Origin of the sequence: Spongiibacter sp. (genome assembly GCF_041602295.1) — a bacterium.
Lineage (GTDB): Bacteria > Pseudomonadota > Gammaproteobacteria > Pseudomonadales > Spongiibacteraceae > Spongiibacter.
In genome coordinates, this window is the sequence record NZ_JBFIGO010000017.1 from 1 (window position 1) to 42,148 (window position 42,148).

Annotated in this window: 42 protein-coding genes and 1 tRNA gene; 29 read left to right on the plus strand and 14 right to left on the minus strand. The window is 59.0% G+C overall.

The features are described from left to right. The 11 genes from aroQ to coq7 form a co-directional block, all read left to right on the plus strand. A partial coding sequence (aroQ, locus tag ABYM29_RS05010; protein ID WP_372862899.1) for a type II 3-dehydroquinate dehydratase occupies positions 1-415 on the plus strand: 415 nt, incomplete at its 5' end. Positions 416-448: 33 nt separating this feature from the next. Then, on the plus strand, positions 449-910 hold the full coding sequence (gene accB / locus ABYM29_RS05015) for an acetyl-CoA carboxylase biotin carboxyl carrier protein (RefSeq protein ID WP_372862902.1): 462 nt from the start codon (positions 449-451) through the stop codon (positions 908-910). Positions 911-962: 52 nt separating this feature from the next. Further along, positions 963-2,303, plus strand: coding sequence for an acetyl-CoA carboxylase biotin carboxylase subunit (gene accC / locus ABYM29_RS05020; protein ID WP_372862904.1), 1,341 nt, complete (start codon positions 963-965; stop codon positions 2,301-2,303). A gap of 82 nt (positions 2,304-2,385) precedes the next feature. Beyond that, a complete protein-coding gene (gene prmA, locus ABYM29_RS05025) occupies positions 2,386-3,279 on the plus strand; it encodes a 50S ribosomal protein L11 methyltransferase (RefSeq protein ID WP_372862906.1) in 894 nt (297 codons plus the stop codon). A gap of 78 nt (positions 3,280-3,357) precedes the next feature. Beyond that, entirely contained in the window at positions 3,358-4,182 is an 825-nt protein-coding gene (locus ABYM29_RS05030) for a zinc-ribbon and DUF3426 domain-containing protein (RefSeq protein ID WP_372862909.1), read from the plus strand. 106 nt (positions 4,183-4,288) lie between these two features. After that, on the plus strand, positions 4,289-5,278 hold the full coding sequence (dusB, locus tag ABYM29_RS05035) for a tRNA dihydrouridine synthase DusB (RefSeq protein WP_372862912.1): 990 nt from the start codon (positions 4,289-4,291) through the stop codon (positions 5,276-5,278). After that, positions 5,275-5,574 (plus strand): DNA-binding transcriptional regulator Fis, encoded by a 300-nt coding sequence (gene fis / locus ABYM29_RS05040; RefSeq protein WP_372862915.1) that lies wholly within the window; start codon positions 5,275-5,277, stop codon positions 5,572-5,574. Before dusB ends, fis begins: the two co-directional genes overlap by 4 nt. 34 nt (positions 5,575-5,608) lie before the next feature. Continuing rightward, on the plus strand, positions 5,609-7,189 hold the full coding sequence (purH, locus tag ABYM29_RS05045; protein ID WP_372862917.1) for a bifunctional phosphoribosylaminoimidazolecarboxamide formyltransferase/IMP cyclohydrolase: 1,581 nt from the start codon (positions 5,609-5,611) through the stop codon (positions 7,187-7,189). Positions 7,190-7,288: 99 nt separating this feature from the next. Continuing rightward, complete coding sequence (gene purD, locus ABYM29_RS05050) at positions 7,289-8,566, plus strand: phosphoribosylamine--glycine ligase (RefSeq protein ID WP_372862919.1); 1,278 nt, start codon at positions 7,289-7,291, stop codon at positions 8,564-8,566. A gap of 10 nt (positions 8,567-8,576) precedes the next feature. Continuing rightward, the gene (locus ABYM29_RS05055) at positions 8,577-11,372 is read left to right on the plus strand and encodes a response regulator (protein ID WP_372862921.1); all 2,796 of its coding nucleotides are present in this window, start codon (positions 8,577-8,579) and stop codon (positions 11,370-11,372) included. Between the two features lie 34 nt (positions 11,373-11,406). Next, on the plus strand, positions 11,407-12,048 hold the full coding sequence (gene coq7, locus ABYM29_RS05060) for a 2-polyprenyl-3-methyl-6-methoxy-1,4-benzoquinone monooxygenase (RefSeq protein ID WP_372862925.1): 642 nt from the start codon (positions 11,407-11,409) through the stop codon (positions 12,046-12,048). Between the two features lie 4 nt (positions 12,049-12,052). Here coq7 and ABYM29_RS05065 read toward each other — a convergent pair whose 3' ends face one another. Continuing rightward, positions 12,053-12,454 carry a VOC family protein gene (locus ABYM29_RS05065; protein ID WP_372862927.1) on the minus strand — a complete coding sequence of 134 codons (402 nt, stop codon included), beginning with the start codon at positions 12,452-12,454 and terminating at the stop codon, positions 12,053-12,055. Positions 12,455-12,457: 3 nt separating this feature from the next. Then, on the minus strand, positions 12,458-12,880 hold the full coding sequence (locus tag ABYM29_RS05070; protein WP_372862995.1) for an OsmC family protein: 423 nt from the start codon (positions 12,878-12,880) through the stop codon (positions 12,458-12,460). A gap of 145 nt (positions 12,881-13,025) precedes the next feature. On the opposite strand from ABYM29_RS05070, the gene crp reads away from it, so the two are divergent. Further along, positions 13,026-13,664, plus strand: coding sequence for a cAMP-activated global transcriptional regulator CRP (crp, locus tag ABYM29_RS05075; protein WP_372862930.1), 639 nt, complete (start codon positions 13,026-13,028; stop codon positions 13,662-13,664). Positions 13,665-13,720: 56 nt separating this feature from the next. On the opposite strand, the gene trpC is transcribed toward crp, so the two are convergent. Genes trpC through ABYM29_RS05090 form a run of 3 tightly spaced genes read right to left on the minus strand, consistent with a single transcriptional unit; the run spans position 13,721 to position 16,145 of the window. Continuing rightward, positions 13,721-14,518, minus strand: coding sequence for an indole-3-glycerol phosphate synthase TrpC (gene trpC / locus ABYM29_RS05080; protein WP_372862933.1), 798 nt, complete (start codon positions 14,516-14,518; stop codon positions 13,721-13,723). Continuing rightward, complete coding sequence (trpD, locus tag ABYM29_RS05085; RefSeq protein WP_372862998.1) at positions 14,515-15,552, minus strand: anthranilate phosphoribosyltransferase; 1,038 nt, start codon at positions 15,550-15,552, stop codon at positions 14,515-14,517. Before trpD ends, trpC begins: the two co-directional genes overlap by 4 nt. 8 nt (positions 15,553-15,560) lie before the next feature. Further along, the gene (locus ABYM29_RS05090; RefSeq protein WP_372862936.1) at positions 15,561-16,145 is read right to left on the minus strand and encodes an aminodeoxychorismate/anthranilate synthase component II; all 585 of its coding nucleotides are present in this window, start codon (positions 16,143-16,145) and stop codon (positions 15,561-15,563) included. 169 nt (positions 16,146-16,314) lie between these two features. Here ABYM29_RS05090 and ABYM29_RS05095 point away from each other — a divergent pair, with 169 nt between their 5' ends. The 4 genes from ABYM29_RS05095 to ABYM29_RS05110 all read left to right on the plus strand — a co-directional run bounded on the left by ABYM29_RS05095 (position 16,315) and on the right by ABYM29_RS05110 (position 19,332). After that, entirely contained in the window at positions 16,315-16,581 is a 267-nt protein-coding gene (locus ABYM29_RS05095) for a Trp family transcriptional regulator (RefSeq protein ID WP_372862939.1), read from the plus strand. A gap of 12 nt (positions 16,582-16,593) precedes the next feature. Next, positions 16,594-18,000, plus strand: coding sequence for an anthranilate synthase component I family protein (locus tag ABYM29_RS05100; protein ID WP_372862942.1), 1,407 nt, complete (start codon positions 16,594-16,596; stop codon positions 17,998-18,000). Beyond that, complete coding sequence (locus tag ABYM29_RS05105) at positions 17,997-18,659, plus strand: aminodeoxychorismate/anthranilate synthase component II (RefSeq protein WP_372862944.1); 663 nt, start codon at positions 17,997-17,999, stop codon at positions 18,657-18,659. Before ABYM29_RS05100 ends, ABYM29_RS05105 begins: the two co-directional genes overlap by 4 nt. Positions 18,660-18,741: 82 nt before the next feature. Next, positions 18,742-19,332, plus strand: coding sequence for a DUF488 family protein (locus ABYM29_RS05110; protein ID WP_372862947.1), 591 nt, complete (start codon positions 18,742-18,744; stop codon positions 19,330-19,332). On the opposite strand, the gene ABYM29_RS05115 is transcribed toward ABYM29_RS05110, so the two are convergent. From ABYM29_RS05115 to ABYM29_RS05130, 4 genes are read right to left on the minus strand one after another with little or no spacing between them, the layout of a single operon-like run. Then, positions 19,329-20,015 carry a phosphoglycolate phosphatase gene (locus ABYM29_RS05115; RefSeq protein ID WP_372862950.1) on the minus strand — a complete coding sequence of 229 codons (687 nt, stop codon included), beginning with the start codon at positions 20,013-20,015 and terminating at the stop codon, positions 19,329-19,331. The two genes, ABYM29_RS05110 and ABYM29_RS05115, sit on opposite strands and share 4 nt — an antisense overlap. After that, entirely contained in the window at positions 20,012-20,680 is a 669-nt protein-coding gene (rpe, locus tag ABYM29_RS05120) for a ribulose-phosphate 3-epimerase (protein ID WP_372862953.1), read from the minus strand. Before rpe ends, ABYM29_RS05115 begins: the two co-directional genes overlap by 4 nt. Positions 20,681-20,728: 48 nt before the next feature. After that, a complete protein-coding gene (gene murU / locus ABYM29_RS05125) occupies positions 20,729-21,388 on the minus strand; it encodes an N-acetylmuramate alpha-1-phosphate uridylyltransferase MurU (RefSeq protein ID WP_372863001.1) in 660 nt (219 codons plus the stop codon). Positions 21,389-21,393: 5 nt separating this feature from the next. Then, positions 21,394-22,434 carry an aminoglycoside phosphotransferase family protein gene (locus tag ABYM29_RS05130; RefSeq protein ID WP_372862955.1) on the minus strand — a complete coding sequence of 347 codons (1,041 nt, stop codon included), beginning with the start codon at positions 22,432-22,434 and terminating at the stop codon, positions 21,394-21,396. Positions 22,435-22,550: 116 nt separating this feature from the next. Between ABYM29_RS05130 and ABYM29_RS05135 the strand changes: the two genes are divergently transcribed. From ABYM29_RS05135 to ABYM29_RS05165, 7 genes are read left to right on the plus strand one after another with little or no spacing between them, the layout of a single operon-like run. Beyond that, complete coding sequence (locus ABYM29_RS05135; protein ID WP_372862958.1) at positions 22,551-24,941, plus strand: LPS-assembly protein LptD; 2,391 nt, start codon at positions 22,551-22,553, stop codon at positions 24,939-24,941. After that, positions 24,934-26,199 carry a peptidylprolyl isomerase gene (locus ABYM29_RS05140; RefSeq protein ID WP_372862961.1) on the plus strand — a complete coding sequence of 422 codons (1,266 nt, stop codon included), beginning with the start codon at positions 24,934-24,936 and terminating at the stop codon, positions 26,197-26,199. The genes ABYM29_RS05135 and ABYM29_RS05140 overlap by 8 nt, the downstream gene beginning before the upstream one ends. After that, positions 26,199-27,194 carry a 4-hydroxythreonine-4-phosphate dehydrogenase PdxA gene (gene pdxA / locus ABYM29_RS05145; RefSeq protein WP_372862963.1) on the plus strand — a complete coding sequence of 332 codons (996 nt, stop codon included), beginning with the start codon at positions 26,199-26,201 and terminating at the stop codon, positions 27,192-27,194. The genes ABYM29_RS05140 and pdxA overlap by 1 nt, the downstream gene beginning before the upstream one ends. Further along, on the plus strand, positions 27,191-27,979 hold the full coding sequence (gene rsmA, locus ABYM29_RS05150; RefSeq protein WP_372862966.1) for a 16S rRNA (adenine(1518)-N(6)/adenine(1519)-N(6))-dimethyltransferase RsmA: 789 nt from the start codon (positions 27,191-27,193) through the stop codon (positions 27,977-27,979). Before pdxA ends, rsmA begins: the two co-directional genes overlap by 4 nt. Positions 27,980-27,990: 11 nt before the next feature. Further along, positions 27,991-28,368, plus strand: coding sequence for a Co2+/Mg2+ efflux protein ApaG (gene apaG, locus ABYM29_RS05155; RefSeq protein WP_372862968.1), 378 nt, complete (start codon positions 27,991-27,993; stop codon positions 28,366-28,368). Positions 28,369-28,375: 7 nt separating this feature from the next. Next, positions 28,376-29,194: a symmetrical bis(5'-nucleosyl)-tetraphosphatase gene (locus ABYM29_RS05160; protein ID WP_372862971.1), complete on the plus strand. Its 819-nt coding sequence runs from the start codon at positions 28,376-28,378 to the stop codon at positions 29,192-29,194. Positions 29,195-29,230: 36 nt separating this feature from the next. Beyond that, positions 29,231-30,337: a multifunctional CCA tRNA nucleotidyl transferase/2'3'-cyclic phosphodiesterase/2'nucleotidase/phosphatase gene (locus ABYM29_RS05165; RefSeq protein WP_372862974.1), complete on the plus strand. Its 1,107-nt coding sequence runs from the start codon at positions 29,231-29,233 to the stop codon at positions 30,335-30,337. On the opposite strand, the gene folB is transcribed toward ABYM29_RS05165, so the two are convergent. Together folB and tsaD are read right to left on the minus strand one after the other, a co-directional pair. Further along, on the minus strand, positions 30,334-30,690 hold the full coding sequence (folB, locus tag ABYM29_RS05170; RefSeq protein ID WP_372862976.1) for a dihydroneopterin aldolase: 357 nt from the start codon (positions 30,688-30,690) through the stop codon (positions 30,334-30,336). The two genes, ABYM29_RS05165 and folB, sit on opposite strands and share 4 nt — an antisense overlap. 8 nt (positions 30,691-30,698) lie before the next feature. After that, positions 30,699-31,727 (minus strand): tRNA (adenosine(37)-N6)-threonylcarbamoyltransferase complex transferase subunit TsaD, encoded by a 1,029-nt coding sequence (gene tsaD / locus ABYM29_RS05175; protein ID WP_372863004.1) that lies wholly within the window; start codon positions 31,725-31,727, stop codon positions 30,699-30,701. 192 nt (positions 31,728-31,919) lie between these two features. Here tsaD and rpsU point away from each other — a divergent pair, with 192 nt between their 5' ends. The 5 genes from rpsU to ABYM29_RS05200 all read left to right on the plus strand — a co-directional run bounded on the left by rpsU (position 31,920) and on the right by ABYM29_RS05200 (position 37,159). Then, positions 31,920-32,135 carry a 30S ribosomal protein S21 gene (gene rpsU / locus ABYM29_RS05180; RefSeq protein WP_022959447.1) on the plus strand — a complete coding sequence of 72 codons (216 nt, stop codon included), beginning with the start codon at positions 31,920-31,922 and terminating at the stop codon, positions 32,133-32,135. Positions 32,136-32,268: 133 nt separating this feature from the next. Next, positions 32,269-32,724 carry a GatB/YqeY domain-containing protein gene (locus tag ABYM29_RS05185; protein WP_372862979.1) on the plus strand — a complete coding sequence of 152 codons (456 nt, stop codon included), beginning with the start codon at positions 32,269-32,271 and terminating at the stop codon, positions 32,722-32,724. Between the two features lie 70 nt (positions 32,725-32,794). Continuing rightward, on the plus strand, positions 32,795-34,669 hold the full coding sequence (dnaG, locus tag ABYM29_RS05190) for a DNA primase (protein ID WP_372862982.1): 1,875 nt from the start codon (positions 32,795-32,797) through the stop codon (positions 34,667-34,669). 108 nt (positions 34,670-34,777) lie between these two features. After that, a complete protein-coding gene (gene rpoD, locus ABYM29_RS05195; protein ID WP_372862983.1) occupies positions 34,778-36,565 on the plus strand; it encodes an RNA polymerase sigma factor RpoD in 1,788 nt (595 codons plus the stop codon). Between the two features lie 60 nt (positions 36,566-36,625). After that, positions 36,626-37,159 carry a hypothetical protein gene (locus tag ABYM29_RS05200; RefSeq protein ID WP_372862985.1) on the plus strand — a complete coding sequence of 178 codons (534 nt, stop codon included), beginning with the start codon at positions 36,626-36,628 and terminating at the stop codon, positions 37,157-37,159. A gap of 5 nt (positions 37,160-37,164) precedes the next feature. Here ABYM29_RS05200 and ABYM29_RS05205 read toward each other — a convergent pair whose 3' ends face one another. The 3 genes from ABYM29_RS05205 to ABYM29_RS05215 are packed head-to-tail and all read right to left on the minus strand — an operon-like array spanning position 37,165 to position 41,670. Continuing rightward, entirely contained in the window at positions 37,165-39,408 is a 2,244-nt protein-coding gene (locus tag ABYM29_RS05205) for an ATP-binding protein (RefSeq protein WP_372862988.1), read from the minus strand. Next, on the minus strand, positions 39,405-39,776 hold the full coding sequence (locus ABYM29_RS05210) for a response regulator (RefSeq protein ID WP_372862990.1): 372 nt from the start codon (positions 39,774-39,776) through the stop codon (positions 39,405-39,407). Before ABYM29_RS05210 ends, ABYM29_RS05205 begins: the two co-directional genes overlap by 4 nt. 28 nt (positions 39,777-39,804) lie before the next feature. Next, positions 39,805-41,670, minus strand: a complete 1,866-nt coding sequence (locus tag ABYM29_RS05215; protein WP_372862993.1) for a response regulator — start codon at positions 41,668-41,670, stop codon at positions 39,805-39,807. Between the two features lie 143 nt (positions 41,671-41,813). Between ABYM29_RS05215 and ABYM29_RS05220 the strand changes: the two genes are divergently transcribed. Next, positions 41,814-41,890: transfer RNA gene (locus tag ABYM29_RS05220), tRNA-Ile, on the plus strand. The last annotated feature ends 258 nt before the right edge of the window (positions 41,891-42,148 follow it).

Consider the following 42,148-nt stretch of genomic DNA (forward strand, 5'->3'; position numbering starts at 1 on the left):
CCCCAACCTCAATCTCCTCGGCACCCGAGAGCCGGAGGTTTATGGCCATCAAGGCCTCGCCGATATCGACCAGCAGCTGCAGCAAGCGGCACTGGAAGCCGGCCACCACCTGCAGAGCCTGCAGAGCAACTCTGAAGTCGAGCTCATCGAACGCATCCACCTGGCGCGCCCCGAGGGTATCAATTTCATTATTTTTAACCCCGCTGCCTTCACCCACAGCAGCGTGGCGCTGCGCGACGCCCTACTCGGTGTCGACATCCCTTTTATAGAAGTACATCTGTCGAATGTTCACGCCCGTGAAGCCTTCCGTCAGCACTCCTACTTCTCCGATATAGCCCGCGGCGTGATCTGCGGTCTCGGCGCCCAGGGCTACCTGCTGGCGTTGCAGGCCGCAATGGCGCAGCTCAAGGACTGACCATCTCACTGCAATCCAATAAAGAGAATGACTATGGACATCAGAAAAGTAAAAAAACTGATCGAACTACTCGAAGAATCCAACATCGACGAGCTGGAGATCAAAGAAGGCGAAGAATCCGTGCGCATCAGCCGCAATAGCGGCGCGGTGCAAATGGCTGCGCCCCAGTATATTAACCAACCGGTTCCCGCTGCCGCGCCAGCGCCGGCCGCCGCACCCAGCGCGGCACCCAGCGCCGCTGACAGCGAACCCCAAATCAACGGCCACGTGGTCAAGTCCCCCATGGTCGGCACCTTCTACCGCTCGCCGTCACCGGGCTCGCCGTCTTTTGTGGAAGTTGGCCAACATGTTAAAGCCGGCGACGTCGTCTGCATTGTCGAAGCGATGAAGATGATGAACCAAATTGAAGCGGATAAATCCGGCGTGGTCGAAGCCATTTTGATAGACGATGCCCAGCCCGTGGAATTCGACCAACCTCTGATCACCATCGTGTAAGCCGGCATTCCCTGCTAACGCAATCACACGATCACTGAACAGAGGACAGCACATGCTTAAGAAAGTCGTTATCGCCAACCGCGGCGAAATCGCGCTGCGCATTTTGCGCGCCTGTAAAGAGCTGGGCATTAAAACCGTAGCCGTGCACTCTGTCGCCGACCGCGACCTGATGCACGTGAGGCTGGCCGACGAGTCGGTATGCATTGGCCCCGCAGCGTCGCCACAGAGCTACTTGAATATCCCCGCCATCATCAGCGCAGCCGAAGTGACCGACGCCGTCGCCATCCACCCAGGCTATGGCTTTTTGGCAGAAAATGCCGATTTTGCCGAGCAAGTCGAGAAAAGCGGCTTCACCTTCATCGGCCCTCAGGCCGACACCATCCGCATGATGGGAGACAAGGTCTCAGCCATTCAAGCGATGAAAAAGGCCGGCGTACCCACCGTACCGGGCTCCGACGGCCCTATTGGCCAAGACAATGACCGCACGCTGGCCGTGGCCCGCAAAATCGGCTACCCGGTGATCATCAAGGCCGCCGCTGGTGGTGGCGGTCGCGGTATGCGCGTGGTGCACAGCGAAGCCGCCCTGCTCAATGCCGTTTACGTCACACAATCCGAGGCCAAAGCGGCCTTTGGCGACGACACCGTCTATATCGAAAAATTCTTGGAAAATCCCCGCCATGTGGAAATCCAGGTATTGGCCGACGGCCAGGGCAACGCCATTCACCTCGGCGACCGCGACTGCTCCCTGCAGCGCCGCCACCAAAAGGTACTGGAAGAAGCCCCGGCACCCGGCATTCCCGACGACGTGCGCAACCAAGTCGCCATGTCTTGCGTTGAGGCCTGCAAAACCATTAACTACCGCGGCGCAGGCACCTTTGAGTTTCTTTATGAAAACGGTCAATTCTTCTTTATCGAGATGAACACCCGCATTCAGGTCGAGCACCCGGTCAGCGAAATGGTCACCGGCATTGACCTGATCAAGGACCAGCTGAAAATTGCCGGCGGCGAGCCGCTGAGCCTGCGCCAAGAAGACATCAAGGTAAAAGGCCACGCCTTCGAGTGCCGTATCAATGCCGAAGACCCCAAAACCTTCATGCCCTGCCCCGGTAAGATCAAGCACTTCCACGCCCCCGGCGGTTTGGGTGTGCGCGTCGATTCGCACCTGTACAGCGGCTACACCGTGCCGCCGCACTACGATTCAATGATCGCCAAGATCATCACCTGGGGTGACGACCGCAAGTCAGCGTTGAACCGCATGCGCACCGCACTGGACGAACTGGTCGTCGACGGCATCCGTACCAACACCGAGCTGCACCGCGACTTGGTTCGCGACAGCGCTTTTAAAGAGGGTGGCGTAAGCATCCACTACCTCGAAAAGAAACTGAAAATCTGATTTACTTTCAGACTAGCCGTTTCGCAAAGGGGCCAACAGGCCCCTTTTTTAATTCAATCCGCCCAATCTCTAGCAGGCCCTCATGAGCTGGTTACAAATTCGCCTCGACGCCAACCCCGAATCCGCCACAACCCTAGAAGACGCTCTGCTCGACTGCGGCGCCGCCTCGGTAACCATGGAAGACAATGCCGACCAGCCTCTCTTTGAGCCGCCGATTGGCGAAACACCGGTATGGCAGCACACCCGCGTCACCGGCATGTTCCCAGCCGACAGCGACATGGTTGCAGTGCTCGCCCAACTCCACGCCATCGCTGGCGAACTCCCCCCCCACCGCATAGAGATCCTGGAAGACCGCGACTGGATTCGCGAATGGATGGACAGCTACCAGCCTCTGCAGTGCGGTGAACGACTGTGGATTTGCCCGAGCTGGCGCGAACCCGTTGACCCGCAGGCGGTCAACCTGCTGCTCGACCCGGGCCTGGCCTTTGGCACCGGCACCCACCCCACCACCTGGCTGTGCCTAAATTGGCTGGACAGTCAGCCACTGGCAGACAAAACCGTCATCGACTACGGCTGCGGCTCGGGCATTCTCGGCATCGCCGCACTGCTACTGGGCGCTAAAAACATGATCGCTGTCGACACCGACCCACAAGCCTTACAGGCAACCCGCGAAAATGCCGAACGCAATCATATCGCCCCAGAGCGACTGCGCTGCTATTTGCCAGACGAACTACCCGACACCTTGCACGGCGACCTACTGCTTGCCAACATTCTCGCCGGCCCCCTGATGACCCTGGCCCCGAAACTGGCGGCATGCCTGCCTCCAGGAGCACCGATCTGCCTCTCGGGCATCCTCGACAGCCAGGGCCAACAGCTCTGCGAACACTACGGTCAGTGGTTTAGCGCACTGCAAGCGGTGCAGCGCGAGGAGTGGCTGCGCATCAGCGGCCAGCGCAACAAGCAAGCCGCCGAGTAGCGCGCGGCCGCAACTTGACTCTATACTCTTGCCCGGAAACCTCCAGGCCCGGTCCACTGCTCAGGCGTTTGTATAGCTATGCCCAACGATAAACCTACCGCCGCCCAGCAAACGATAGACAGCGTCATCTGCCCCGCCTGTGAAACGCACTTTCGCTGCCAACTCCCACAACTGGCGCAGGCCGAGGGCCTGCTGCGCTGTGGCGTCTGCCAGCAAGTCTTCAACGCCCTGCCACAACTTAGCAGCGAGCAGCGACTGCAGCTTAACGAGCGCCAATCGGCCATCGGCGACTCGCCCGCAACAGCCGAGGAGCCCGACACCGAGCCGCACCACAGTCAGACACTGCTAGCTGGCCTGAGCACCGCCGATCACGGCTTTGACTACCACCAACCACAACCGCGGAGTCGCTGGCCCTGGGTGCTGCTCAACATCCTGGCGGCGCTCCTACTGCTTGGCCAACTGGCCCACTGGCAACGCGACTGGCTCCTCAACGAGGCACCGCTGAATAGCTCCTTGCGCGACGCCCTGCACAGACTCTGCGCCACCGTCACCGCCTGCGCCACCCACGACGCCCCCGAAGCCGTCGTCAACAGCGGCGACATCGTCAGTCAGAAGCTGATCGTTCGCCGCCACCCCGAGGTTAGTGACGCCCTGATCGTCGACGCAATTTTGCTCAATCGCAGCCCCAACAGCCAAGGCTTTCCCCAATTGCGACTGCGCTTTAGCGACATTTACGGCACAGAGATCGCCAGCCGCCTGTTCCAGCCCAGTGAGTACCTCGCCGGCGAGCTCAACGCCCTGTCACAGCTGCACAGCCAACAGCCCGTGCATATTGCCCTGGAAATCGTCGACCCGGGCGCCCAGGCGGTCAACTATCAACTCGAGCTGTTCAGCCATCCTTAAACCGCCCCGATACACTGGTTATTTTCTGAGCGCAAGACTACCGAAAGCAAATTCTAACAAGTAGAATAGCTGCCCTGTTTTCCCACGGTCACTCCTTTAACGGGGCATGGCGATGATCCGGATTGGTCCTCACAAGCTCCCCGCTCGCGCTGTATTAGCGCCGATGGCGGGTATTACCGATCTGCCATTCCGCCAGCTGTGCCTGCAATTTGGTGCCGGCTTGACCGTCTCGGAAATGCTGATCAGCAACAGCGAACTGTGGCACACGCGCAAGAGCCATCTGCGCCTTGCCAAGGACGAAGGCGCACTGCGCTCGGTGCAGATCGCCGGTGCGGACCCGTCAATGATGGCCGATGCCGCCAGTCGCTGCGCCGACATGGGCGCCGACATCATCGACATCAACATGGGCTGCCCCGCCAAGAAAGTGTGTAAACGGGCCGCCGGCTCGGCGCTGTTGCGCGACCCCGCCCTGGTAGAAGCCATTCTGCAGGCGGTGACCGCTGCGGTGTCGGTGCCAGTAACCCTAAAGATCCGCACCGGTTGGTCACCGGAGCAGCGCAATGGTGTTGCCATTGCGCGCCTTGCCGAAGATTGCGGCATCGCGGCACTGGCCGTCCACGGCCGCACCCGCGCCTGTCGTTTTAACGGCGAGGCTGAGTACGACAGCATAGCGGCGATCAAGCACGCCGTTGCCATACCGGTGCTGGCCAATGGCGATATTGATAGCGCCAGTAAGGCCGCAGCCGTATTGGCAAAAACCGGTGCAGACGGCGTAATGATCGGCCGCGCAGCCCAGGGACGCCCCTGGCTGTTTAGGGAAATCAATGCCGGACTGGAGGGGCGCCACTGCGCCCCGATCAGCGCCGGTGAAATGCGCGACGTGATGATCGCGCACCTCAAGGCATTACACCGTTTCTACGGTGAACAACAGGGCCTGCGTATCGCGCGCAAACATTGCGCATGGTATTTGCAGAACTTCGATAACGCGGACTTTCGTCGACAGTTCAATCGACTGGAAGACGCCAATGCACAACTAGATGCTGTACAAGTTTTCTTTGAACAGCACAGCGACAAATTACAGGATGCAGCAGCATGAACCTTAGCCCCCTTAGCGCTGCCGAGAGCAGCCCAGTCAGCAGCGCTCCCGCCGACGACATCTCTCAGGCCAAAACCCTGCGCGACAGCGTGGCCATTGCCCTGAATAACTACTTTTCCAACCTCGACGGCCAGGACGTCAGCGACGTCTATAATATGGTGCTGTCAGAAGTAGAAGCGCCGCTGCTCGAGGAAGTCATGAAATACACCCGTAACAATCAGACCCGCGCATCACAGATGCTGGGACTGAACCGCGGCACGCTGCGCAAAAAACTCAAGCAATACGATCTGCTTTAAATCTGCCCTTTGCACCGAGAGGAACACCGCCCGGATGACTACCGAGACGCCATCACGCCCCGTTAAACGCGCGCTTATCAGCGTATCCGACAAATCAGGCATCGTCGACTTTGGCCGCCAGCTCACCGACATGGGTGTCGAGCTACTGTCTACCGGCGGCACCTATCGCCTGCTGCAGGATAATGGCATCAGCGTCACCGAGGTTGCCGATTACACCGGCTTCCCGGAAATGATGGACGGCCGCGTCAAGACGCTGCACCCCAAAGTCCACGGTGGCATCCTCGGTCGCCGCGGCACCGATGACCAAGTGATGGCCGAACACGGCATCGATGCCATCGACATGGTGGTCGTCAACCTCTACCCCTTCGAAGCGACCGTTGCCAAGCCTGACTGCAGCCTGGAAGACGCCATCGAAAACATCGATATCGGTGGCCCAACCATGGTTCGCGCAGCAGCCAAAAACCACCGCGATGTCGCCATAGTGGTCAACGCCTCTGACTACGATACCGTGCTCGAGGAAATGCGTGCCAACAACGGCGCCACCTTGCACAGCACACGTTTTGACTTGGCAATCAAAGCCTATGAGCACACCGCCGCCTACGATGGCGCCATCGCCAACTATTTTGGCCGCCTGGTTCCCGGTGGCAGTGACAAATTCCCGCGCACCTTCAACAGCCAGTTCCACAAGGCCCAGGAAATGCGCTACGGCGAAAACCCGCATCAGGATTCTGCATTCTATGTCGAACGCCACCCCAGCGAAGCCTGTATTGCCACCGCCACCCAGCTGCAGGGCAAGGAATTATCCTACAACAACATCGCCGACACCGACGCGGCACTGGAGTGCGTAAAAAGCTTCACCAAGCCAGCCTGTGTCATCGTTAAACACGCCAACCCCTGCGGCGTAGCGGTGTCACTGAACGGCATTGGCGAGGCCTACGACCTGGCTTTCGCCACCGACCCCGAATCGGCCTTTGGCGGCATCATCGCCTTTAACCGCGAGCTGGATGCCACCACTGCCAAGGCGATTTGCGACCGTCAATTTGTCGAAGTTATCATCGCCCCCAGTGTCAGCGATGAGGCGCGCGCGATTGTCGCCGCCAAAAAGAATGTCCGCCTGCTGACCTGTGGCGCATGGGACCAGTCGCAAGCGGCCTTTGACTACAAACGCGTCAACGGCGGCCTGCTGGTTCAAGACCGAGACCTCGGCATGATTACCGCCGCAGACCTGAAGGTCGTCAGCAAACGCCAACCTACCGAAGATGAAATCAACGACCTCATCTTTGCCTGGAAAGTCGCCAAGTTCGTCAAATCCAATGCCATTGTCTACGCGAAAGGTCGCCAGACTATCGGCGTCGGCGCAGGACAGATGAGTCGCATCAACTCCGCGCGTATCGCCGCCATCAAGGCCGAACACGCCGGTTTGCAAGTCGCCGGCGCGGTGATGGCCTCCGACGCCTTCTTCCCCTTCCGCGATGGCATCGACAACGCGGCATCCGTCGGTATCAGCTGTATTATCCAGCCCGGCGGTTCAATCCGCGACGATGAAGTCATCGCCGCCGCCGACGAGCACGACATGGCAATGGTGTTTACCGGCATGCGCCATTTCCGCCACTAGGCGCCTTGACGCACTGGCCTGTGCTGTACAGGCTAGTGCGCGCACCGATCTAACAAGCCTTCGCGGCCACAGACCCTAGCAAGAACAAAGGACAGAGTAATGAACGTACTGATTATTGGTAATGGCGGTCGCGAACACGCCCTGGCCTGGAAAGCCGCGCAATCCCCCCAGGTGGACACGGTGTTTGTCGCCCCCGGCAACGCCGGCACCGCACTGGACGACAAACTGCAAAACGTCGACATCGCGGTAGGCGATTTTGCCGCGCTGGCTGACTTTGCCGAAAACAACGATGTCGGCTTAACCATTGTCGGCCCCGAGGCGCCACTGGTAGATGGCGTCGTCGATTTTTTCCAGCAGCGCAAGCTGCCCTGCTTCGGCCCCAGTAAAGGCGCCGCCCAGCTGGAGGGCTCCAAGGCCTTCACCAAGGATTTCCTCGCGCGCCACAACATCCCCACCGCCGCCTACGGCAACTTTACCGAACTGGAGCCGGCACTGGCTTATCTTCGCGAACAGGGTGCGCCTATCGTTGTTAAAGCCGACGGTCTGGCCGCCGGCAAGGGTGTGATTGTCGCGGAAACCCTCCAGCAAGCCGAGGACGCCGTGCGCGACATGCTGTCGGGCAACGCCTTTGGCGACGCCGGCTGCCGCGTCGTCATCGAGGAGTTTCTGCAGGGCGAAGAGGCCAGCTTCATCGTGATGGTCGACGGCGACAACGTGCTGCCCATGGCCACTAGCCAAGATCACAAACGCGTGGGCGACGGCGACACCGGCCCCAACACCGGCGGCATGGGCGCCTACTCCCCGGCACCGGTGGTTACCAGCGAAGTGCACCAGCGCATCATGGATGAAGTCATTTGGCCCACCGTGCGCGGCATGGCCGAGGAAGGCAACCGCTACACCGGCTTTCTCTATGCGGGACTGATGATTAGCCCCGAGGGCGAGCCCAAGGTGATCGAGTACAACTGCCGCTTTGGCGATCCCGAAACACAGCCAATCATGCTGCGCCTGCAGTCAGACCTGGTTGCGCTGTGTCAGGCGGCGCTGAACGGCGAGCTGGCCAAGACCACCGCCAATTGGGACCCGCGCCCAGCGGTAGGTGTTGTTCTCGCCGCAGGCGGCTATCCGAACAGCTATAATAAGGGCGACGAAATCAGTGGTATTCCCGCTGAAACCAGTAGCAGCAAAGTGTTCCACGCCGGCACCAAGTTACAAGACGACAAACTGCTCACCAATGGCGGCCGCGTACTCTGCGCAACGGCCATGGGCGACAAAGTCAGTGACGCTCAAGCACTTGCCTACCAGCTAGCGGGGCAAATACAGTGGCAGGGCGCCTTTTACCGCCGCGATATCGCCTACCGGGCTATCGCACGCGAATAAGCGGAGACCTATGTGCAGGATGCCCGGCGCGACCAGCGCTGATCTACGGCTGCTGTTTTACAGCCTAATCGTCATATTCAGCGGCGTCTTCAGCGGCCAAGCCGCCGCGGCGCCACTGTTTCTCGACGCCCAGCAGGCACGCATAGACTTGAGCCAACACGGGGAAATCCTAGAGGATTTGCCCGGCCAATGGCACATTGAAGACGTACTGAGCAATCAGCTGCAGCGTAACTTCCGGCCACTAGAAAACGGCGACCTGCTATTAAACCGCGATGTAAAACGCTACTGGCTGCGCTTTCACCTCAACAACCCCAGCGACCAGACTATCCGCAGAGTACTGGAGATACGCCCAGCCCACCTGGGAGATATCGCCGTATTTAGACAGCCGGAAGGTAAGGCAACCGCCGCCCTTCTAACGCCGATGCTGCCGCCAGAAAAACTGTTGCGCCCCCAGCAAATGTTCCGCGTAACCGTCCCCCCGGGCAGTCAGCTTAACCTCTTCCTGCAAATTAACACGCCCCGCGAACACCGGGTGTCAGTGCAGTTGTTTAGCGACATCGCAATACTGCAAGAAAACAGCCGTCACAACGTCAGCAATTTTTTCATGCTGGGCGTACTCAGCGTAATGACCGCCTATTGTATTATCGCCTGCTGGGTATACCGCGAGCTGCTGTTCGCCAACCAAGCCATTTTTTGCTCATTGATTATGCTGTCCCTGCTAATGGGATGGGGCTATCTGGGCAAGGCTCACGGTATGCTGCCCCCCTGGGATGGGGCCACTATGCTAGTCTGCGCCATTGGTATTTTAGCCAGCGAAGTCATCTTCGCGCTGGGCTTCCCCATCTATGCCACCCAGCGTCCCAACTATTGGCCCGCGGTATTGCGCGGCTTGCTTGGACTACTGTTTATCATTCTGCTGATCGGCCTGGCTAGCGCAGGCCGCTTCAGCAGCCCCTTGTTCGGGGTTGCCGCCGCGCTGACGATAGCCGCCACCCTCTGTGCCGGTCTCAACGGCTACTTCGTCAGCTACAGTCGCCTACTATGTTATTACCTGCTGGCCAAGAGCTTGACCTTGGCAATGTGCCTGCTCGGCCAACTGAGCTACGCACTCGGCGGCATCGATATCTACGACATGAACTTGCTGTTGACGCTCGTCGCCGCTATCACCGCCATTACCAACGGTACACTGCTAGTCGTGCGCAGCCGCAAACGCTGGACCCGCCAGCACGAGGACGCGCAACGCATTGCTGTTGTCGGCGAGGTCAACCGCGCCAAAGGCGACGTACTCGCGCGCGTAACCCACGATATACGCACGCCGATTAGCGCCATCCTCGGCGTCACTGAGTTATTGCAGGAAACCCGACTGACCGCCAGCCAGGAAGACTATTTGCGCAGCTTGCAGCGCTCCAGTCACGAATTGCTGCAACTGCTGGAGGAAGCCGGCCAAGCCGTGCGCTTCAGTGAAAACGACATCGAACTAAGCAGTCAGTTAATTTCCTTACCCGAACTGGTCAGCGATGCACTATCAGGCTTTCGCAATATGGCGGCCGAGCACGACCTTGAACTCATTAGCGACATCGCCAACGAACTACCCAGCCAACTTCTCGGCGACCCATCGCGTGTTCGCCAGCTGTTGATACACAGTATGAATAGCGCCTTTGAACACAGCGACGGCGGCTACATCCTGCTCAAAATTTCTTCGGCCTCACCGCGACCCGGCCACCTTCAGCTAGACGTCTCCCATCACGGCAGCGCCTTTAGCAGTGACGAGCGGCAAGCGCTACAACTACAAAAACATGAGTTGAGCGATACCACCATGAACACGCGCTTCGCCATTATCGCCCGGCTGGTGGCGCTGATGCAGGGCCAGGTCAGCGTGCGCAACAGCAGCAGCCGAAATATCCACAATTTGTCGATGACCATACAACTGGGCGCGATAAACGCCCCCCGTGAACAGGAAAGCGACAGCGAACTGCTCAACAACAAACGCCTGCTGATCGTCGACAGCAATACCACCTTCTGCACCGTAGTGAGCAAACAGTGCGCGCCCTGGGGAGTGAATGCCTTTACCGCGAATAACGAGCACTCCGCACTAGCCATATTACGCAACCAAAGGCTAATCCACGCGAATATCGACTATGTGCTCATCGACCACCGCCAAAGTGAAAATGGCCTGCTACTCGCCCAGCGCATCTGCGACGAATTCGGCAACAGCGCCGACCGGCCCTGTATATTCATATTGGCCCACGCCAACATTTCCTATAGCCGCGAAGCCTTGCAGAAAGCGTGCATACAGCGGGTACTCAGTAAGCCACTGGGCAATATTGCCCTGCGCAGCGCGCTACTGGGCGAGTCCCACTATGCCGCCCGCGGCCACCAGATAGACCAATACAGCAGCGACTCACTCGGTTATTCGTCGCTGTTTTGCCTCATCGCCGAAGACAACGCCAGCAATGCCCTGGTACTTGAAAGGATGCTGAAAAGTCTCGGCATCACTGTCCAGCACGCGGAAAACGGCCAACAAGCGCTCAATTACTTTATCCGCGGCCACTACGACCTGGTCATTTTGGACATTGAGATGCCCATTATGGACGGCATTGAAGCGGCGCGACGGATACGCCAATTTGAGCAGGAAGAGGACCGCGAGCGCACGCCCATTTTCGGGCTAACCGCCAATGCTCTCGACGAACAGCGCAACAGTTATCTGCAGGCCGGCATGGATCTTCACCTGGTAAAACCGATCCGCCTATGGGAACTGGCCGAGTCCATTCAACGCTGGACGGGCTACCATCACCAAAAGCGCTAACTTTGGCGTACAATAGCGGAACCCGGAGGACATTATGAGCCGAACTTTTTCCGCCCTGGATCAGCTGCTAGTCGGCGCCGACCGCAGCTTAAAAACGCTAATCCGCGGCAGTGCCACAGCACAGCGCAGCAACCCCGCAACCGACTGCAAGGAGCGTCTCGATAGCGACGAGCAACGCCGCCACACCGCCGGCTTAATGCGCATCAATCACACCGGCGAAGTCTGTGCCCAGGCGCTCTACCAAGGACAGGCGCTGACCGCACGCCGCGCCGAGATCAAGCAGGCGATGAGTCACGCCGCCGACGAGGAAATTGATCACCTGGCATGGTGTGAGCAGCGCCTACGGGAACTGGGCAGCCACACCAGCTTATTAAACCCACTTTTTTACGCAGGGTCCTTTGCCATCGGCGCCGCTGCCGGGGCCATTAGTGACAAAATCAGTCTTGGCTTTGTCGCCGCCACCGAAGATCAAGTCTGTGAACACCTGCGCAGCCACCTACAATCACTGCCCGCCGGCGATGACAAGTCTCGCGCCATTCTGCAACAAATGCTGGAAGATGAGGCCGCCCACGCAACAGCCGCGATCGACGCCGGCGGCAAGGTATTTCCCAAACCGGTGAAAACAGCCATGACCCTACTATCGACGGTCATGACCCGCAGCACCTATTATCTTTAACTCACTAATAGGCGCCAGCAATCGGCGGGTGGTAGATCATCTGCAGCAGATTGCCGTCGGGGTCTAAACAGTAAAAGCTGCGCGCTCCATCGCGGTGAGTTTTCGGCGCCGCCTTGATGGCCACACCATTGGCCGCCAAAAAAGCATGCCACTCATCCACTTCTTCGGGGCTGCGCAGTATAAAACCGAGGTGATCGAGACGCTGAGCCGCCGGCTGACGAGGCTGGCCGCGATAGCGGTGCAAGGCCAGATTGTCGCAGCCCGAACACAAATAGTAATTGTCCTCGTCCGGCTGCCACTCCACCGACATACCCAGCAATTCGATGTAAAAACGCAGTGTTTCGTCAAAGTTCTCGACAAATAACGCCAGATGACGCAGGCCGGCATGGGGTTTCGGTCTCTGCATGATTTACTCCACTTCTAGCATCTCGTAGCTGTGACTAATCTCAACACCGGCTTTCTCCATCATGATTGACGCCGAGCAATACTTCTCCGCCGACAACTCCACCGCGCGCTTCACATGACTTTCCTTCAATTTTCGCCCGCTGACAACAAAATGCAGTCGAATCTTCTCAAACACGGCGGGTACCGCATCAGCCCGCTCGGCTTCCAGCTCACATCGGCAATCAACGACATCTTGGCGGGATTTTTTCAGCATGCTCATCACGTCAAAGGACGCACAGCCCCCCATGCCGAGCAGCAACATTTCCATTGGCCGCACCCCCATATTGCGGCCGCCGTGGTCTTCAGGACCATCCATTACCACACTGTGGCCACTACCGGACTCCCCGAGAAACATGGCGCCGTCAACCCATTTCACCGTCGCTTTCATCATTACCCCAATACGATTCACAGAAATTCGCCAAGCTTATCATAGGCCTCTTATACAGGCTCGCCATTGTCAGCAAAGCGCGGCATACTAATACTGATAAAATAAATCTATACATTAACTGCTATCCAACCAAGAGAGTCGCCACGTGTTCCAGGCACCGAAACCCGAAATCCCCAAGCTCGACGACTTCCTCGCGCACTGTCATCGGCGGCGTCACCCCAGTAAAAGCACGCTGATTTACGCCGGCGACAACAGCGACGCGCTGTACTACATCATCGATGGCTCAGTCACCGTGATTATTGAGGACGACGACGGCCGCGAAATGATTGTCGCCTATCTCAACAAGGGCGACTTTTTCGGTGAAATGGGGGTTTTCGACGAAGACATTCCGCCCACCCGCAGCGCCTGGGTAAAAAGCCGCACCGATTGTGAAATCGCCGAAATCAGCTACAGCAAGTTTCGCGAACTGCGGGATCAATACCCCGACATTCTGCTGGCGCTGGGCAAGCAAATGGCCAAACGCCTGCGCCTGACAACGCGCAAAGTCGGCGACCTGGCCTTTCTGGATGTTACCGGCCGCGTGGCGCGCACCCTGCTGGATCTGTGCAAACAACCCGATGCGATGACCCACCCCGACGGTATGCAGATCAAAATTACCCGCCAGGAAATCGGCCGCATCGTCGGCTGTTCACGGGAGATGGTTGGCCGCGTACTCAAGACCTTGGAAGAACAGGGCCTGGTACACGTCAAAGGCAAAACCATGGTGGTCTACGGCACCCGCTGAAAACCACGGCCTGCAGCGGCCGCAATAGCGCGGCCGCAGACCCCACCAAAGCGAAATTACTTCGTAAACAATTCCGCCAAACGCTGGCCCGGCTGCTCGGCGCGCATAAACGCCTCGCCTACCAAAAAGGCATCCACGCCATGGTCGCGCATCGCGGCAACGTCTGCGGCGCTGTGTATGCCGCTCTCGGTTACCACAATCTGCTCGCTGCCAATCTGCTCGAGTAGCGAGAAGGTGTTATCTAGGCTGGTTTCGAAATTGTGCAGATTGCGGTTATTAATGCCAATCAGGCGATTACCCAGTGGCAGCGCGCGCTGCAGCTCGGCGGCATTGTGCACTTCAATCAATACATCCATACCCAGCTCAATGGCCAGAGTATTCAACTGCGCCATGCGCTCATCGTCCAGCGCCGCCACAATCAGCAAGATACAGTCGGCGCCAATAGCCCGCGCCTCATAGACCTGATAGGGGTCGACAATAAAATCCTTGCGGATGACCGGCAGGCCGCAAGCCGCCCGCGCTTCCTGTAAATACGCCTCGCTGCCCTGAAAAAAATCTGCATCGGTCAGTACCGACAGGCAGGCGGCACCACCCTCCTCGTAGCTGCGCGCAATGTCGGCGGGGTGGAAGTCCTCGCGAATGACCCCCTTTGACGGCGACGCCTTTTTAATTTCCGCAATAACCGCCGATTGACCGGCGGCCAGCTTGGCCGCCATGGCATCGACAAAGCCGCGCGGCGCCGAGGCCTGCGCTATTTCTTCGCGCAACACCGCCAGCGGCCGCTGCGCTGAGCGCTCGGCGACCTCCTGGTGCTTGCGGTCGATAATACGGGTGAGAACCGTGGGCGTGCTCATTGTGATAAACCCTGTGTAAAGGCAGCCAGTTCCTGCATTTTCTCTAATGCCCGGCCACCGTGGATCACGTCTTCGGCGAGTGCGACGCCGGCCTGCAAGTCCTTGGTAATCCCGGCGACATAGAGCGCGGCACCGGCGTTCAAGGCAATCATATCGGCCGCCTTTTGCCCGGCCTCACTGTCGCGCCTACCCAGGGCATTGCGAATCAATGCCAGCGAGGCCTCGCTGCCCGCCACATCCAATCCGATCAGGCTCTGACTGCTAATACCGACATCTTCAGGTCGCAGCTGATACTCGCGGATCTCGCCATCTTTCAGCTCGGCCACCTGGGTCGCTGCCGCCAAACTGATTTCGTCCAGACCGTCGCCAGAGTGCACCACCATCACATGCTCGGCGCCAAGGCGCTTTAGCACCTCGGCCAGCGGCCGACAGAGTTCAGCTGCGAAGACCCCTAGCAGCAAGCGCTTGACGCCGGCCGGGTTGGTAAGCGGGCCGAGAATATTGAAAATCGTTCGCTGAGCGAGATCGCGGCGCGGCCCAATGGCGTGGCGCATGGCGCTGTGGTGGTTGACGGCGAACATAAAGCCGACACCCACCTCGCGAATACAGCGGGCAATTTGCTCGGGGCTCAAATCCAGCTCAATACCGGCGCGCTCCAGCAAGTCGGCACTGCCGCTATTGGAAGACACCGAGCGATTACCGTGCTTGGCCACATAGCCCCCCGCCGCCGCCACCACAAAGCTGCTGGCTGAGGACACATTGAACAGGTTGGCACCGTCGCCACCGGTGCCGACAATGTCTACCGCATTGTCCACACCACTGATATCCACCGGCGTAGCCAATTCGCGCATAACGCTGGCTGCGCCCTCGATTTCATCCAGGCTTTCGCTCTTCATCCGCAGGCCGATCAAAAAGCCGCCGATCTGCGCGTCGCTGCACTGACCAGTCATAATGTCGCGCATCACTGCCGCCATTTCCTCGGTCGTCAGGTCCAGCCGCTTGACCACCCGCGCCAGCGCGCCCTTGATGTCCACGATGTCACTCATGCCTTACGCTCCAAAAAATTCTTCAACAATTCATGGCCCTGCTCGCTGAGAATCGACTCGGGGTGAAACTGCACTCCCTCCACATCCAGCTCGCGATGACGCACGCCCATAATTTCATCGATCTCGCCGCGCTCATCGACCGTCCACGCCGTCACTTCCAAACAGTCAGGCAAACTATCCCGGTCAATCACCAGTGAGTGATAACGGGTCGCCGTAAAAGGTTTGCGCAAACCGGCAAATACACCGCCATCGCGGTGGTAAATCAGCGAGGTCTTACCGTGCATCACCCGGCGGGCACGCACAATATTGCCGCCATACACCTGGCCGATACTCTGGTGGCCCAGACACACCCCCAATATTGGCAATTCGCCGGCAAAGGCCGCAATCGCCGCCATTGAGACGCCCGCCTCATTCGGCGTACAGGGGCCCGGCGACACCACTAAATGACTGGGCGCCATGGCGCCGATGTCGTCGACGCTAATCTCATCGCTGTGGCGCACCACCACCTCGGCACCCAGTTCAGCAAAATAGCGCACGACGTTATAGGTGAAGGAGTCGTAATTATCGATCATCAACAACATTGCGCACTCCCACTCTCAGCACCGCCACACGACCTCGCGCACCCATTGCCCAACCGACTTATCCGCCCGGCATTGTACGCAAGGCCGAGAGTGAAAACATCCCGGGTAAAATACCTCGACAAGCACTTTACTGTTGACCCCAGCAGTATTTGTGATAGTGTACTAGTACATGAGTACAGAGCACAAGAATCAAGAGCAGCAATACCAGCAGGAACTGCTGGAGCATTTGCTCGCCGCAACGACCACCGATGAGCTGGCCCAAAAAATGGGGGATTTACTAACGCCCTCTGAGCTGACGGAAGTTTGCAAGCGCCTGCAGATTTTCAAACTCCTCGACGCCGGCCTGCCGCAACGCCAGATTGCCGAGCAACTGGGCGTGGGCATCGCCACCGTTACCCGGGGTTCACGTGCGCGCAAACAACATTCACCGCTATAAAGACCGAGTTTTATGAGCCAGCTACCGCCGCGCCTGCAACTACCCCGCAAGCCGAATTACATCACCATTAGTGCCGACTGCGATTTTTTTAAGCTGTTCAAAAAAATCGAACGGCGCTATGACAATTGCTTTTATCTCGAGTCGCTGGGCGAAGACAGCCATATGGCCCGCCACTCCATCATCGGCTTCGACCCCGAGCAATTGCTCTATGCCAACGGCAACACGCTCACCATCGAAGAGCGCGACGGCAGCGTGGCCCACTACCCCAGTGACAACCCCTATCAACTGCTGCGCGACATCGTGCCCCAGGACATCATTTCCAGAAAATACGCCGGCGGCCTGACTGGCTACCTGGGCTACGATGCCATGAACTACTTCGAGCCCAGTTTGAACATTCAATCCAGCGATATGTTCGACGCCTTCCGCTTCGGCCTGTTCAAGGATGGCCTTATCCTCGACAAGATGACCGGCGAGCTGATCTATTTCTACTATCACCACAGCCGCCTGCCCGAAATCGAAGCGCTGCTGGCCGCCGACGATGTCACCAATGGTCCGCTGAAAGTCTACGCCACCGGCGAGAGCATGAGTCGCGAAGACCACCGCGCCGCCGTGCTAAAGGTAAAACAAGACATTATCGACGGCAAAATTTTCCAGACCGAGGTCGGCTTTAAGAAGCGCTTCCGCCTGGAAGGCGACACCATCAACATCTATGAGGAAATGCGCGAAATCAACCCTTCCCCGCAGATGTACTACGTCAAATTCGGCCAGCAAAAGCTGATTGGCGCCAGCCCCGAACTGCTGTTCCGCCTGCGTCAGGGCGAGATGGAAACCTTCCCACTGGCCGGCACCACCCGCCGTGGCGCTGACCTCCAGGAAGACACCGCACTGGCCCGCGCACTGCTTAACGACCCCAAAGAAATTGCCGAACACAATATGATTGTCGACCTGCACCGCAACGACATCGGCCGGGTTGCCCAGTTCGGCACGGTAAAAGTGCGCAGCCTGATGGACATTAAGCGCTTCAGCCACGTACAACATATCTCCAGCGAGATCGTCGGCATTATCGCCGAGGGCGAGGACATGTTCTCGGCACTGCCCAGCAACTTCCCCGCCGGCACGCTAACCGGTGCGCCGAAAATCGAGGCGATGAAAATCATTAACGATCTGGAGTGCGACGGCCGCGGCCCCTATGGCGGCGCGGTTGGCCACTTTTCCTTCAACGGCGACTGCACTTTTGCCATTCCCATCCGCACGGTCTTTGCCAACGGCGAACAGGCCTATGTGCAGACCTGCGGTGGCAATGTCTACGACTCCAACCCCGACGATGAATACGAAGAAATTCGTCGCAAGTTCGCCGGCACGAAAAAAGTCCTCGATAAATTTATGGTCAGCGACAGCACTGAAGGAGCCGCGTCGTGAAAGTATTAATCATCGACAACTACGACTCCTTTACCTACAACCTCTACCAATACATCGGTGAAATCCTCACCACGGAGAAAAGCCGCGGCGCAGTGCCGGATTTCAACATTGTCGTCAAACGCAACGACGCGCTCAGCCTGGCCGACATCAAGGCGATGGCGCCCGACCGCATCATCGTCTCGCCCGGCCCCGGCTCGCCCGACGACGAACGCTATTTCGGGGTCTGCGCCCAGGTCATTGCCGAGCTCGGCAAAACCACGCCCCTGCTGGGTGTCTGCCTGGGCATGCAGGGCATTGTTCACGTTTTTGGCGGCAAGATCGTCAAGGCGCCGCTGCCCATGCACGGCAAAATCAGCCCCATTACCCATAACAGCCAGGGCATGTTTAACAATGTTCCCGACCAGCTGGAGGTGATGCGCTATCACTCGCTGGTCGCCGAACCAGCATCGCTACCCGAGTGCCTGCAGCTCACCGCACTGGTCGGCGACATTCCCGACAACGCCTTTAATGACCCCAGCCAAATTCGCCAGGCGAACGTCGAGATCATGGGCATCCAACACCGCGACTATCCGATCTACGGCATTCAGTTTCACCCGGAGTCCTTCGCCACTGAAGGCGGCAAGGAGCTGATACGCAACTTCCTGTTAGCCGCCAATTAACGCCACACGAACGCCGCTGCGGCCCGCCCTGGGCTCGACGCCAAAGCGCTAACGCGCCGGGCGCAGCGGCGCGACAAAATTTATGACTGAGTTATTTTCCATCGGCTATGCCACCAAACCGCTGGCGGAGTTTCTGCGCCAGCTGCGCAACCACCGCATCGACGCTGTGGCGGATGTGCGCTCGGTGCCCTACAGCAAGGCCTTTCACGACTACCATCGCGAGCCGCTGGCTGCCAGCCTGCGCGCCGCGGGCATTCACTATGTGTATCTCGGCGAGGAGCTGGGTCCGCGCTCCAAAGACCCCGCTCACTACGACGCCCGCGGCCAGGTGCAATTTGACCGCCTGCAGCAGGCGCCACTGTTTCAGCAGGGTATACAGCGGGTGTTGAGCGGCCGGCAGAAGTCGCTGCGCATTGCGCTGATGTGTGCAGAAAAAGACCCCGCCACCTGCCACCGCAGCTTGCTCGTCGCCCACTACCTGCGACATCAGCAGGCAATTAACGTGCAGCATATTGACCACAGCGGTCAGCTGGAAAGTGAAGAGGCACTGGCGCAGCGATTAATGCGCCTGAATAATATTCAGGCCGATATGCTGACCCCGGCGTGCGAGTGCATGACACTGGCCTGGCAGGCCCAGTGCCGGCGCCACGCCTATATCAAGCCCGGGGCTTAGCGCAGCGCCGAAAACACATCGACCAGCAAGTCTGCGCCGGCATCGGCAATCGGCGCGCCGTGGTTATAACCGTAGCTGACACAGGCGGCGGGCATGCCCAGGGCGTGGGCAGCGTCGATATCATTGCAGGAATCCCCCACCATCACCGCGTTTTCCACGGCCACCCCTAGGCGCTCACAGGCCAAGCGCAGTGGCGCGGGGTCGGGCTTGCGCTGCGCTAAAGTATCGCCACCAACCACCACCGGCAGCAGCGCTTGCAGACCAAACTCCGCCAAAATGGGATGGGTAAAACGCTCTGGCTTATTAGTGACGCAGGCCATTTTCACGCCAGCGTCCCGCCAGTATTGCAGGGCTTCTAGCACCCCATCGAACAAGCGGCTGCGCGAGCTACTGTCTTCAGCATAGGCGCGATAAAACGCCTCCAGCAACAACTGCTGCTGAGCGGACTGCACTTGTGCCACCTCGGTTTCCACGGCCCAGTCCAGCGCGCGCGCCACTAATTTGACGGCGCCATTGCCCACCCAACTGCGCACCCGCTCCTCGCCCGCGACCGGCAAGCCGCAGTGCTGCAGGGCGGCATCCATCGCCGCCGCCAAATCCGGTACGGAATCCACCAGGGTGCCATCGAGGTCAAACAAAATGGCCTGCAGTGGCGCATCACCGAGCAGCGCCTGCAGCCTCATACGCTGGCCAGCTCACTGCGCATGCGATCGATCACCGCGGTGTAATCGTCGCTGTTAAATATCGCCGATCCCGCCACAAAGGTATCGGCGCCGGCGGCGGCAATTTCCGCAATATTCTTCGCCGAAATACCCCCGTCGACTTCCAGGCGAATATCGTGGCCAGAGGCATCAATCAGCGCCCGCACTTCGCGCACCTTGTCGATAGTAGCCGGAATAAACTTCTGGCCGCCAAAGCCGGGGTTCACCGACATCAGCAGCACCATATCCAGCTTATCCATCACGTACTTCAGCACTTCCGGGCCCACCGCCGGGTTGAGCACCAGCCCCGCCTTGCAACCGGCATCGCGAATCATCTGCAGACTGCGATCGACATGGGTGGTGGCATCGGGGTGAAAGGTAATAATGCTGGCCCCGGCCTCGGCAAAGTCGCCGATCAGCCTGTCGACCGGCGACACCATCAGGTGCACATCGATGGGCGCCTTCACACCGTGATTGCGCAGCGCCTTGCACACCATGGGGCCGATTGTGAGGTTCGGCACATAGTGATTATCCATTACATCGAAGTGGACAATATCGGCACCGGCTTCAAGCACGGTATCGACCTCTTCACCGAGGCGGGCGAAGTCTGCAGAAAGAATTGAAGGGGCTATCCAGTAGTCGGCCATGAGCTGTCCATTATTGAGCGAGGAAAAGATCGAAATTGAGTGTTTAGTTTACGCAGAGCGCAGCTGTGCATCCAGTTCTGCCAGTCGCTGCGGGGTACCGACGTCCCACCACTGCCCGCGATAAAGACGGCCGCGCAGCTCACCCCGCGCCATCAACTCAAGCATCAGTGGCTTTAACGGCCGCCGCCCCGGCGCCAAACCGGCAAAGCAGCGGGGCTGCCACACGCTCACGCCGGCAAAGGTATAGCGCGGCGCCGCGGCTGCTTCGCTCAGACGGCCATCGTCGGCCAGGGCAAAATCGCCAGCCGGGTTATGGGCGGGATTAGCCACCATCAGCAATTCGGCGCCGTCAGGCTCACAGTCCAGCAGCGGCGCAAAGTCCACGTCGCAGAAAATATCGCCATTAATCAACAGAAACGGCTGCTCGCCCAGCAGCGGCAAGGCGCGCACGATGCCGCCGGCGGTTTCCAGCGGCGGGTCTTCTACCGAGTGGCTGATCGCCAAGCCGTAGCGCTCGCCGTCGCCCAGATAATCGCACAGCTGCTCGGACAGCCAGGCGCTATTCACCACCACCTCGCGACAACCCGCCGCAGCCAGCTTCTCTAAGTGGTAGTCAATCAGCGGTTTGCCGCCGACGCGCAGCAGGGGTTTTGGGCAGGTTTCGGTCAACGGTCGCATGCGCTCGCCAAAGCCCGCCGCGAGAATCATCGCCTTCACAGCGCAACATCCCGATACCAGTGCTGCTTGCGGGCCAGCGGCAGCAATTCGCGTTCAAACCACGCGACAAAGTCCCGACAGGCTGTGTATTCGCGGGCCACTGACAGGGTATAGGCCATGACCAGCGGCAGGTCGTCCAGATAGGCCGATTTACCGTCGCGCAGTTTGAGTCGCGCAAAGATGCCCAAGACCTTGATATGACGCTGCAGCCCCATCCAGTCGAAATCCTGCAAAAACGCCTCGGGGGCGGGCACGGCGATACCGGCGTCCTGCGCCTGACGACGAAAGGCCAGCGCCCAGTCGCGCACCTGCTGCTGCGGCCAGTGCACATAGCAATCGCGCAGCAGCGATACCAGGTCATAGCTCAGCGGGCCGCGCACGGCATCCTGAAAGTCGATCAGGCCGAGTTCGCCATCGGCCAGCAACATAATATTGCGGCTGTGAAAATCGCGGTGCACAAAGCCCTGGTGCTGGGCCTCCGCCCGCGCCGCCAAGCAATCGAACAGCCGCGCCAACATCTGCCAGTCATCGTCACTGAGCGTATAGCCCAGCAACTGCTCGGCAAACCAGTGGGGGAATAGCGCCATTTCCTCCAGCAGCCGCCCGCGGTCGTAGTCGGGCAAATCCCCCTCCGCCAGAGGCATGGCCTGCATCTTCAGCAGGCTGCCAAACGCCTGCTGATAATAGCGCTCAGCGGCCGCGGGATTGCCTAAAGCCGGGCGCAGCAGGGCATCGCCAAAGTCTTCCTGCAGCAGAAAACCGCGCTGCAAATCCCAGCCCAGCAGGCCGGGCACCCGCAAGTCGGCGGCCATCATGCGCTGCTGCACGGCAATAAAGGCGGGATTATCCTCCTTGTCGGGCGGCGCATGCACAGCGATAAAATGCATATCCCCCGGCAAGCTCAGGCGGTAATAGCGGCGAAAGCTGGCGTCGCCCGACACCATCGACAGCGCCGCCGGCTCATCTTCAGGCAAACCCAATTGAGCAAGGCTCCAACGTTTCAGCTCGTCAGCAATTACAGTATTGTCAGATGTCATCGGCGGCAGGAAATTCAATCAATATGGCGGCGAAACGGGCATCCTAGCAGAGAATGCTTTATTATTCGCCTTCGCCAATCCAGGCCCACAGCAATAAATATTAAAGCCGATACCGCATGCCCGTGTTCCGCCTATTACCTCTGCTGTTAATGAGCTGCTACAGCGTTACCAGCCTTGCGCAAACGCTACCCACACAGCGCTGCGGCCCCGTGGACACCACTCAGTTAAGCTTTGACATGGCTCGTCTGCCGGCCTATTACCAACACTGGAACTGGGTCCCCCTACAACATCTACCCGAAAGCGCGCACTGCGATTTGGCACCGGGCTGCGCGGGCCGTTTTGTAGAACCCGCTCGCGACTGGAACGGATCTGAGTTAAGCCCCAACGACGCCCCCCTGGTCGTATCGGCCGACACTATAGAATCCCTGGGGGACCGCGCCACCATGGCAGGCGATGTCCAGCTGCGCAAAGGCAATCTCAGCCTCGATGCCGGTTATGCTCGCTACCGCCGCAGCGACAGCATTGTGATGCTGCGCGACGATGTCGTACTGCGGCAACCCGGCTTTATGCTGCGCGGCCAGCGCGCCGAACTGGACACCAATCAGGGCCTGGGGGAGCTGGATCAGGCGGAAATCCTGAGCTACCAAACCGGCGCCCGGGGCAGTGCCGGGCGTATCGCCCGCCCGGCCTTTGGTCGCTTTGAGCTCGAAAAAGCCAGCTATACCCAGTGCACCCCCGACAATGAAACCTGGTCGCTGCACGCCGACAGTATCGAACTGGACTACGACAGCGGGCGCGGCGTCGCCCGTGGCACCACCGTGCGCATCTACGATGTGCCCGTGTTGTATACACCCTATTTAAACTTTCCCGTAGATGACCGCCGCAGCACTGGCTTTTTGTTTCCAACATTTGGCTTGGCCAACAACAGCCTCGATATATCCACCCCCTACTACCTAAACCTGGCTCCCAACTACGACCTCACTCTCGTACCCCGCTACGTCGAAGCTCACGGGGAGGCACTGGAAGGCGAATTCCGCTATCTCAACCGCTACTCTGAGTGGTCATTCAACGGCAGCTACTTGGCCAACGACCAAAGCCAGGAAGGGGATCGCTGGCTACTGGGGGTCGCCGAGCGGGGCTTTATGGGCGACGGCTGGTACAGCAACATCGACTACACTCGCGTCAGCGACGACCGCTATTTTGATGACCTGGGACTGGCTAATCTGGCGGTCAAACGCAGCACCCACCTCAATCAAAAAGCCGAAATGGGCTACCTGGGTGACAACTGGAGCGGCAGCATCGAAGTGCAGCGCTACCAGACCATCGCCGCGGTTGACGACCCCTATCAGAAGCTGCCGCAACTCACGCTGAACTACCAGTCGCCAGCCCGCAATTTCCAACTTGAGCCATCGCTGGAATTTGAGTACTCACGTTTTGACCACCGCGATGCGGTCAGCGACGGTGGCAACAAAATCACCGGCCAGCGCGTCTACGGTGCAGGCGGCCTAAGCCTGCCCATGCGCTGGCGCTGGGGCTTCATTGAACCCGCCCTTAAAAGCCGCCATGTTGCCTACGAGCTGGAAGATGCCGACCGCATTGGCATCAATGAAAACCCCAATGCCAGCTCCAACCAACTCAGCATTGACGCTGGTTTATTCTTTGAACGCGAACTACAGCTGGCTGACCAATCGCTGACCCAAACCCTGGAGCCGCGCCTTTATTACCGCAATGCAGAATACGAAGACCAGAGCGACCAACCGGACTTCGACAGCGCCGCCCTCACGTTCACCTATCAACAATTATTTCGCGACACTCGCTTTACCGGCCACGACCGACTCGGCGACGCCGACCAGCTAGCCGTGGGCGTCAGCAGCCGCTTCATCGACAATGATATCGGGCGCGAATTTCTCAGTCTGAGCCTGGGCCAACTCTACTATTTTGAAAACGGCCGCGTTCAACTGCCCGGCGACCCCGAACGCAAAAGCAGCAACTCCGACATTGCCACCCAAGTACTCTGGTCGCCAAGCCGCCACCACACGGTTAACGCAGACCTGCTTTTTGATGCCCGCCAGGGCACACTCAATCAAAGCAACCTGCGCTACCACCGCCGCACTGACAACGGCAGCCTGATCAACCTCGGCTACAGCATCCGCCGCCAAGGCAACCAATTTGGCGGTCTGGAACACGATGTCCGCCAAGTGGATGCGTCCCTGGCTGTGCCACTCAACAACCAATGGCAGCTATTTGCCAAAACCCAGTACGACTTTGAAGACAATCGCCCGGTAGAAAACCTAATCGGCGCCGAATACCAGAACTGTTGCTGGCTAACTCGCATCGTCTATCAGCAGGCACTGGAACCGAACGACGATAGCGGGTCTAATACCAGTGATACGGAAACAAACTCTGCCATTCTTGTAGAATTTCAACTCAAGGGGCTGGGCGGCCTGGGTACGGCCGTTACCAGCGTACTTAAAGAAAGCATCTTTGGTTATCAAACGAATGAATAAACTCCACACGAGCATCCTCTCCGCCCTGTTCACGCTGCTGTTTAGCGTCGCCGCACAAGCGGAAACCCAGTGGCTCGATCGCGTTATCGCCATCGTCGACGAAAATATTATCCTGGCCAGCGAGCTCGAGGAGCGCTACACCACCGTGCAACAGAACATCGCCCGCTCGGGACAGCAGGGGCCGCCGGAAGAACAGCTTCGCAAAGAAATTCTCGACCTGCTGATACTGGAAAGCATCCAGTTGCAAATGGCCGATCGCGTAGGCCTGCGCATTGACGACGAACAGCTCAATGATGCAGTGGCGCGCGTGGCGGCCAAAAACAATATGACGCTGGAGCAATTCCGTCGGGCACTGCTAGACAGCGGCGCCTCTTACCGCGAGGTACGCGAGCAAATCCGCCGGGAAATGCTCTTACAGCGCGTACAAATGGGCAATGTCAATCAGCGCATCCAGGTCACCGACCAAGAGGTCAGCAACTTCCTCAACTCTGAAGAGGGCCGCGCCCGCACCTCACCGGAATACCACCTCGCCCACTTATTGCTACCCGTTGCTTCTGACGCCAGCGAGGCTGACCGGGAGTTCGCCCGCCAGCAGGCCAGCAAACTGGCCGCCAAACTCGAGGCTGGCGCTGACTACAACACACTGGCGCAAGGTGACGTTAACGCCAGCGATCTCGGCTGGCGCCGCGAAACAGACCTGCCCTCACTGTTTGCCAGCGTCGCGCCGAAAATGCAGGACGGCGACGTCTCCGCCCCCCTGCAAAGCGCCAGCGGCTTCCACATCATTCAACTCCTGGAAAGCCGCGGCCTAAATGAAATGGTGGCGCAAACACGCGCCCGCCATATCCTCCTGAAGCCCTCGGCGATTCGCAGCGAAGCGCAGACCCTAGCCCTGGCGAAAGAATTGCGCCAACGCGTACTAAACGGCGCCTCCTTTCACGACTTGGCCAAAGAATACTCAGAGGACATTGGCTCTGCACAGGAAGGCGGCGACCTCGGCTGGACCTCACCCGGCCAGCTGGTACCGGCATTCCAGCAAGCCATGGAAAAAACCGCCATTGGCGATATCAGCCCACCGGTACAAAGCGATTTTGGCTGGCACATCATCAAGGTGGTCGACCGCCGCCAACAAAACGTCAGCATGGATCTGCGCAAGCGCATGGCCCGCAACGCGCTGCACGAACGCAAATACCAAGATGAGCTAGATATTTGGTTGCGCAAAATCCGCGCCGAAGCCTACGTTGACATCAAGATCTAATGCTGCCGAGAATTGCCATCACCCCCGGCGAACCCGCCGGTGTCGGCCCGGAGCTGCTGGTACAGATCGCCCAGCAACCCTGGGCCGCCGAGCTGGTCGCCTTCGCCGACCCGGCGCTGCTGCGCCAGCGCGCCAGCGCGCTGAATTTGCCACTCACCCTGCATCGTTTTGACGCCAGCCAAGCGGCAGGCGAGCATCGCCCGGGCCATCTCAGCATCGCCGAAGTGAGCCTAGCCGAAACCGCCGAAGCCGGCGTATTGAACACAGCTAACGCCGACTACGTAGTAGAATGCCTTCGCCAGGCCAACGACGCCTGCCTTCGCGGCGACTGTCAGGCAATGATGACTGGGCCGGTGCAAAAATCCGTTATCAACGACGCCGGCATTCCCTTCAGCGGCCACACCGAATTTCTCGCCGACCGCTGCGGTGTCGAAAAAGTGGTAATGATGCTAGCCAGCAAAGCCATGCGCGTGGCGCTGGTCACCACCCACCTGCCACTCAGTGCCGTCCCCGCCGCGATTACCCGCGTGGAACTGCAGCGCACCCTGGACATTCTCCACCGCGAACTGCACCAGCGCTTCGGCTGCGAGCAGCCGCGCATCATCGTCTTGGGCCTCAACCCCCACGCCGGCGAAGGCGGCCATATGGGCCGCGAAGAAATCGACATTATCGAACCCGTGCTGGCCGACTACCGCGCCCGCGGCTGGCAGCTCAGCGGGCCGCTGCCCGCCGACACCGCCTTCACACCGCGCCACCTGGAGCACTGCGACGCCGTACTGGCCATGTACCACGACCAGGGACTGCCAGTACTCAAATACCAGAGCTTTGGCCACGCGGTGAACATCACCCTGGGCCTGCCGATTATCCGCAGCTCCGTCGATCACGGCACCGCCTTAGATCTGGCTGGCAGCGGCCGCGCCGACCCCGGCAGCATGAACACCGCCTTACACTGCGCTATTGATATGGCCAGTCACGCAGCGAGCAGCACACTATGAGCACACACCGCGCCCGCAAGCGTTTCGGACAAAACTTCCTGCACGACCGCGGCATTATCCAAGGTATTGTCCGCGCCATCAGCCCCCGCCAAGGGCAGCGCCTGCTGGAAATCGGCCCCGGCCAAGGCGCCATTACCGCCGAATTACTGGCCAGCGGCTGTCAATTAGACGTTATCGAGCTGGATCGCGATTTACTGCCCATACTCGAAGAAAAATTTAGCGCCTTCGACAATTTCCATCTGCACGAAGGCGACGCGCTTAAATTTGATATTCCCGGCCTGGCCGGTAACGATCCTCTGCGGGTGGTCGGCAATCTGCCCTACAATATCTCGACACCACTCATTTTCCACCTGCTGAGCGCACAACACTGCATCCAAGACATGCACTTCATGCTACAAAAAGAAGTGGTCGATCGCCTCGCGGCCGGCCCGGGCAGTAAAACCTATGGCCGTCTCGGAGTCATGGCGCAGTACTACTGTGAGGTAGAAGCCTTATTCGACGTACCCCCAGAATCGTTCTCGCCACGCCCGAAAGTCATGTCGTCGATTGTTCGCCTCACCCCCCACGCGGCACTTCCACACCCGGCCGACAGCATTAACACCCTGCAGCAGGTATTGCGCGAAGCCTTTAACATGCGCCGCAAAACCCTGCGCAACAATCTCAAGAACAGCATCAGCGAAGCACAGCTGACCACCCTAGGCATCGACCCCGGCGCCCGCCCAGAACGCCTGGACTTAGCCGAGTTTGTCGCCATCGCCAACTTTATTCACCGCAATCCAGCTTGATCAGGAGACACATGCCCGACACCAACCCCGTTGATATCCAGGTTGAAAGCCAGTACCTCGCCGAACAATCCGCCCCCGAGGACTCCCGCTACGCCTTCGCCTACACCATCACCCTTCGCAACACCGGTGACGAGGCCGTGCGCCTACTCAACCGCCACTGGATCATCACCGACGGCGACAACCACGTGCAGGAAGTGCAAGGCGAGGGCGTCGTCGGCAAGCAACCGCTTATCGAGCCCGGCGAAACCTTCACCTACACCTCCGGCGCGATCATCGACACCGCCGTGGGCACCATGGAAGGCAGCTATGAAATGATCAGTGCCTCCGGTCGCCGCTTTATCGCCCCCATCGCCATGTTTTCACTGGCGCAGCGCTCGGCGCTGCACTGAGGCCGCAGTGGCTCGCTACGCGGTAGGAGATATTCAGGGCTGCCTTAAGCCCCTGCAGTGCTTACTCAATGAGGCTGCGTTTAACCCCGCCAAGGATGAACTGTGGCTGGTCGGAGACCTCGTCAATAGAGGCCCCGACTCCCTCGATACCCTGCGCTATCTCTACCGCATGCACGACAGCCTGAGGATCACCCTGGGCAATCACGATCTGCACTACCTCGCCCTTGCCCGCGGCCACACAGCGCGCGGCCGCCACCCCAGCCTAAACGCACTGCTCAAGGCCAAGGACAGCCCCGTGCTAATGGACTGGCTACAACGCCAGGCACTGGCACTGCGCAGTGATGACGGCCGCTATCTGATGAGCCACGCGGGCGTACCGCCCCAGTGGTCCAGCCAGCAGGCACTGGCACGGGCCGGCGAACTAGAAACCGTATTGCAGTCGCCGGACAGCGCGGCCTTTTTTCAGCAGATGTACGGCAATGAACCCCGACTGTGGCATGACACGCTACGAGGTGCAGAGCGACTGCGCTGCATCACCAACTACCTCACCCGAATGCGCATCTGCGACGCCGAGGGCCGCCTGGAACTCGACTTCAAAGGCCGCCGGGAAGACATTCCTGCGCCCTACCGCCCCTGGTTTGACTGGCCGCAACCCCCGCGCCAGGAGACACTGCTATTTGGCCACTGGGCTGCGCTGGAGGGCAATACCGGGCGCGAGGATATTATCGCCTTAGACAGCGGCTGCGTATGGGGCCGTCACATGACGCTGTTGGATATGGATAGCGGCGACATTCTGCACTGTAACTGCACGGCTCCCCAGGGCTAGCTTCCCAGAGCCGGCAAGATAGCGGATTATTCTCCCATGGACATTTATCTGGTTGGCGGCGCCGTCCGCGACGAACTTCTCGGCTATCCCTTCAGCGAACGCGACTGGCTGGTGGTCGGCGGCACCCCGGAAGACCTCCTCACCCAGGGTTACGAACAGGTTGGCAAGGACTTCCCCGTATTCCTCCACCCGCACACAAAAGAGGAATATGCCCTGGCGCGCCGCGAACGTAAAACCTCCGCCGGCTACCACGGCTTTGTCTGCGAGTTCGGCCCGGAAGTCACTCTACAAGAGGACTTGCTGCGGCGGGATCTCACCATTAACGCCATCGCCAAAAGTGCTGACGGCGAATATATCGATCCCTATGGCGGCCGCCGCGACCTTGAACAAGGCCTGCTTCGCCACGTCTCTCCCGCCTTTCAAGAAGATCCGCTGCGCATTTTTCGCGTCGCCCGTTTTGCCGCCCGCTACGCCCACCTCGGCTTTCACGTCGCCGCCGAAACCCGCGCCCTGATGCGCGACATGTGTCGCCGCGAAGAACTGCTGGCCCTGAGCCCAGAACGCATTATGACCGAGATTAACAGGGCCTTAAGCGAGCGTCGGCCATCGGCCTTCTTCCAAACCCTACTCGACTGCAACGCCCTGCAAACCCTCTATCCGCAGTGGGCCAGCAGCTTCGACGAAACCCTGTTACAGGCGCTGGATAACGCGGCAAAACAGCCATTGGAAGGCGACACCCGCTTCGCACTGAGTTGCAGTCGCCTAAGCCCACAAGGCTGCCAGCAGCTCTGTCAGCAGCTGCGCGCCAGCAAAACAGCAAGCCTGCTAGCCGCTCACAGCACCACCCTGCTGCCGCTGACCGACACATTGGGCGCCGCTGGCAGCGAAGATCAAGTCCTGGCGCTACTGGAAAACCTCGATTACCTGCGCCGACCACAGATACTCCGCCAGTTTTGCCAACTGGCGGCCTTGCGCAATGAAAAAGAAAAGGTACTGAACATACTGACCACCGCCGCCACGGAGTTGGCGGGCATCAGTGCCGAGGCACTGGTCAAGCAGGGGTACAAGGGTGCCGCACTGGGGCGAGCGCTGCGGGAACAGCGGCGCCAGTGCCTGCGAGAAGCCCTGTCACAAGGGCACTAGGCGATGCTACCGCGCTCGATAACAATGCCGACTTCATCGGCATAGTGCAGCGCATTGGGCTTGGCCAGCCGCAAACGCAGCCAGGGCACACCGAATTCATCGCGAATCAGCGCCGCACAGCGCTCAGCCAAGGTCTCGACCAACTGAAACTCACTGGCGCGAATAAAACTGCACAAGCGCTCACTGATCGCCTGGTAGTCCAGCGTCAAGGCAATATCTTCGGCCGCCGCGGCCGCGCGGATGTCGTACCCCAACTCCAGATCAACCAGCACCGTTTGCCGATGATCGCGTTCATAGTCGTGAATGCCGATAATGGTGTCGACGCGCAAACCGCGCACATACACTTTATCCATATTTGTCATCACTCCAGGCCCGGCAGCTCGTTCATCGGCCAGCGCGGCCGCACCTGCACCGACAGCTCTTCCCGCTGGCCCGCCAGCAGCCGACAACAACCCGCGTAGGCAATCATCGCGCCATTGTCGGTGCAGTAAGCGGGGCGCGGATAATACACCTGTGCACCGACCTTCGCCAGTCGCGCCTCCAAGCGCTGGCGCAGCGCAGTGTTGGCACTCACCCCACCGGCAATCACCAGCCGCGTCAAACTCTCCTGTTTGAGAGCGCGCAGGCACTTAATCGTCAAGGTATCCACCACCGCGTCCTGAAAGGCCGCGGCAATATCGTGACGATCGGTATCGCTGAGCGGACCGCCACCGGCGCAATCGGCTACGGTATTCAGGGTAAAGGTCTTCAGTCCGCTAAAACTGAAATCCAGCCCCGGGCGATTGACCATGGGGCGAGGGAAGGTAAACCGCGAGACATCGCCCCGCTCGGCGGCTTTAGCCAGCTGCGGACCACCGGGATAAGGCAGGCCAAGCATTTTAGCGGCCTTGTCAAACGCCTCGCCAGCAGCGTCGTCCAAGGACTCGCCCAGCAAACGGTATTCGCCGATGGCATCGACACGCACTAACTGGGTGTGCCCTCCCGAAACCAGCAAGGCGATAAAAGGGAAGGCCGGTGGCAGCTCTTCGAGCATCGGCGCCAGCAAATGCCCCTCCATATGGTGTACCGCCAATGCCGGCACATCCCAGGCGTAGGCCATCGCGCGGCCGGCACAAGCCCCGACCATCAAAGCCCCCGCCAGCCCGGGGCCCGCGGTATAGGCAACCGCATCGAGATCACTACCAACTAAGCCCGCCCGGTCCAAGACCTGCTGAATCAGCGGCAACAACTTGCGCACATGGTCGCGAGACGCCAGCTCCGGCACGACGCCGCCGAATTCAGCATGCAGGGCGATTTGACTGTACAGGGCGTCAGCCAGCAAACCCTGTTCACTGTCATAAATTGCCACCCCCGTCTCGTCACAGGAGCTTTCCAGTCCCAATACCCGCAAAATCAGCCCATTCGCACCGTAAATTGAGGGCGCATAATACTGATTTCGACCGGTCGGCACCAGATAAGCAGCTTTTTACTTTGCATTTTCACAATCCAGCGTTTAGAATTCTGCGCCCTTGGAGTCCTACCTTAAACATTCCGGTGGGCACATAGAATTCATTGCCAAATTTCATCAGGACAGGTTTAACGAATGCCTTCAGTCAAGATCAAAGAAAACGAGCCCTTTGATATCGCTCTGCGCCGCTTCAAGCGCTCTTGCGAAAAAGCCGGTGTACTGGCCGAAGTTCGCCGTCGCGAGTTCTACGAGAAGCCCACTTCCGTGCGCAAGCGTCAGGCTGCAGCCGCAGTTAAGCGTCACGCCAAAAAAGTTTCTCGCGAAATGAAAAAACAACAGCGCCTGTACTAAGCCGCTGTTCTTGGGGCGTGGACGACCACACCCCAACTTGCTCCACCCAGCAACACCGTAAATGGGCGGCCATATAGCCGCCCGTTTTTTGTGTCCGTGGATTTCACCCCGCTGCAAGCAAGGGAGTACTACGATGAGCCAGCACAGCTTAAAGAAAGCTCTGAGCGATGCCATGAAAGCGGCGATGCGCGCCAAAGAGAAAGAGCGCCTCGGTGCGATTCGACTGGTATTAGCCGAAATCAAGCGCATTGAAGTCGACGAGCGCATTGACGTTGACGACGAACGCTGCCTGACCGTGCTCGACAAAATGTGCAAGCAGCGCAGGGACTCCATCAGCCAGTACGAAGACGCCGGCCGCGAAGAACTGGCCGCTCAAGAGCGGTTTGAGATGGGCGTAATCCAAGAGTTTATGCCGACCCCGCTTAGCGACGCAGAACTGGAAGCCCTGATCGACAAGGCTATCGCCGACAGCGGCGCCGACTCCATGAAGGCCATGGGACAAGTCGTCGCACTGGTCAAACCCGCCGCGCAGGGTCGCGCCGATATGGGTGCCGTCAGCCGTATGATCAAGGCGCGCCTAAGCCAATAGGCCGCGCCACTGGCAGAGCAGCCCCCCTGACTGCTACCCTCTGCCTGACACGCTACCCGGACCGACTAACGTGGCTTCATCAGGACGCATTCCTCAAGCCTTTATCGACGACCTGCTGTCGCGGGTAGACATTGTCGACGTCATCAGCCGCCGGGTGTCCTTAAAGAAAACCGGCCGCAACTACACTGCCCGCTGCCCCTTTCACGAAGAAAAAACACCGTCCTTTAGCGTCAACCCCGACAAGCAGTTCTATTATTGCTTTGGCTGCGGCGCCGCCGGCAACGCCGTCGGCTTTATCATGGACTACGACCGCCAAGACTTCCCCAGCGCCATCGACAGCTTGGCTCACAGCGCCGGCCTGGAAGTCCCCCGCGAAGAACTCAGCCCTCAGCAGGCTCTGCGCCAACAGCGCCGCAAAACCATTTACGACACCATGGAGCAGCTGGCCGACCACTACCAGCGCGAGCTGCGGCAACACCCCCAGGCACAGCGAGCGGTCGACTACCTAAAAAAACGCGGCCTGAGCGGCCAAATAGCCCGCGATTTCGGCATCGGCTTTGCCCCACCCGGCTGGGACAACGTCCTGAAAGGCTTTGGCAGCAATGACGAAGCCCGACAACAGCTGCTGGACGCCGGCATGCTGGTCGACAAGGACGACAGCGACAAGCTCTACGACCGCTTCCGCGACCGCATCATGTTCCCCATCCGCGACAACCGCGGTCGTGTCATCGCCTTTGGCGGCCGAGTACTGGGCGACGACAAGCCCAAGTACCTAAACTCGCCAGAAACCGACATTTTCCACAAAGGCCGCGAACTCTACGGCCTCTACGAGGCACGCCAGCACAACCGCCAACTGGAACGAGTCATCATCGTAGAGGGCTATATGGATGTCGTTGCCCTCGCCCAGCACGGCATCCGCTGCGCCGTCGCCACGCTGGGCACCGCCAGCAACAGCGACCACCTGCGCACCGCCTTCCGCTATTGCAGCGAAATTGTCTTCTGCTTCGACGGCGACGAGGCCGGGCGACGAGCCGCCAGTCGAGCCCTGGAAAATGCCCTACCCACCATGGAAGATGGCCGCCGCATCCGCTTCCTGTTCCTCGCCGAAGGCGAAGACCCCGACGACACCGTGCGCCGCGTCGGCGGCGCGGGCTTTGAGGCACTCATCGCCCGCGCCGCACCGCTGGAAGAGCACTTTTTCAACGCCTTCCGCGATCGTGCCGATCCCGACACCATGGCAGGCCGCGCAACACTCGCCAAGCTGGCCACCCCGCTGCTGTCGCTACTGCCCGACGGCGTCTTCCGCGAGCTGATGTTTGACGAGCTGGCAAAACGCAGCGGCCTCAGCCGGCCAGCTCTGGACAAACTGCAACAGCGCAGCGAAGACAGCCCCCCCAGCGCCGCCGCAAACAGCCAACCCGTCAGCCGCAAACCCCAAGCCAACGGCGGCGCCGAGAAATTACTCGGCCACCTGCCCAGCGGCAAACGCGACCCCACACTCCTCGCCTTGGCGATGCTCCTCTACACCCCCAGCAGCATCGCCCAAGCCGTCACCAGCATCAACTCGGCGCCGCCGTCAGAGGCCCGAAATCTGCTGGAGCAGATTCTAAGCCTGCTGAAAAAGCGCCCGGAATCGTCCACCGCCATGCTACTTGGCCACTGGCACGGACAGCCGCAGTACCAACTGCTGACCGAAGCGCTAAAAACCATAGAATTACTGGGCAGCAGCCTCGATGACGAGCGCGCCAAAGCGGCTTTTTTCGACACCCTGCGCTATTTCGAGAAGCAACAGCAAGAGCAGCAGCTCAAAGCGCAAACCGCCGCCCTGCGCCAGAGAGAGGAAGTCGACAAAGGGCAAGCGGACAACTACGCTGAACTTAGTGACGACACAAAAGCAACGCTGGAGCACATAAAGCAGCTATTAGCAAACAAACATCAGCGCTGAAGGTGCAGGCAATTCTCAACAATGGCCTTTTTCGCTGGTCGTATTGCATGCCTCTGGGGTACAATACGCGGCTGTTTTTTCACCTGCACCTACGAGTATTTTGCAAGAATGAATGATTCGACTCATCAATCGCGCCTCAAACAACTCATTGCCAAAGGTAAGGAGCAGGGATACCTCACCTATTCCGAGGTCAACGACCACCTGCCCGAGGACATCTCGGATCCGGATCAGGTTGAAGAAATCATCCAGATGATCAACGACATGGGCATCCAGGTCTTTGAGCATGCCCCCGATGAAGATACGCTGATCATGACCGGCGGCGACTCCTCTGACGATATCGCCGCTGCCGAGGCCGCTGCCGCGCTGGCCGCTGTAGAAACCGAAACCGGCCGCACCACTGACCCGGTACGCATGTATATGCGTGAAATGGGCACCGTCGAACTGCTGACCCGCGAAGGCGAAATCGTCATCGCCAAACGCATCGAAGAAGGCATCCGCGATGTGATGGCCGCCTTGGCCTATTACCCCGGCATCGTACCCAGCGTACTGGCCGAGTACGACAAAGTTGCCGCGGAAGAACGCCGTTTGGGCGACATCATGAGCGGCTATCTCGACCCCGCCGACAATGTCCCCTCGCCCCAGGCTCAGGCCGCAGCAGCCGCCGAATCCGGCGATGACGATGACGACTCCCCATCCGGGCCCGACCCCGAAGAGGCGCGCCTGCGCTTCACCGCGCTACAGAAGCAGCAGGACAAAGTCGAAAAAAGCATCGCCAAACACGGCCGCTACAGCAAGCAAACCGCCAAGGAACTGTCAGCCCTGGGCGAGCTGTTTAAGTTCTTCAAGCTAACGCCGTCAATGTTCGACCCCCTCATCGAGGAAGTGCGCACCACTCTGAGTTCTATCCGTGCGCTGGAAAAAGAAATCATGCTGATCTGCGTGAAAAACATCGGCATGGATCGCAAGGAATTTATCCGCAGCTTTCAAGGCAACGAAGCCAATTCCGACTGGATAGACGAGCACACCGCAGCCTACCCCGCACTGGCTGATTACAAACCGACGCTGATGCGCATTCAGCAGCGCATTGCCGCTATCGAAGAACGCCAAGACCTGACCATTTCAGACATCAAAGAAATCAACCGGCGCGTTTCAATTGGCGAAGCCCGCGCTCGCCGCGCCAAAAAGGAAATGGTCGAGGCCAACCTGCGACTGGTCATCTCCATTGCCAAGAAGTACACCAACCGCGGCCTGCAGTTTCTGGACCTTATTCAGGAAGGCAACATCGGCCTAATGAAGGCGGTGGACAAGTTCGAATACCGTCGCGGCTACAAATTCTCTACCTATGCCACCTGGTGGATCCGCCAGGCCATTACCCGCTCGATCGCCGACCAAGCGCGCACCATCCGTATCCCGGTGCATATGATCGAAACCATTAACAAGCTCAACCGCATTTCCCGCCAGATGCTGCAGGAAATGGGCCGCGAGCCCAGCCCGGAAGAGCTTGGCGAGCGCATGGAGATGCCGGAAGATAAGGTCCGCAAAGTACTCAAAATCGCCAAAGAACCGATCTCCATGGAAACCCCCATCGGCGACGATGAAGATTCACACCTGGGCGACTTTATAGAAGACACGACGATTTCCTCGCCAGTTGACTCGGCAACGGGCGAAGGCCTGCGCGAAGCCACCAAGGACGTATTGGCCGGCCTGACCGCTCGAGAAGCCAAGGTACTGCGAATGCGCTTCGGCATCGACATGAATACCGACCACACCCTCGAGGAAGTCGGTAAACAGTTCGACGTCACCCGGGAGCGCATCCGCCAGATCGAAGCCAAGGCGCTGCGCAAACTGCGCCACCCAACACGCTCCGACCATCTGCGCAGCTTTCTCGACGAATAAGCAGCACACGGCGGGCGCCCCAGGCCGCCCGCCTCAATCGGCCACATAGAGACAAATACCGTGTTTAGCCGCTCACTACGCAACTACACAGTTTTACTCACTCTAGCCGTCACTGCCGCCTGCAGCAGTTCTCCAGAGCAGAACCAACCCCCACTGATCGTCAATGAGCACGCTGCCCAGGAGCAACTACTGGAAGAACAGCTGCAAACAGCCATCGGCTTTATCAAAAAAGGGCATTTTTACGCCGCCGAAGACCAGCTCAAAATCATCGCCAATGAAGCCCGCAATCCAACCCGACTCCGCCAGCAGGCCCTGAGCTACTTGACTCTACTCTATCTCAACAAAGACAACCCCCGCGCCAACAGCACACTGGCCACACACTCTCTCGACCAGCTAAACGTGTTGCACAATGGCCGCCAAAACGAACAAGCGGTGTTATTTGAAGCCCTGGGATACGCCCTGGAAGCGCGCATTATGCTGGAAGAGGCCCAGCGCCGCGCCGCGCAATCAGCCCAGCAGCAGCAGCAATTAAGCCAGGAAGTTCAGGCCTTACAAATGGCGCTAGACCAGCTGCGAAGACTGTCACTACAGTAATTCCCTTAACGCTCAGCGGTAGCGCAACGCAAATACAGCCCAAGCTGCTGCTCCAGTACACTGGTGTCCGCCTCTGTGCGAGCCAACATCACCGGCACCGCTCGCCACTGACTAGCACGCAGCTCTGCCAAAAACGCCGCTACTCGCTTATCGTCATCATGCCGGCCTATCACGATCAACTGCCAGGGGCGCTCGGCCAGCAAGCCGCGCGCATCACTCACACTGTCAGTCTGAAATAACTGCCAATACTCGGCACCGGGCAAACGACCAATAACATTGGCCAGCGCCGTACCCTGCTCCAGCAGTAATAAATTGCCGACCGCGCCCGCCGGAATCAAATCCTGCACCGCCGCCAACAACTCCTCGCGCGCCACCGGCTTCACCAGGTACTCATTCGCCCCCAGCAACAGCCCCAGATCACGCTCATTCAACATCGATTGCATCAGCACCGGCACATTACTCAAGCCCGGGTCGCCACGCAGCGTGTGCAACACCTGCCAGCCATCCATAATCGGCATCATGACATCGAGAATAATTAAGTCTGGCCGCTGCTCGCGCGCCAAATCCAAGCCCTCGGGACCAGAGCTGGCCGCACGCACTCGGTAGCCCTCACCCTGCAAACTTCGGCGCACCAGCTCCCTGGCATTGGCGTCATCATCAATCACCAACACATCCGCCAGCACCTCCGCGCCCTCGGCAGCCTGCCGAGCAACCGCATTTTCGCCATTAATCGGCAGGCGCAAGGTAAAGCGACTGCCGCGCCCCTCATCGCTGTCCGCGCTGAGGCTGCCGCCCAGCAACTCGGCAAATTTTCGTGAAATGGTCAATCCCAAGCCGGAGCCGCCAAACTGCTTGGTGGTCGACAAATCGGCCTGCACAAAGGCATCGAACACTTTCTCAAGCTGCTGCTCACTCATACCAATGCCGCTATCGGACACCTCGACACACAGGATATCCTGCTCATCTTGCTGCTCGCGCCATACGCGTAAATGGATGTCACCATCACGCGTAAATTTGGCCGCATTGCTTAACAGGTTCAGCAACATCTGCCGCAAACGCGTAACATCCGTGCGAATCGTGCCTTCACAAGACTGGTAGTCACAGTGCAAGCGGTTGCGATTTTTGGCGACTAGCGGCTCGGCGGTAACTTCCACATCGCGCAATACCGACGCCAAATCGACGCTTTCCCAAAACACCGCCATACGCCCTGATTCAATTTTGGAAATATCCAACACATCATTAATCAGGGTCAGCAGGTGCTTACCGGCCAACTGCACTTTCTCCAAATCGCCCTGCAACTGCTGAGCGGGCAGTTCAGGCTCGTCCTCGATCTCCTCCAGCAGCATTTCCGAATAACCGATAATGGCATTCATCGGGGTGCGCAACTCATGACTCATATTCGCCAAAAACCCGCTCTTCGCCTCGTTGGCGGCATCGGCGCGACGACTGGCCTCGCGCACCCGGCTCATCGCATTGCGTAAATTGGCCGCCATCTCGTTAAAAGACTTGGCCAGCTGGCCGAATTCGTCGCTCCCCATATCGGCAATACTGTAATCGAAATTGCCTCCCCCCCACTCTGCCGTCCCCTTCTGCAACTGCCGAATGGCGCGGCGGGTATAACGCGTCATGTAATAGCCCAGCAAAAAGGTGACGATCAGCGCCAACAAAAATACCGCCAGCGCCACCTTGTTTGTCAGGCTGACAATATCCTTGAGTTTGGCATTAATTTCGTCAGATCGGATCAATAACGCCAGCTCACTGTCACTGAGCTGGCGACTGAGGCGGAGATAGTATTCAGCCATCTCGGTGGCAGTCGGCGGGGGCTGCTGCCGCAACTGGGCCAGACTCATCTCTGCCGCCAGCAAATGGCGCTGCCAGCCGTCAAACAAGGGCTCCACGTCCAGCGCCTCGTAATTATCGCCCTGCAAAAAACGCCGCAAGTCACTGTCGAGCTGCGTCTGCAAAGCGCGCAAATGGCCAATGGCACGCAAAATTTCGCTGCGCTCCCCCTCACTGAGAGGCTGGCTGGCTGCCGATTGCTGAAGCGCCTCCACCACTCGCATCTTGCGCTGCAAGGCATAAAGTTGCTGGCTAAATTCATTCAACTCCGCCTGAGTATTGATCACACTCTGCAACAACCAGACATTGCGACGACGGCTGTCATTCCCCCAGATTTGCACCAACACACTGCTCAACGACAGCAACAAAATGGCAACAAACGACAAGGTCAGGCGACGGGTAAAGCTCATTCAGCGCTCTCCAGCAGCGCCTCAACTTTGGCCAACAACCGCGTTAAATCCACCGGCTTGGTATCGTAATCATCGCAGCCCGCCGCCATTGCGCGCATGCGGTCATCGGCCATCGCATGGGCGGTCAAGGCAATTATAGGTATCCCCTTGAGCGCCACATCGGCCTTCATTTCGCGCGCCACCTGCCAGCCATCTTTTACCGGCAAGCTCATATCCAGCAGCAGCAGGTCGGGACTGTTCTCTCGACTCATGTCGATGCCCTGCTGACCATCCACGGCAAGCAACACTTCGTAGCCGCGACGCTGCAATCGGCGACTGAGCATATCGCGGTTCATTTCATTGTCTTCAACCAGTAATAGTCTGGGCATAAATACAGCTCTGTATAGGCAATCGAGATCACTCTTGCGCGCTGTTCATCGCAACAAGGCGGGCATTGAGTTCAGGGTTTATGGTCATTCGCAGCTCATAGAGCCCGGCCTCGCGACCCACAATCTTCCCGTAGAGCGAAAACGCTTCTGCGGGACCAAAAAGACACACATCAACAGGCAGCGGCAACTCGCCTGCACAGTGAATCAGCAAACCGTTATCGCGACTGGCACGCATCGCCACCGGCAGACGCTCTGCGCCGAGGCGCTTGTCAGACAACACACTCATAGTCATGGCCAACTCCTGCTCACGCCACTGCCAAGGCTGCTCAGTGTTCTCCAGTAACAGGTCGTAGGGCAGACCGACACCCAGCACCTCACTAAGTTGTAAAGGCTCACTCAAGCCCTTTACCGACACATCAAGGTGGCGACCGCAGAGTACTTCCACTCGCGAGTGTGCCAATGTCGCCGGCGAGGCAAGAATCTGCCCCCCGGCTGTGCAAGACTCAATCCGCGAGGTCAAATTCACATTGTGACCCACCACGCCGTACTTGCTACGCAACTCGGAACCAATATTGCCGGCTACCACATCGCCGGTATTCAAGCCAATACCGATCTCAATGGCCGGCAAACCCTCTGCGGCATTGCGGGCATTGACCTCCGCCATCCCCAACTGCATCGCCACCGCGCAGGCCAGCGCGCGATCACTGTCGTCATCCTCACGCAGCGGCGCACCAAATACCGCCAGAATGCCGTCGCCGACAAATTCATCAACGGTGCCGCGAAAACGCTGAATCACCTCAGTCATAACAGCCAAGTAATTATTCAACAGGCTAACGCAGCGCTCGGGCTCCAGCTGCAAGCTAATGGTGGAAAAATCCCGAATATCGGCCATCAGCACCGTCACCCGACGGCGCTCCCCACCCAGACTTAGGCCATCGTTGTCGTCCAGCAGGCGCTGCACGATCTCATCCGACAAATAGCGGCCAAACACCTTGCGGATAAAGCGCTGGCTTTTTTCAAGCTCGGCCAGGTATTCACGCTCGCGGTCTTGCCAAGCTTTGCGCTCCAGCAATGCCGACACTCGGGCCCGAAGCAAGGTGGCATTCAGCGGCTTGATCAGATAGTCACTGGCGCCGGCATCAATACAGTGAACCGCACCCGCCTCGTCCTGCACACCACTGATCACCACCACCGGGATACGGCGCAGCTCATCATCGGCGCGAATAGTCTGCAGCACCTCGTAGCCATTGAGGCCGGGCATCACCAAATCCAACAACACCAAGTCCGGGCTGGCACTGCGCATCACTTCAAGGCAACGCTCGCCACTGCTCGCCTCCACCACCAAATAGTCCTGACGCTGCAGCTGCTGAGCCAGCAATTCGCGACCACTGTCGTTATCATCAACCACTAAAATAGTGGCTGGCTGCATATTTTTCGGTCCGGCGGACAGCCCCTGCCGAAAACTCTTAAAGATCGCCGACACCGAGTCAGCCGCAGCGCTTTTTGCTCCCGGGCGCCGGAGTTTTTCCAATGCCGACTGAAATTGCTTGGACAACTCGGCAATTTCACGCAAGGCCTCGACACCACCTTCGCCACTATCGAGGTCCTCGAGCAAAATTTCCACATAGCCCTCAACCACGCCAATGCTATTGCGCTGGTCGTGGCGCAGTCGCGATAGCGCCGTGTCATCAAAAACGCCGCCGGCACTGTGTAGCGACTCCTCCAACGCCAGCAGCGCAGCGCTAATGCGCTGCGCATCTGCCAAGGCCTGGGGCTGCCCAACCAACGATGCCTCAAGAGAGATAGCGCGGCCGCGCATCGCCGCCAGCGGCGCATACAGACTTTGGAGAATATCGTCTAAATAAGCCTTCTCTATACGTTGTTTATCGTTCAAAGCAGACTCCGCGCCAAGCTGTATTGGCTCAATTATGGCAGCACCATCACAAAATAACACCGCCCGGGACGCCGCACTGGCATTGCCGGCGGCGGGTCTTTATAATGCCGCGATCTTCGCTCCCTCACAGGGAGACCCGATAGGGGCCCGTAGCTCAGTTGGTTAGAGCATCCGACTCATAATCGGCAGGTCGACAGTTCAAGTCTGTCCGGGCCCACCACCCTAAACGGGTATTTCCTGCCCTTTTGCAAAACCCCTCAACTCGCAGCGCCCTCCCCCAGCCCAACCCCGACGGACCGTATCAAGCTCGCCACTGCTGGCAAACCCGCCGTTAACGTATAACTTCCCCTAGAATCCTGCCTAGCCCCCTTGGCAGCAAAGCGTTATGATCAACGCTATAAATACTATAAACGCGGCGATGACCTCTACACAGGTCTGTAAACACAGCACAAACGGGCCAAGCCCGAATCAAGCCAAG

What these genes read in the sequence shown, in the direction of transcription:
- accB (WP_372862902.1), top strand. Translation starts at nt 449, where the DNA reads ATGGACATCAGAAAAGTAAAAAAACTGATCGAACTACTCGAAGAATCC.
- accC (WP_372862904.1), top strand. Translation starts at nt 963, where the DNA reads ATGCTTAAGAAAGTCGTTATCGCCAACCGCGGCGAAATCGCGCTGCGC.
- prmA (WP_372862906.1), top strand. Translation starts at nt 2,386, where the DNA reads ATGAGCTGGTTACAAATTCGCCTCGACGCCAACCCCGAATCCGCCACA.
- ABYM29_RS05030 (WP_372862909.1), top strand. Translation starts at nt 3,358, where the DNA reads ATGCCCAACGATAAACCTACCGCCGCCCAGCAAACGATAGACAGCGTC.
- dusB (WP_372862912.1), top strand. Translation starts at nt 4,289, where the DNA reads ATGGCGATGATCCGGATTGGTCCTCACAAGCTCCCCGCTCGCGCTGTA.
- fis (WP_372862915.1), top strand. Translation starts at nt 5,275, where the DNA reads ATGAACCTTAGCCCCCTTAGCGCTGCCGAGAGCAGCCCAGTCAGCAGC.
- purH (WP_372862917.1), top strand. Translation starts at nt 5,609, where the DNA reads ATGACTACCGAGACGCCATCACGCCCCGTTAAACGCGCGCTTATCAGC.
- purD (WP_372862919.1), top strand. Translation starts at nt 7,289, where the DNA reads ATGAACGTACTGATTATTGGTAATGGCGGTCGCGAACACGCCCTGGCC.
- ABYM29_RS05055 (WP_372862921.1), top strand. Translation starts at nt 8,577, where the DNA reads ATGTGCAGGATGCCCGGCGCGACCAGCGCTGATCTACGGCTGCTGTTT.
- coq7 (WP_372862925.1), top strand. Translation starts at nt 11,407, where the DNA reads ATGAGCCGAACTTTTTCCGCCCTGGATCAGCTGCTAGTCGGCGCCGAC.
- ABYM29_RS05065 (WP_372862927.1), bottom strand. Translation starts at nt 12,454, where the DNA reads ATGCAGAGACCGAAACCCCATGCCGGCCTGCGTCATCTGGCGTTATTT.
- ABYM29_RS05070 (WP_372862995.1), bottom strand. Translation starts at nt 12,880, where the DNA reads ATGAAAGCGACGGTGAAATGGGTTGACGGCGCCATGTTTCTCGGGGAG.
- trpC (WP_372862933.1), bottom strand. Translation starts at nt 14,518, where the DNA reads ATGAGCACGCCCACGGTTCTCACCCGTATTATCGACCGCAAGCACCAG.
- ABYM29_RS05090 (WP_372862936.1), bottom strand. Translation starts at nt 16,145, where the DNA reads ATGTTGTTGATGATCGATAATTACGACTCCTTCACCTATAACGTCGTG.
- ABYM29_RS05095 (WP_372862939.1), top strand. Translation starts at nt 16,315, where the DNA reads ATGAGTACAGAGCACAAGAATCAAGAGCAGCAATACCAGCAGGAACTG.
- ABYM29_RS05100 (WP_372862942.1), top strand. Translation starts at nt 16,594, where the DNA reads ATGAGCCAGCTACCGCCGCGCCTGCAACTACCCCGCAAGCCGAATTAC.
- ABYM29_RS05110 (WP_372862947.1), top strand. Translation starts at nt 18,742, where the DNA reads ATGACTGAGTTATTTTCCATCGGCTATGCCACCAAACCGCTGGCGGAG.
- ABYM29_RS05115 (WP_372862950.1), bottom strand. Translation starts at nt 20,015, where the DNA reads ATGAGGCTGCAGGCGCTGCTCGGTGATGCGCCACTGCAGGCCATTTTG.
- rpe (WP_372862953.1), bottom strand. Translation starts at nt 20,680, where the DNA reads ATGGCCGACTACTGGATAGCCCCTTCAATTCTTTCTGCAGACTTCGCC.
- murU (WP_372863001.1), bottom strand. Translation starts at nt 21,388, where the DNA reads ATGATTCTCGCGGCGGGCTTTGGCGAGCGCATGCGACCGTTGACCGAA.
- ABYM29_RS05130 (WP_372862955.1), bottom strand. Translation starts at nt 22,434, where the DNA reads ATGACATCTGACAATACTGTAATTGCTGACGAGCTGAAACGTTGGAGC.
- ABYM29_RS05135 (WP_372862958.1), top strand. Translation starts at nt 22,551, where the DNA reads ATGCCCGTGTTCCGCCTATTACCTCTGCTGTTAATGAGCTGCTACAGC.
- ABYM29_RS05140 (WP_372862961.1), top strand. Translation starts at nt 24,934, where the DNA reads ATGAATAAACTCCACACGAGCATCCTCTCCGCCCTGTTCACGCTGCTG.
- pdxA (WP_372862963.1), top strand. Translation starts at nt 26,199, where the DNA reads ATGCTGCCGAGAATTGCCATCACCCCCGGCGAACCCGCCGGTGTCGGC.
- rsmA (WP_372862966.1), top strand. Translation starts at nt 27,191, where the DNA reads ATGAGCACACACCGCGCCCGCAAGCGTTTCGGACAAAACTTCCTGCAC.
- apaG (WP_372862968.1), top strand. Translation starts at nt 27,991, where the DNA reads ATGCCCGACACCAACCCCGTTGATATCCAGGTTGAAAGCCAGTACCTC.
- ABYM29_RS05165 (WP_372862974.1), top strand. Translation starts at nt 29,231, where the DNA reads ATGGACATTTATCTGGTTGGCGGCGCCGTCCGCGACGAACTTCTCGGC.
- folB (WP_372862976.1), bottom strand. Translation starts at nt 30,690, where the DNA reads ATGGATAAAGTGTATGTGCGCGGTTTGCGCGTCGACACCATTATCGGC.
- rpsU (WP_022959447.1), top strand. Translation starts at nt 31,920, where the DNA reads ATGCCTTCAGTCAAGATCAAAGAAAACGAGCCCTTTGATATCGCTCTG.
- ABYM29_RS05185 (WP_372862979.1), top strand. Translation starts at nt 32,269, where the DNA reads ATGAGCCAGCACAGCTTAAAGAAAGCTCTGAGCGATGCCATGAAAGCG.
- rpoD (WP_372862983.1), top strand. Translation starts at nt 34,778, where the DNA reads ATGAATGATTCGACTCATCAATCGCGCCTCAAACAACTCATTGCCAAA.
- ABYM29_RS05205 (WP_372862988.1), bottom strand. Translation starts at nt 39,408, where the DNA reads ATGAGCTTTACCCGTCGCCTGACCTTGTCGTTTGTTGCCATTTTGTTG.
- ABYM29_RS05210 (WP_372862990.1), bottom strand. Translation starts at nt 39,776, where the DNA reads ATGCCCAGACTATTACTGGTTGAAGACAATGAAATGAACCGCGATATG.